Annotated in this window: 43 protein-coding genes (2 of these 43 running past the window's edge); 30 read left to right on the forward strand and 13 right to left on the reverse strand. The window is 38.8% G+C overall.

Annotated elements, in window-relative coordinates:
- Positions 1–1054, reverse strand: the 5' portion of a protein-coding gene (zwf, locus tag Q4597_RS09155; RefSeq protein WP_215438970.1) for a glucose-6-phosphate dehydrogenase. 479 nt of this gene lie to the left of the window's left edge; only the first 1054 of its 1533 coding nucleotides appear in the window; it begins with the start codon at positions 1052–1054; its stop codon lies off the left edge, out of view.
- 173 nt (positions 1055–1227) lie between these two features.
- Between zwf and gndA the strand changes: the two genes are divergently transcribed.
- The 4 genes from gndA (at position 1228) to Q4597_RS09175 (ending at position 5986) form a co-directional block, all read left to right on the forward strand.
- Positions 1228–2640 carry an NADP-dependent phosphogluconate dehydrogenase gene (gene gndA / locus Q4597_RS09160; RefSeq protein WP_215914638.1) on the forward strand — a complete coding sequence of 471 codons (1413 nt, stop codon included), beginning with the start codon at positions 1228–1230 and terminating at the stop codon, positions 2638–2640.
- A 48-nt stretch (positions 2641–2688) separates the two neighbouring features.
- A complete protein-coding gene (locus Q4597_RS09165) occupies positions 2689–3246 on the forward strand; it encodes a DUF3124 domain-containing protein (RefSeq protein ID WP_215438968.1) in 558 nt (185 codons plus the stop codon).
- A 145-nt stretch (positions 3247–3391) separates the two neighbouring features.
- Positions 3392–5620 (forward strand): response regulator, encoded by a 2229-nt coding sequence (locus Q4597_RS09170; RefSeq protein ID WP_303405965.1) that lies wholly within the window; start codon positions 3392–3394, stop codon positions 5618–5620.
- A gap of 15 nt (positions 5621–5635) precedes the next feature.
- Positions 5636–5986, forward strand: coding sequence for a ribose-5-phosphate isomerase (locus Q4597_RS09175; protein WP_303405966.1), 351 nt, complete (start codon positions 5636–5638; stop codon positions 5984–5986).
- 126 nt (positions 5987–6112) lie between these two features.
- Here Q4597_RS09175 and carB read toward each other — a convergent pair whose 3' ends face one another.
- Together carB and rpmH are read right to left on the reverse strand one after the other, a co-directional pair.
- Positions 6113–8968, reverse strand: a complete 2856-nt coding sequence (gene carB, locus Q4597_RS09180) for a carbamoyl-phosphate synthase large subunit (RefSeq protein WP_215438965.1) — start codon at positions 8966–8968, stop codon at positions 6113–6115.
- A 119-nt stretch (positions 8969–9087) separates the two neighbouring features.
- The gene (gene rpmH / locus Q4597_RS09185) at positions 9088–9255 is read right to left on the reverse strand and encodes a 50S ribosomal protein L34 (RefSeq protein ID WP_072991142.1); all 168 of its coding nucleotides are present in this window, start codon (positions 9253–9255) and stop codon (positions 9088–9090) included.
- A gap of 185 nt (positions 9256–9440) precedes the next feature.
- Here rpmH and Q4597_RS09190 point away from each other — a divergent pair, with 185 nt between their 5' ends.
- Positions 9441–10346 (forward strand): DUF6263 family protein, encoded by a 906-nt coding sequence (locus Q4597_RS09190; protein ID WP_303405967.1) that lies wholly within the window; start codon positions 9441–9443, stop codon positions 10344–10346.
- A gap of 5 nt (positions 10347–10351) precedes the next feature.
- The gene (locus tag Q4597_RS09195) at positions 10352–10867 is read left to right on the forward strand and encodes a DUF2892 domain-containing protein (protein ID WP_215914641.1); all 516 of its coding nucleotides are present in this window, start codon (positions 10352–10354) and stop codon (positions 10865–10867) included.
- 45 nt (positions 10868–10912) lie between these two features.
- Here the strand turns inward: Q4597_RS09195 and cls are convergent, their stop codons facing one another.
- The 3 genes from cls to Q4597_RS09210 all read right to left on the reverse strand — a co-directional run bounded on the left by cls (position 10913) and on the right by Q4597_RS09210 (position 14323).
- The gene (cls, locus tag Q4597_RS09200) at positions 10913–12385 is read right to left on the reverse strand and encodes a cardiolipin synthase (protein WP_303405968.1); all 1473 of its coding nucleotides are present in this window, start codon (positions 12383–12385) and stop codon (positions 10913–10915) included.
- 123 nt (positions 12386–12508) lie between these two features.
- Positions 12509–13474 (reverse strand): lytic transglycosylase domain-containing protein, encoded by a 966-nt coding sequence (locus tag Q4597_RS09205; RefSeq protein WP_303405969.1) that lies wholly within the window; start codon positions 13472–13474, stop codon positions 12509–12511.
- Between the two features lie 186 nt (positions 13475–13660).
- Complete coding sequence (locus Q4597_RS09210; protein ID WP_303405970.1) at positions 13661–14323, reverse strand: alpha/beta fold hydrolase; 663 nt, start codon at positions 14321–14323, stop codon at positions 13661–13663.
- Positions 14324–14492: 169 nt separating this feature from the next.
- Between Q4597_RS09210 and Q4597_RS09215 the strand changes: the two genes are divergently transcribed.
- On the forward strand, positions 14493–14786 hold the full coding sequence (locus Q4597_RS09215; protein WP_215438959.1) for a GNAT family N-acetyltransferase: 294 nt from the start codon (positions 14493–14495) through the stop codon (positions 14784–14786).
- 57 nt (positions 14787–14843) lie between these two features.
- On the opposite strand, the gene mtaB is transcribed toward Q4597_RS09215, so the two are convergent.
- From mtaB to Q4597_RS09230, 3 genes are all read right to left on the reverse strand, one after another.
- Positions 14844–16175 (reverse strand): tRNA (N(6)-L-threonylcarbamoyladenosine(37)-C(2))-methylthiotransferase MtaB, encoded by a 1332-nt coding sequence (gene mtaB, locus Q4597_RS09220; protein ID WP_303405971.1) that lies wholly within the window; start codon positions 16173–16175, stop codon positions 14844–14846.
- A gap of 222 nt (positions 16176–16397) precedes the next feature.
- The gene (locus tag Q4597_RS09225) at positions 16398–17573 is read right to left on the reverse strand and encodes a GlmU family protein (RefSeq protein ID WP_303405972.1); all 1176 of its coding nucleotides are present in this window, start codon (positions 17571–17573) and stop codon (positions 16398–16400) included.
- A gap of 117 nt (positions 17574–17690) precedes the next feature.
- The gene (locus tag Q4597_RS09230) at positions 17691–17978 is read right to left on the reverse strand and encodes a type B 50S ribosomal protein L31 (protein ID WP_215438956.1); all 288 of its coding nucleotides are present in this window, start codon (positions 17976–17978) and stop codon (positions 17691–17693) included.
- Between the two features lie 175 nt (positions 17979–18153).
- Between Q4597_RS09230 and Q4597_RS09235 the strand changes: the two genes are divergently transcribed.
- From Q4597_RS09235 to Q4597_RS09265, 7 genes are all read left to right on the forward strand, one after another.
- Entirely contained in the window at positions 18154–18675 is a 522-nt protein-coding gene (locus Q4597_RS09235) for a DUF4199 domain-containing protein (RefSeq protein ID WP_215438955.1), read from the forward strand.
- Positions 18676–18873: 198 nt separating this feature from the next.
- Complete coding sequence (locus Q4597_RS09240; RefSeq protein WP_215914645.1) at positions 18874–19824, forward strand: glycosyltransferase family 2 protein; 951 nt, start codon at positions 18874–18876, stop codon at positions 19822–19824.
- 63 nt (positions 19825–19887) lie between these two features.
- The gene (locus tag Q4597_RS09245) at positions 19888–21597 is read left to right on the forward strand and encodes a phospho-sugar mutase (RefSeq protein WP_215438953.1); all 1710 of its coding nucleotides are present in this window, start codon (positions 19888–19890) and stop codon (positions 21595–21597) included.
- Entirely contained in the window at positions 21597–23423 is a 1827-nt protein-coding gene (locus tag Q4597_RS09250) for an ABC transporter ATP-binding protein (RefSeq protein WP_303405973.1), read from the forward strand. The genes Q4597_RS09245 and Q4597_RS09250 overlap by 1 nt, the downstream gene beginning before the upstream one ends.
- A gap of 58 nt (positions 23424–23481) precedes the next feature.
- The gene (locus Q4597_RS09255; protein WP_303405974.1) at positions 23482–24036 is read left to right on the forward strand and encodes an RNA polymerase sigma factor; all 555 of its coding nucleotides are present in this window, start codon (positions 23482–23484) and stop codon (positions 24034–24036) included.
- Between the two features lie 11 nt (positions 24037–24047).
- Entirely contained in the window at positions 24048–24563 is a 516-nt protein-coding gene (locus tag Q4597_RS09260; RefSeq protein WP_303405975.1) for a hypothetical protein, read from the forward strand.
- Positions 24556–25020 carry a hypothetical protein gene (locus tag Q4597_RS09265; RefSeq protein ID WP_303405976.1) on the forward strand — a complete coding sequence of 155 codons (465 nt, stop codon included), beginning with the start codon at positions 24556–24558 and terminating at the stop codon, positions 25018–25020. Before Q4597_RS09260 ends, Q4597_RS09265 begins: the two co-directional genes overlap by 8 nt.
- Before the next feature lie 6 nt (positions 25021–25026).
- Here Q4597_RS09265 and Q4597_RS09270 read toward each other — a convergent pair whose 3' ends face one another.
- A complete protein-coding gene (locus Q4597_RS09270) occupies positions 25027–26055 on the reverse strand; it encodes an oxidoreductase (RefSeq protein WP_303405977.1) in 1029 nt (342 codons plus the stop codon).
- Positions 26056–26127: 72 nt separating this feature from the next.
- Between Q4597_RS09270 and Q4597_RS09275 the strand changes: the two genes are divergently transcribed.
- The 3 genes from Q4597_RS09275 (at position 26128) to Q4597_RS09285 (ending at position 31762) form a co-directional block, all read left to right on the forward strand.
- Positions 26128–27342 carry an RsmB/NOP family class I SAM-dependent RNA methyltransferase gene (locus tag Q4597_RS09275; RefSeq protein ID WP_215914650.1) on the forward strand — a complete coding sequence of 405 codons (1215 nt, stop codon included), beginning with the start codon at positions 26128–26130 and terminating at the stop codon, positions 27340–27342.
- 201 nt (positions 27343–27543) lie between these two features.
- A complete protein-coding gene (purL, locus tag Q4597_RS09280) occupies positions 27544–31227 on the forward strand; it encodes a phosphoribosylformylglycinamidine synthase (RefSeq protein ID WP_303405978.1) in 3684 nt (1227 codons plus the stop codon).
- Between the two features lie 82 nt (positions 31228–31309).
- Positions 31310–31762 (forward strand): GNAT family N-acetyltransferase, encoded by a 453-nt coding sequence (locus Q4597_RS09285; RefSeq protein WP_215914652.1) that lies wholly within the window; start codon positions 31310–31312, stop codon positions 31760–31762.
- A gap of 23 nt (positions 31763–31785) precedes the next feature.
- Here the strand turns inward: Q4597_RS09285 and Q4597_RS09290 are convergent, their stop codons facing one another.
- Positions 31786–34383: a DUF6923 family protein gene (locus tag Q4597_RS09290; protein WP_303405979.1), complete on the reverse strand. Its 2598-nt coding sequence runs from the start codon at positions 34381–34383 to the stop codon at positions 31786–31788.
- A 254-nt stretch (positions 34384–34637) separates the two neighbouring features.
- On the opposite strand from Q4597_RS09290, the gene Q4597_RS09295 reads away from it, so the two are divergent.
- From Q4597_RS09295 to Q4597_RS09320, 6 genes are all read left to right on the forward strand, one after another.
- Complete coding sequence (locus Q4597_RS09295; protein WP_303405980.1) at positions 34638–36413, forward strand: long-chain fatty acid--CoA ligase; 1776 nt, start codon at positions 34638–34640, stop codon at positions 36411–36413.
- 184 nt (positions 36414–36597) lie between these two features.
- Complete coding sequence (locus tag Q4597_RS09300) at positions 36598–37080, forward strand: MarR family winged helix-turn-helix transcriptional regulator (RefSeq protein ID WP_215438942.1); 483 nt, start codon at positions 36598–36600, stop codon at positions 37078–37080.
- A gap of 22 nt (positions 37081–37102) precedes the next feature.
- Positions 37103–39508 (forward strand): 3-hydroxyacyl-CoA dehydrogenase/enoyl-CoA hydratase family protein, encoded by a 2406-nt coding sequence (locus tag Q4597_RS09305; RefSeq protein WP_303405981.1) that lies wholly within the window; start codon positions 37103–37105, stop codon positions 39506–39508.
- 44 nt (positions 39509–39552) lie between these two features.
- The gene (locus Q4597_RS09310; RefSeq protein WP_303405982.1) at positions 39553–39900 is read left to right on the forward strand and encodes a four helix bundle protein; all 348 of its coding nucleotides are present in this window, start codon (positions 39553–39555) and stop codon (positions 39898–39900) included.
- A gap of 38 nt (positions 39901–39938) precedes the next feature.
- On the forward strand, positions 39939–41129 hold the full coding sequence (locus Q4597_RS09315; protein ID WP_215438939.1) for an acetyl-CoA C-acyltransferase: 1191 nt from the start codon (positions 39939–39941) through the stop codon (positions 41127–41129).
- A 31-nt stretch (positions 41130–41160) separates the two neighbouring features.
- Complete coding sequence (locus Q4597_RS09320) at positions 41161–42957, forward strand: acyl-CoA dehydrogenase family protein (protein ID WP_303405983.1); 1797 nt, start codon at positions 41161–41163, stop codon at positions 42955–42957.
- Positions 42958–43036: 79 nt separating this feature from the next.
- Here Q4597_RS09320 and Q4597_RS09325 read toward each other — a convergent pair whose 3' ends face one another.
- Positions 43037–44839 carry a glycoside hydrolase family 15 protein gene (locus Q4597_RS09325; protein WP_289040367.1) on the reverse strand — a complete coding sequence of 601 codons (1803 nt, stop codon included), beginning with the start codon at positions 44837–44839 and terminating at the stop codon, positions 43037–43039.
- 102 nt (positions 44840–44941) lie between these two features.
- Here Q4597_RS09325 and Q4597_RS09330 point away from each other — a divergent pair, with 102 nt between their 5' ends.
- From Q4597_RS09330 to Q4597_RS09360, 7 genes are all read left to right on the forward strand, one after another.
- Positions 44942–47152, forward strand: a complete 2211-nt coding sequence (locus Q4597_RS09330; protein ID WP_303405984.1) for a bifunctional alpha,alpha-trehalose-phosphate synthase (UDP-forming)/trehalose-phosphatase — start codon at positions 44942–44944, stop codon at positions 47150–47152.
- 17 nt (positions 47153–47169) lie between these two features.
- Entirely contained in the window at positions 47170–48357 is a 1188-nt protein-coding gene (locus tag Q4597_RS09335; protein WP_303405985.1) for a nuclear transport factor 2 family protein, read from the forward strand.
- Between the two features lie 6 nt (positions 48358–48363).
- A complete protein-coding gene (locus Q4597_RS09340; protein WP_303405986.1) occupies positions 48364–49536 on the forward strand; it encodes a nitrate/nitrite transporter in 1173 nt (390 codons plus the stop codon).
- Between the two features lie 163 nt (positions 49537–49699).
- On the forward strand, positions 49700–50623 hold the full coding sequence (locus tag Q4597_RS09345) for an NAD(P)-dependent alcohol dehydrogenase (protein WP_303405987.1): 924 nt from the start codon (positions 49700–49702) through the stop codon (positions 50621–50623).
- Between the two features lie 452 nt (positions 50624–51075).
- The gene (locus tag Q4597_RS09350; protein ID WP_289040377.1) at positions 51076–52014 is read left to right on the forward strand and encodes a nuclear transport factor 2 family protein; all 939 of its coding nucleotides are present in this window, start codon (positions 51076–51078) and stop codon (positions 52012–52014) included.
- Positions 52015–52424: 410 nt separating this feature from the next.
- Positions 52425–53000, forward strand: a complete 576-nt coding sequence (locus Q4597_RS09355; protein ID WP_303405988.1) for a hypothetical protein — start codon at positions 52425–52427, stop codon at positions 52998–53000.
- Between the two features lie 138 nt (positions 53001–53138).
- On the forward strand, positions 53139–54755 hold the full coding sequence (locus tag Q4597_RS09360) for a M1 family metallopeptidase (protein ID WP_303405989.1): 1617 nt from the start codon (positions 53139–53141) through the stop codon (positions 54753–54755).
- Positions 54756–54821: 66 nt separating this feature from the next.
- On the opposite strand, the gene Q4597_RS09365 is transcribed toward Q4597_RS09360, so the two are convergent.
- Positions 54822–57671, reverse strand: partial view of a ThuA domain-containing protein gene (locus Q4597_RS09365; protein ID WP_303405990.1) — the 3' portion only. Its footprint extends 183 nt past the window's final position; the window shows 2850 of its 3033 coding nt (coding positions 184–3033); its start codon lies off the right edge, out of view; its stop codon occupies positions 54822–54824.

Genomic DNA, 57671 nt, shown 5'->3' on the forward strand with positions numbered 1-57671 from the left:
TAGGCATTCTCTTTGCGGTGCGAACGTAGAACGGTGTATCTTTCCATCTCCAGTTATCAACAAAGAACTTAATGGCCGCAAAGGTTTCCGTGGTAGAATCTTTATCCACTCCCTCTTCTTCTCGATAACCTTTAACTTCTTCTCCGTCTATAACGGATTTGGTGTATTGCGCCCTAATGGTATTATCAAATAATTCCTGCTCGGTTTTCATAACCCTGAGCGATTTAAGCGCCTTTACTTTTTCGTTTCGTATATCTTCCGGAGCATCGCTTATAGGCGGCTCCATAACAATTAAAGAAACAATCTGTAATAAATGGTTCTGGAACATATCCCGTAAGGCACCGGATTTATCATAATATCCTCCTCTTTTCTCCACACCAACACTCTCTGCATTGGTGATTTCTACGTGGTGTATGTAGTTCCTGTTCCAAAGAGGCTCAAAAATACTATTGGCAAAACGGGTAACCAATAGGTTCTGTACCGTCTCCTTACCTAAATAGTGGTCTATTCTATATATCTGATGTTCCTTAAAAAATTGCTGAAGGCCGCTATTAAGCTGTTTGGCAGTATCCAAACTGTAGCCAAAAGGTTTTTCAACAATTAAGCGTTTCCAACCATTGTTTTGGGTGCTCATACCTGCATCTGCAAGGTTTTGAGCTATTGTTTCATATAATGTAGGTGGCGTAGAAAGGTAGTATATGATATTACCAGATGTTTGGTATTTGTTCTTTAAGTCTTCAACCCTCTTTCTCAAGCGACCATAGTCCGTGTCATAACTCCCTCCTAAATCTTCGTAAAAGAATTTATCCGCAAAGTTCTTTACTTCCTCTTCCTTTAGATCTTTAAGCTTATCCTCTAAATAAGTGCTCTCTAATACCACTTTATTCCTAAAAGCGCTATCGGTCATATCACTCCTACTTGCCCCTAGTACCACAAAATTTTCAGGAAGTTGATTGGCCTGATACAAATTAAAAAGTGCGGGTACAAGTTTTCTTGCCGTAAGGTCGCCAGAAGCGCCAAATATCACAAGAATTTGATTTTCTGTTTTATTCATAATGAGATAATATCCTAATACTATTTGAAAGGTTAAAAGTATCGAAAAGATGCAGTAATACCAACGAGTTTACCCTAAGATAATCTTACATTTCAATAATTTCGTTTAATTTTGGTTGTACCTACCAAAAAAGAACAATTTGAACGTTGATCGTTTAATTTTAAAATTAGGAAATGGAAGAAAAATATGATTTTGGATTAATAGGCCTTGGTGTTATGGGCCGTAACTTTATATTAAATGTAGCAGACAATGGTTTTTCTGCTTTCGGATACGATTTAGACGCTGAAAAAGTAGCCGCTTTAAAGGAAGAAGGAGGCCATGAGGCCAAGGTCAATGCCTCTACGAACATCAAAACATTCGTTAAATCGTTAAAGGAACCCCGAAAAATTATGCTTTTGGTTCCTGCTGGTAAAATTGTAGATGCCGTTATAGAAAGTCTTTTACCTCATATAGATCGCGGTGATATCATCATAGACGGTGGAAACTCATTTTTTACGGATACTGACCGTCGTGAAGCCTATCTTCATGATAAGGCGATTAACTTTTTTGGAGCCGGTGTTTCGGGTGGTGCAAAAGGTGCTCGTCTAGGGCCAAGCATCATGCCTGGAGGCTCAAAATCTGCCTACCAACATATCAAACCTATTTTTGAGGCGGTATCTGCAAAATACAAAGGCGAACCTTGTGTTGCATATTTAGGTCCAAAATCGTCCGGAAACTATGTGAAAATGGTTCACAATGGTATTGAATATGGACTTATGCAATTAACTTCGGAAGTATATGACCTGCTTAAAAAGGCCGGGGATTATACCAACGAGGAGCTTCATACTACCTACTCTAAATGGAACGAGGGCCGTTTACAATCTTTTCTTGTTGAGATTACCTCTAAAATCTTTATTCAGAAAGATGAGCTTAACTTAAGTAAATTGGGGCTTTTGGACCAGATATCTGACCGTGCAAAACAAAAAGGTACGGGAAAATGGACTAGCCAAAACGCAATGGATTTAGGTATCCCCGTTCCTTCTATAGATATTGCTGTTAGCATGCGTGAAATATCAGCCTTAAAAGAAGAGCGAGTAAAAGCAGACGAATTGTACGACCGTCCAGAAGTTGAAAAATTAGACAAGGAAGAATTAGAGAAAATGGCAGAAGAAGCCCTTTACTTCTCCTTTATCATAACTTATGCCCAAGGACTTCACCAATTAGCCGATGCTTCAAAAGAATACAATTACAACTTGGATATAGCTACAATTGCAAAAATCTGGCGTGAAGGATGTATTATTCGTGCAGGATTATTAGCTGATATTTCAGATGCGTTTGAAGCGGACAAGGACCTTCCGAACCTTTTACTTTCTGATCAGTTTATAGACAAAGTAAAAGGCAGTGTTGGCTCTGCTAGAAAATTGGTAGCACATGCAGCCAAAAACGGAATTCCTTTACCTGGCCTTTCTAACTCGCTTACCTATTTTGATGCCTATACATCAAGCAGGTTACCATTAAACCTTATTCAAGCTCAACGGGATTTCTTTGGTTCTCACACTTATGAGCGTTTAGACAAAGAGGGTATTTTCCACACAGAATGGGAATAAAATTAGTTGACCATTAACCTAACTCGATGAGACTAGAACAATAAGGGCATGAGCAAATACAACAATAGCGATTTTTTAATTGAAAATTCTATTTGGGCCCAGACCTGTGTTCTTATACTCATTTTTCTGGTTACCTCTTGCAAACAAGCAAATGAAGAGCAACCAGTAAAGGTTCTTGATGAACATACTTTAACTAGAAGGGTCGATGGTGCAGCCGTCGACCCTCTTACCAAACAAGTCTACGTACCCATTTATTCGGATATTTATAACCAGACCAGAGACTCAAGAACTTTATTGACGGCCACATTAAGCATTAGAAATACCAGTTTAAAAGATAGCCTATTCATCACCACTATAGATTATTACAATACAGGAGGTGACCTGGTTAGAAGTTACCTGGATCAAGCCATCTATCTCCGCCCTATGGAGTCTATTGACTATGTTATAGAACAACAGGATACTTCTGGAGGTAGCGGTGCCAATTTTATCATAGATTGGTATTCCAAACATCCCATAAACCCCTTATTTCAAGCAGTAATGGTTGGTGGTTTGGGTGCACAAGCATTTTCCTTTACTACAGAGGGAATAGAAGTAGACGCAGAATAATATATTCAAGGGCAATTACGTCCTATCTATCAAGATACCATCCATCGATCTATTGACTACTTCGTAATATATTGTGAAGCAAATCCTTATATTAGCTCGTCAAAAAAGGCCAACCCCGAAATTTCTTATTGGCCCCTAAGATTTTATGAGCCCATTCAGATTACTTATTATTGTTTTTTTTCTTTCCCATTTGACTAACACCTTAGCTCAAAACTCAACGGAATGGCAACGGGATACCTTGGAATTTTACGTAAACAAGTCAAACGAGGCCTACGATCAATACAACTATAAAGACGCCATTAAATACGCCGCTACCCTAATAGAAAAAGGACATGAGTACGATTATGATTATTACGAGTTCCTAGGCTACGATATTTTAGGCGGAATTTATTCCGAAACCGAAGACACCATAAAAGGCAAAATCTACTCTGAAAAAGCCCTAGAGCTGGCACGAGCCACAGAAACGGACAGCTTAATAGCATGGGGAGCCTTAAACTTGGGAATCCTTTACTCCGAGAATAAACAAACCTATAACAAGGCCATTGCTTATTTTAAGGAAAGTATAGAATTAAATCAAAAAGCCCAAGATTACGACGAAATATACCTTACGTACATAAATCTTATTTGGACGTACTTAGACAACAATCAACTGGATAATGCGGCCCACTATATACAAAAAGCAGAGGAGCTTTCTTTGCAAGAAGTAGATTCCCTGGACAGGTTGTACATGGATTTGCTACAGGGCAAATATTACCTTGCTAAAAAGAAGTACGATGCAGCAACTCAAAAGCTGGAGAAAATTGCATCGTTTGCCAATGAAAATGAAAATACAGACCTTGCCATAGAGGCATACGGAGATTTATCCAAACTCTACAGTGAAACGGATGATTATAAAAAAGCCTTTGCCAATTTAGACCAACACAATCTCTACAAGCAAAAGGCATACACCTTAAAAAAACTAGAGGAAACCGAGAAGGCACGAGCTAAATACGATTTAGAACAAGCACATAAAGAACTACAGTCTGCCTTAAAGGAACAAGCCTATGCAGAGGAGTTAATCTCCAAATCAAAATCGCTTACCACTGTTCTTATTATTGCCATTGTTATTCTTGTTTTAGCCCTTTTCGGCATTATTACTTTCTTTAAAACCCGAAAGATTTACATCAATAGGTTGATGACAAAGAACAAACAGCTTAGACTTGCCAACGAAAAAGCCGAAAAACTTTCTAAAGTAAAGACCAAGTTCCTATCTACCGTAAGTCATGAACTTAGAACCCCTCTTTATGGAGTGATAGGTATATCTACATTGCTTAAAGAAGACCAAAATCTAAAAGCCTATGCGGACGACTTAAATTCTTTAAAGTTCTCTGCGGATTACTTATTAGCGCTCATTAATGATGTATTGCTTTTGAGTAAGATGGATGCTGAAGCCATTAGCCTATCTAAAGTGCCTTACGAATTGGATACCCTTATACAGAATATAGTACGTTCCTTTGAATTCACGCTACACGAGAACAGCAACAAACTGCACCTTCATATTGACGAGAACATCCCCAATAAATTAATTGGCGACCCTATACGGCTTTCGCAGGTACTTATCAACTTAATGGGCAACGCGATTAAATTCACCGAAAACGGTAATATTTGGTTAAGCCTTGTTGTAGTTGAAACTACTAAGAATGAAAACACCGTGGTAAAATTCACTATAAAGGATGATGGTCTTGGGATTCCCTTGCATATGCAGAAGGAAATTTTTAAAGAGTTTACCCAAATAGAAAATAAAAACCATAGTTATACAGGCACTGGTTTAGGTCTAACCATTGTAAAAAAGATTCTAGACCTTTACGGAAGTGAAATTCAACTTACAAGTCAACCTAACGAAGGAGCGGAATTTAGTTTTGAATTAACACTAGAAAAACAAACTGAGCAACATAAAGCAGTATCTATATTTAATGGCGAATCTAACATACCACAAGGTTTAAAAAATGGCCATACAAGTCATGTCCTGATTGTTGATGACAATAAAATAAACCAAAAGGTCACACAGAAAACCCTAGAGAAACATCATATCAAGTCCAGCTTAGCAAATGATGGCGTACAGGCCGTTGCCATGTGTAAGTCCAACGCATACGATTTAATATTAATGGACATCAATATGCCCAATGTAAACGGTATGGAAGCCACGAAGATGATTCGTAAATTCAATAAGAACATCCCAATTATAGCACTTACAGCCGTTGAGCTAGAAGAAGGAACACAGGAAATACTTAATTCCGGAATGGACGATGTCATACACAAACCCTATAACCTTCCCGAATTTTTGAAAATTATTTTTAAACACCTTCCTAAAGAGGAAATGGATTTATCCCATTAAATAATCCATTTTTAAATGGCCAAAACCCAATATCAGATTTATGTTATAGAACTTTCTAGAAAAGTTTTCACGGAAAACAGACGTTTTCGTGAAGCAAATCCACAATTTAATGGAGTTTTAGAATGCCTGTATGTAGGAATGACTAGCAAAACACCCAAAGAACGTTTTGAACAACATATAAAGGGAAGCTTAAGCAAAAAGGGACACAATCTTTCCTCTAGTATTGTAAGAAAGTATGGTTCCTATCTAAGACCAAGTCTTTACAACCATATTAAACCTCTAAACACCAGAGCAGAGGCTTTAAAAATGGAAGAAACCCTGGCATTGGAACTACGCCGAAAACGTTACGCAGTGTGGTTTAACTAATCGCCTACCCACTTCACTAGCAAATTCCATGAACAAAACAGAACATATTTAAGCTAAAAGTAAGCTATAAAAAAAAGCCGTAACAACTATCTTGTTACGGCTTTTCTGATATTTACTTCAAACAAATTACTTGCTCAAATACATCTTTCTCCTAGCGTAAAGGTTATAAAACTCATCATCCTTTAAGCTATCTATAAAGAGGATACTCTCTCCGGTACTCTTCATTTCAGGACCTAAGTTTTTGTTTACATTAGGGAACTTATTAAAAGAAAAGACCGGTTGTTTAATGGCAAAACCTTTAAGCTCTGGTTTAAAATCAAAATCTTTTACTTTCTTATCCCCTAGCATTACTTTGGTAGCGTAATTTACGTAAGGCTCTTTATAAGCTTTTGCAATAAACGGTACTGTTCTGGATGCTCTTGGATTAGCTTCAATGATGTAAACCATATCATCTTTAACAGCAAACTGAATATTGATCAGACCTACCGTGTTTAAAGCTAAAGCAATCTTCTTGGTATGGTCTTTTATCTGTTGCATGACAAACTCGCCCAAGTTAAACGGTGGCAAGGTAGCATTAGAGTCTCCAGAGTGGATTCCACAAGGCTCAATATGCTCCATTATACCAATGATATAAACATCTTCACCATCACAGATTGCATCGGCTTCCGCTTCTATAGCACCATCCAAGTAATGATCTAAAAGTAACTTATTGTTCGGTATCTTTCTAAGAAGATCCACCACATGCTCTTCTAACTCTTCTTTGTTGATTACAATCTTCATTCCTTGACCTCCAAGAACGTAGGATGGTCTTACCAATAACGGGAAATTAAGCTTATCCGCTAAAGCCAAAGCCTCATCTGCCGTTTCTGCAACCCCAAACTCAGGGAAAGGAATATTGTTTTCTTTTAAAAGTTCTGAGAAGCTACCACGATCTTCCGCAAGATCCAAAGCCTTAAAGCTGGTACCTAATATCTTAACACCATACTTCTCTAGTTTCTCCGCAAGTTTCAGTGCGGTTTGCCCACCTAATTGAACAATTACACCTTCCGGATTCTCATGACGGATAATATCATAGATATGCTCCCAAAAAACAGGCTCAAAATAAAGCTTGTCCGCCGTATCAAAATCCGTTGAAACCGTTTCAGGGTTACAGTTTATCATTATGGTCTCATAACCACATTCAGCAGCGGCAAGTACACCGTGAACACAACAGTAATCAAACTCAATTCCCTGTCCAATTCGGTTTGGTCCGGAACCTAGAACAACAATTTTCTTACGATCGGTAACAACGCTATCGTTCTCAACATAACGTGTTCCGTCCGGTTTTTCTATTTCCGCCTCAAAAGTAGAATAGTAGTAAGGAGTCATCGCCTTAAATTCGGCGGCACAGGTATCTACCAATTTATAGACCCTATTGATGTTCATTTCTTCCGTACGTTTTTTGTGCACTTCGCTCTCATAGCAATCCAGCATATGGGCAATTTGCCTATCGGCAAAACCTTTTTGCTTGGCCTCCAACATCAACTCCTTGTTAAGCGTTGCAATCGTGTAGGTAGAAATCTCTTTTTCTAGCAAATGAAGTTCTTCATACTGCTTTAAGAACCACATATCTATCTTGGTAATCTCATGAATCCTTCTCAAAGGAATACCCAATTGAATAGCATCATAAATTACAAAGACTCTATCCCAACTAGGAACAGTCAATTTCTGAATAATCTGGTCGTAATTACTATACCCTTTACCATCTGCACCTAATCCGTTTCTTTTAATTTCTAAGGATTGAGTTGCTTTATGTAGCGCTTCTTGAAATGAACGTCCAATACCCATAACCTCACCTACAGACTTCATTTGAAGACCCAAAGTGCGATCGGAACCTTCAAATTTATCAAAGTTCCATCTTGGTATTTTTACGATTACATAATCTAGTGTTGGTTCAAATAAAGCAGATGTTGATTTTGTAATCTGATTATCCAACTCGTCTAAGTGATACCCAATAGCCAATTTGGTAGCAATCTTAGCAATAGGGTAACCTGTAGCTTTTGAGGCCAATGCCGATGAACGCGAAACCCTTGGGTTAATCTCAATAGCAATAATATCTTCTTCATCATCTGGGCTAACAGCAAACTGAACGTTACACCCTCCTGCAAAATCTCCAATACTACGCATCATATGGATAGCCATATCACGCATTTTTTGAAAAGTTCTATCAGATAAAGTCATAGCCGGAGCAACCGTAATGGAATCTCCGGTATGGATACCCATAGGATCCATATTTTCTATGGTACAAATAATAACTACGTTATCGTTCTTATCCCGTAACAACTCCAATTCATATTCTTTCCACCCCATAAGGGCTTTATCTATCATTACCTCGTGAATAGGGGAAATCTCCAGACCACGACTTAAATGTTCATCAAAATCTTCTGGTTTGTAAACTATTGAAGCTCCTGCTCCACCCAAGGTATATGATGCTCTAATTACCAAAGGAAAACCAAACTCTTGCGCAATCTCCTTACCTTTTAAGAAGGAAGTAGCCGTAGCTTGCGGTGCCATGCCAACACCAATCTTAAGCATTAGCTCACGAAATTTTTCACGGTCTTCAGTAATATTTATGGCATCAATATCTACCCCGATAAGATCTACTCCAAAATCCTTCCAAATTCCTTTCTCATCTGCCTCTATACATAAATTTAAAGCAGTCTGGCCACCCATAGTTGGTAGCACTGCATCAATTTGAGGGTGTTCCTTTAGAATTTCAATGATCGATTTGGTAGTCAACGGTTTTAAATACACATGATCGGCCATAGAAGGGTCCGTCATGATTGTAGCAGGGTTGCTGTTAATTAAAATAGTTTCAATACCGTCTTCTCGTAATGAACGTAATGATTGCGAACCTGCATAATCAAATTCACAAGCTTGACCTATAACGATTGGACCGGAACCGATCAGTAGTATGGATTTTAAATCTTTTCTTTTGGGCATTAGTTGTATTCTTTAAAACTTTGGCATTAAATTGTTACAAATATCAGTACAAATCTGACATAAAAAAAGGTGTTACTTATAAAAAGTAACACCTATATATTTCTTAAAAAATAATATCATTATTTCTTGTGTCTCGGTTCAGAGGATACAGAAAGTTTTTTTCTTCCTTTAGCTCTTCTACGAGCTAAAACTTTTCTTCCATTTACGGATGCCATACGCTCCCTAAATCCATGTTTATTTCTTCTCTTTCTCTTTGAAGGCTGATATGTTCTTTTCTGTCCGGGCATTGTATTATCCTTTTCTTTGTGTGATACAAGTTTGCGAAACCGCTCGCTAAAACTGGGCGCAAATATACAAAGAGTTTTCTCTTTGGCAAATACATTTTGAAAAATATTTTTATTGAATGCCTACTGCCTAGCGATAGGTTTTTATTACTTTTGCCAAAATCGGATTTTCGCAATAAAATCAATCTATGAGAAACTTTTTGAGCATTATTTTCATTGTTCTTTCAAGTACCGTTTCTTTAGCCCAGACACAACTTGAGTACAAATTGAAGAAAAATGCTGTCTTCACCGTAAAACAAAACGCACAACAAATTATAACACAAGAACTGGATGGTGCCTCGCACATCCTTACCAATAAGATCAATGGTATTTTAGAGTTCAAGGTACTGGAAGTAAGGGACACCACCTACAGAATAGCTTTAAAATTCAAGGACCTAAACTTAAACATGACCTCTAGCATTCAAGGTGAATTGATGGATGTACACGCTCAAGAGGTGAATGAAAATGATATGCAATCCCAAATATTCAACAGTCTTTTAAATAGGCCTGTAAATATTACCCTTGCCAAAACAGGAGACATCCTTGAAGTAAAAGGGGGAGATAGTCTTGTGGTAAAAATGGCCGAAGCATCTGGCCTTAAAGATGAATTTTCATTGAATATGATGAAAAAGTCATTGCAAAAAGAATTTGGGTCAGAGGCGCTTTCTAACAGTTATAAGCAAATGACCTTCATTTATCCCCGTAAAAAAGTAAAAGTGGGAGATACTTGGAAAAACCAGTATACAGGAAAATTGCAAGCAGACAACATATGGACGTTAAAAGCTTTAAACGCAGATACCATAAATATAACAGGAGCAGCCAAAGTTACAATGAACGTAACGGAAGCGGCAACTACAATGAAGCTTAAAGGCTCTCAAAAAACGAACATTACCACTAGTGCAACTACTGGTTTCATCAAAAAGATGACTGTAGAAGGTGTTTCCACCGGATCCTCTACAATGACGCAAATGGGCGATCAGGAAATACCTACGACCATAGAGTCCACCATTACATATGAGCTTCTAACGAATTTAAACGAACCGATCAATAATTAATACACATGTTCAATAAAAACCTTAAACTTGTCATAGCAGGACTTATTATAGCTTACGCCGTATATCAATTTATAGAAGGATATATTGGTAATGGAATCTTTTTAATTCTACTGTCCCTAATCTTCATTTTCCTTTATTTCAGAAACGAGATTATTCTATTGGCTTTTCTCCGTATGAGAAAACAAGATTTAGAAGGCACACAAAAGTGGTTGAGCAAAATAAAGAATCCTGAGGCCGCCCTAGTTACAAAACAACAAGGATATTTTAACTACCTACACGGTATTATTCACTCTCAAAAAAACCTTACCCAAGCCGAGAAGTATTTTAAAAAGGCTCTAAAACTTGGTCTTACAATGGATTATGACGTAGCCATGGCCAAATTAAGCCTTGCGGGAATTGCAATGCAAAAAAGAAGAAAAAGAGAAGCCACTACACTTCTACAAGAAGCCAAAAAGCTTGATAAGAGCAATATGCTTACTGATCAAATAAAAATGATGCAGCAGCAAATGAAGAAGATTTAAGTTGTAGTTAGTGGTTAGTAAAAATACTATCGACCACAAAAAAAGCTATAACAACGGAGCCCATAACCGACTAAAAGATTCTTTTAGCTTTCGGCGCAAACCGCGGTTTTGCCATCTTTCAAGTTCTACCTCTTCGCACTCGTCCAAATCATCAAAAAAGTTGGTTGCGAGTTGGCGGTTTATATCTTGGTTATAAATCATGGCATTTATTTCAAAATTGATAGAAAAGCTTCTATAATCTAAATTAGCCGTTCCTACCGTTGAAAATTGATTATCGATTACCATAGTCTTGGCATGGATAAAACCTTTACAGTATCTGTAGATTCTGATACCCGATTCCAGACAATGCTCAATATATGAATCACCTGCGTACTGTGCGGCCCATGAATCGGATTCATAAGGAACTATGACCCTTACATCCAGTCCGCTTCTTGCAGCCGTAGTCAAAGCTGTTAAAATGGCATCATTAGGCATAAAATATGGAGATGTAATATAAATACGCTCCTTAGCCGAACTAATAGCACAAAAAATAGCTTCCATAATATTGGCCCAGTCCGTATCCGGACCACTAGCGGCAATCTGAACCGCCACAGGTTTCTCTGTTTCGGGTTTGTTCTGCGGGAAGAAAGACTTCTCTATATCAACTTCGTTATTGGAAGCAAAGTTCCAATTTAACAAAAAAGAAGACTGTAAAGAACCTACTGCCCCACCCTGCAATCTTAAATGTGTATCACGCCAATAACGCGGGTTCTTATAGCTGTTATCATAGCGTTGCGCCAAGTTTATTCCACCAACATACCCTACCTTACCATCTATCACAATTATCTTCCTGTGGTCTCTATAATTGAGTTTTCCCGTAGAATTTGAAAAAAGTACCGGCATAAAGGCATAATGCTCTATTCCGGCTTTGGTCATATTTTTCTTTACTCTATTTGAAATTTTACTACCTACATCATCATAAACCAACCTAACTTTAACCCCAGATTTTGCCTTATCCATGAGAATACTAATGAGTTTATTTCCAAGCTCATCATCAAACAAAACAAAATATTCTAGGTGTATATGCGTTTGGGCATTTTTCAGGTCTTGAAATAATCGTTTAAATTTTTCTTCGCCATTTATTAAAATTTCAACATTATTATCAAAAGTAAGAACCGCTTTCTCATTGTTTTTCAGCAATTTATACACTTTAAAAATACCTTCCCCATAAGTTTCCTCAAAATCTTCCCGCTCACTAGAGTCCAGCCGAAAGTTAGCCCGCCATTCCTTTATCTTTTGATTGTCCAAAAAATACTTCTTTTCAAAAATCTTTGATTTCCGATAATCTTGCCCAAACAAATAGTATACGATCAACCCAAGAAAAGGCAGTACAGCCAAGGCAAAAAGAAAAGAAAGTGTTTTTACCGGGTTTTTATTTTTTAGAAGGATAAAGAAAGACAGCACAATAACAAGCCCATAGTTAATACCCAAAAGTATCAACCAAAGATTATTATTAAAAAAATTTAGTGTTGTATCCATCTTTCTTACAACCGAATAAGGCCTGAGTTTAGCCAGAATCAGCCACTATATAAAGATGGGGAATAAAATGGAGTAAAAAAGCCTCAATACGAATTTTATATAACCGTATTGAGGCCTTGAAGATTATTTGCTAACCCTATAATATCCTTTATTTGGGATTTCAATAGTATATTTTTTACGGGAGCTGTTATTTAAATGTGCCTCCCGCAGCCAAGGGTTATGTCTTTTAAGAATTTTATAGTTGATTTCATACTGCTGCGCAAAATCGGCAAAGCTCAATACAGGCTCGTCTATCTCTACCTTGAAAGTAGGTACAGCTTGGTACATATCTTCTTTATCTATATCAAAACCATATTTTTCAGGGTGACTCAATATTTCCTTTATTGCCATAATACGGAATACATATCTACCTGTTTCCTGTCCTAACAAGAGGTCGTAATAATCACTCACCTGCTGGATACCCAAATATTTGTTGATAGCACCCGCTCCGGCATTATAGGACGCGGCCGTCAATGTCCAACTGCCATATCTTTTGTAGTTCCTATTCAAATACTCACAGGCTACTTCAGTAGCTTTTTCCAAGTTGTAACGTTCATCTACGTTTCTGTTTACCTCTAAGCCATGCTCCTGCCCCGTAGCCTTCATTATCTGCCAAAAACCAGCAGCACCTGCATGCGAGACCACATTTTGAAGTCCGCTTTCTGCCACTGCCAAATATTTAAAATCATCTGGAATACCATTTTTGGCCAGAATTGGCTCTATAATAGGAAAATACATATTGGCCCTTTTGATCAACAAAACGGCATTGGATTGCCAATAGGTGTTTACCAAAAACTCACGGTCAATGCGCTCCATTACCTCAGGGTCATCCTGCGGAACAATCTCACCTGCAAAATTTAAATTTTCCGGAATCTCTATAGCCGAAATCCGGTACCCATCGGCAACGTTTTTATCTATTTCCTTCATTTCGTTTTCCAGAACATCTGCGTCGCCCTTGGCAGGCTCGGCATTGCTCTGTACAGCAAATATCAAAGTGCTCACAACAAAAAAGACGCCCAAAAGCATCAATACATTCTTTAAAATCTTCATTTTTTGGTATTGTACGGTTTATTCAAAGTTAGTAAACTCTTTTTGAATTTTTCTAAACCAAATGCACTCTTATTGAGCTTTAACTATAATTCTTAAATCCGATTATTAATCGATAATTAAAAAGAGGGTCACAAAGCATACAATGAATACAAAAAAGGTAAAAAAGAGCTTAGTATTACAACTCATTTATTGCAAAATAATTGTGGGAAGATGTTCGTTAAACCATCTAGCCCTGTGTATTATCATAGTGTGGGTCCCATTTTTAACAGTAATACATTCTTTAATCTTACCAATAGGAAAGACCGCATCTTTCTCTCCATGAATATGCACAAGGCCGGGAATTACCTTTTTAGGTTTCCAATTTACAATTTGGTCAATAGACCAATCTATATAATACTTATCCCTTATGGACAGGTATTCCTCGTAAAGTGCCAAACGCTTGTTCACGGTTTCTCCAAAAGCATACTTGGCCAAAAGCTCCATGTTATTGACCAGCCCTGTAGGCAACAACCTATGCACATGAGTGTATTTAGCAAATATCATGCGCCTGGGCAATTCAGAACTGTCTTTTACGCTAGATACGATTATGACTTTCCTGAACGATTTAAACCTTGCCATTTCCTGAACCAACATCCCACCAAAAGAAACACCGATCAAAACAGCATTTTCATGATGAATATTCTCGTTCATCTTTTTTGCGTACGCCTCCAAAGACATATTTTTATCTGGCACAAACCATTCTAAAAGATGTTGCACAAATTTGTCCTCAGGTAGGATAATATATCTAAAGATGGAAGGATTTGCTGCCATTCCTGGCATAAAATATATGTGAATCTTAGAATCTCTCATTATGACAAAGCATAGGAATTGTTAGGAAATTAACATTATTTTCACTACTTTTGTCATCGACTTTGGGGGATTTCCATAGTTTATACAAATTTGAGCAAAAGTATATAAAATTACGATTTGAGAACACCGTGATTTTCTTACCTCTTGCCATCATCTAAAATCAAACTATATGAATGAAGTAGAAATTATTGACAACAGTTTCTTGCGTCAATTTGAAACCACGGTTGAAGGCACTTTAGCCAAGATCGAGTATTCTTCGCAAGAACGCAAAGTATTTCTAACAAAATTAGTAGTGCCTGAAGAAATCACCAAAGATGGTTTCAAAGAAGATTTTATCAAATCCGTTCTTCATCACATTCAGGAGCAAAATCTTAGAGTAGTTCCTACGAGTCCACAAATTGCCGGTTTTTTACGCAAAAACAGGCAATACAAAGAAATGTTGCCCGTAGGTATCAGAATCTAACAGTATTTCAGAGTTTTTTTGAAGATGAATCCCGCAAACAGCGGGATTTTTTTTGCCCTAGTTTGTGGTAACGACGCTTTTTTCAAATTCAAAGCGTACCAAACCATCCTCATCAATCTCCTTTAACTGAACATTATGCAAGGTATTTACCAGCTCAGGGTTCCAAGGTGATTTTACTTTAACATAGTTACTGGTAAAACCATGAATATACCCTTCTTTGTTCTCCCCCTCAAAAAGCACTTGGTGCGTTTTACCCAATTGACCTTCATAAAAAGCCCTTCTCTTCTTTACGGATAGCCCTCTCAGCATCTTACTACGCTTATTTCTAACCTGTTTAGGAACCACTCCTCCCATATCCGCTGCCGTAGTATTATCACGTTCCGAATACGTAAACACGTGTAGGTAAGATATATCCAATTCATTTAAAAAATGATAGGTTTCCAAGAAATGCTCATCCGTCTCACCCGGGAAACCAACAATAACATCCACACCTATACAGGCATCCGGCATGGTTTCCTTTATTTTCTTAACACGGTCTACATACAAATCGCTCATATAGCGCCTGCGCATCAACTTTAAAATTGCATCGCTACCACTTTGTAAAGGAATATGAAAATGAGGCACAAACGAATTGCTCTTAGACACAAAATCAATCGTTTCATTCTTCAACAGATTAGGCTCTATTGATGATATGCGTAAACGGTGAATACCCTCTACCCTATCCAAAGCCTTTACCAAATCTAGAAAAGTATGTTCATGCTTTTTATTACCGAACTCCCCTTTTCCATAATCTCCGATATTTACACCAGTGAGGACAATTTCCTTAATACCTTTTGCAGATATTTCTGCAGCGTTATCCAAAACATTCTGCAGCGTATCACTCCGGGAAATACCTCTCGCCAGAGGTATGGTGCAATAGGTACATTTATAATCACATCCGTCTTGAACCTTCAGGAAAGCACGGGTACGGTCTCCAATGGCATAACTGCCCACATAGAAATCCGCATCTTCTATTTCACAGGAGTGCACCTCACCAAAATCGTTTTTCGTAAGATCATTGATATAGTCTGTAATCTTGAATTTTTCTGTGGCCCCTAGAACCAAATCAACACCATCAACAGCAGCTAGTTCTTCTGGTTTTAATTGCGCATAACAACCTATAGCGGCAACAAATGCTTCCGGGTTAATCTTCTGAGCCTGCTTTACTATGGTCTTAAATCTTTTATCCGCATTTTCCGTTACGGAGCATGTATTTATGACATACATATCTGCATGTTCGGAAAAATCTACGCGATCAAAACCATCTTCCTGAAATCCTCTTGCAATTGTAGAAGTCTCAGAAAAGTTGAGTTTACAGCCCAATGTATAGAAGGCAACTTTCTTTTTCATACTCTTATCTCTTTCCGCTTTCGTATTCAATTGATGCTATAACTTTTTAGAGAATGCAAATATACGAACTTGTTACCAGCCCATTACAAACTTGAAGCGTTTGAATTTATCAACGCCCAAGGATATAACACACGAGGCTTTTTACCCAAGTTTTAAATCAATTTTAAAAGCCAGAAATTCAAGTGAAAAGTAAGATATACGCTATAACTTATAAGCCAATGCTTAATAATTACGCCACTTTTTAGTAAGCTCAAATACATGCTCCAAAATACGGGCTTCTACATCATTGAACTCAACATTTCTTCTGGCCATCATTACTTTGGCCGCATCAAAAGCTTTTGAGGTGCTATAGGTTGAAAAACCAGATGCTCCTCCCCAACTGAAACTAGGGACAAAATTACGTGGAAAACCAGGTACATAAATATTACAATTCACCCCTATTACCGTACCTGTATTGAACATGGTGTTTATAGCTGTCTTACTGTGGTCTCCCATCATAAGTCCGCAAAATTGCAAACCTGTCTGCTCAAAACTTTCGGAAGCATAATTCCACAAACGTACTTTAGCGTAGTTGTTCTTAAGATTGGAATTGTTGGAATCTGCACCTATATTACACCACTCGCCCAAAACAGCATTACCCAAGTAACCTTCATGCCCCTTACTAGAATACCCAAAGATAACGGAGTTGCTTATTTCACCACACACCTTTCCGTAAGGACCAATGGTAGTAGCTCCATAAATCTTGGCCCCCATTTTAACCACGGCATTCTCACATAAAGCAAAAGCTCCGCGAATAAGGTTTCCTTCCCACACCTCAGAATTCTTTCCTAGGTAAATAGGCCCATCGGTTGCATTTAGGATACTATGTTCAACCTGCGCACCTTCTTCCATAAAAATGCGCTCTGGATGAATTAAAGTATTGCTCTTGGGAATAGGAGCACTTTTTCTTCCTTCGGTAAGGAAATCAAAATCTGCCTGAATAGCTTCGCCGTTTTTGGAAAAAATATCCCACGTATGTTCTATCCTAATCACATCTTCATCAAACTCTATATGCTTGTATGATGTAAAATCTACTTCTTCTTGACTTTCGTTCGTGAAAAAGGCGATAACTTCATCGCCCTGAAAAATAGCTTCGCTCTCCCCTAAATCCTGAACAAGGTCCACTAACTTTTGGTTGGGCAAAAAAGAAGCATTAATGAGTACATTTTCTTCCATTTCTACCATGGGAAACTTTTCAGAAAGGTACTCCTCCGTAATAGTTGTAGTAGTATTACCTAAATACTTTTCCCATTTTTCACGTATGGTCATTATTCCTACTCGAATATCCGCAACAGGTCTTGTGAAAGTAAAAGGCAAAAGATTTTCTCTTACTGTACCGTCAAAAAGAATATAGTTCATGGTTGGTTATTTTTGGCAAAAATAGGTAATCTGATTTTTTAATTTGCAAAGGCAAGGTTATAAACTAAAAAAGCCTCCGACAATTGTGGAGGCTTTCTATATATTTTGAACAAGAATCTATTTTTCTTCTTTATCAGCTTTTGCTGCTGCAGGTTTCTTCTTGAACTTATCGTATTTGCTTTTGAACTTGTCAATACGTCCGGCAGTATCCAAAAGTTTAGCTTTACCAGTATAGAATGGATGAGACGTTCTTGAAATTTCTAATTTTACCACTGGGTATTCAACACCATCAACTTCTATAGTTTCTTTGGTAACTGCTGTAGATTTAGTCAAAAAAACTTCGTCATTAGACATGTCTTTAAAAGCGACTAATCTATAATTTTCTGGATGTATATCTTTTTTCATTATAAATAAAATTTTACGCACCCATTCCGACAGGCACTCATTTTAAGGCTGCAAATTTAATTAATTTTCTTGAACCCACAATCTAAATACTCAAAAGAAACAAAAAAATATATTTTAGCTGTAACAAAGTAATGAAAACAAGCACTAACTTTGACAACAACCAAAAACAATAAAAATGGAAGATAGTCAAGCTAAAACCGGAAAGTTCTCACTTAATTACGGCTTAATAGTTGGTGTAGTGGGCGTAACCTTTGGAATCATGCTCTACACTATGGACATGCATTATGAACGTGGGCTTGCCGTACAGGGAACACAAACATTAATTTTGGTAGCAGGTATCATATTAGGCATCTACCAGTTTAAAAAAGCCAATTTAAATTACCTAACCATTTCGGAAGCTTTAAAAGTTGGTGCCGGAGTAGCCTTAATAGCAGGTATCTTGGGCATACTTTATTTTTATGTGTTTTCTAACTATGTAGAACCAGAATATATGGATAACATGTACGAGTTAGGAAAACAACAAGCTCTTGCCAACAACCCTAAACTAACCGAGGAACAAATTGACCAAGGCATAGAAATGCAAAAATCGTTTGCATGGATGTCCTACCCGCTTATTCTTATCATAAACATTGTTATTGGTCTTATAGTAGGTCTTATTACCGGACTCGTCCTAAAAAAAGACAAACCAGCTTATTAAGCCCCTTTTTAAATGGAAACTCTTTTTCTATACAAAAGAATGTAATTGTTTAATTATCAACGCCCTGAACAAACATTCAGGGCGTTGATAATTAATACCTACCTTACACAACCAAAAAGAAAGAAGCTTTATAGCTGAAAAGTTTAAATGACTTCAATATCAAAATTGTATTTTTGGTCAGATATATAGAAACTTTGCATGGATCTGTCCATAATTATACCCTTACTTAACGAAGAAGAATCTTTAAAAGAACTTCATGATTGGATTATAAGCGTCATGCAATCCAACAATTTCGTTTACGAAATTCTCTTTATAGATGACGGCAGTACTGATAATTCCTGGAGAATTATTACAGAACTATCCCAATCCAACCCCAATGTAAAAGGGCTACGGTTCAAAAAGAACTTTGGAAAATCACAAGCCTTACATGCCGGTTTTAAAGCTGCGCAGGGCAATGTGGTGATTACTATGGATGCAGACTTACAGGATGACCCCGAAGAAATACCTGAACTGTACCGGTTGATAAAGGAAGATAATTTTGATTTGGTTTCTGGCTGGAAGAAAAAACGTTTTGATTCCGTTCTTTTTAAAAACATGCCTTCCAAATTGTTCAATTGGGCCGCCAGACAGACTTCCGGGGTTAAATTGCACGACTTTAACTGCGGATTAAAGGCATTTAATAAGAAAGTGATTAAAAGCATTGAAGTTTCAGGGGAAATGCACCGTTACATTCCCGTTTTGGCCAAAAATGCCGGTTATAGCAATATAGGCGAAAAAGTAGTGAAACACCAAGCCCGTAAATATGGTAAGACCAAGTTTGGTATGGAACGCTTTATAAACGGATTTCTAGATCTGCTCACCATTTGGTTCGTGTCTAAATTTGGCCGCCAGCCTATGCATCTGTTTGGCGCATTAGGTGTTCTTATGTTCATTATAGGGTTTGGTTTTGCCATTTATCTAGGTATTGACAAACTTTTCATCAATCCCTATGGACGGTTAATTACCGATCGCCCTCAATTTTTCATTGCGCTTACCGCAATGATTATTGGCACGCAATTATTTTTAGCCGGATTTTTAGGCGAAATTTTAATAAGATCACGAAAAAACGAGACACGATATACTATATCCGAAGAAATTAATCCTAAGTAAAAAGCAAAGCAATATTCTTCGTAATTTTAAGCGCTAATAAACACATATAATACAGACACTATTATGGATGCCATTCTAAATACCGCCAAAACCTGGTTAACCGATTTTTTTGACCCAGAAGTAAAGAAAGAAGTTCAACATCTAATAGATAACGATACAGACGAACTAAAGGACCGTTTTTACAAAAATATGGAATTCGGTACAGGTGGTATGCGCGGTGTTATGGGCGTAGGTACCAACAGAATAAACAAATACACCTTAGGAAAAAGCACACAAGGTCTTAGCAACTACTTGATAAAAACCTACGGGAAGGAAGATATAAAAGTAGTTATTGCTTTTGATTGTCGCCATAATAGTGACACCTTGGCAAGAACTGTGGCCGAAGTATTGTCCGCTAACGGAATAAAAGTTTTTCTATTCTCGGAACTCCGCACCACTCCTGAGCTTTCTTTTGCCGTTAAGCATTTAGAATGCCATGCCGGTATTGTATTGACCGCTTCCCATAACCCGCCAGAATACAACGGTTATAAAGTGTATTGGACAGATGGTGGGCAAATTGTACCTCCACAGGATGGTGAGATTATATCGGAAATCAATTCACTTTCCTTTGAGGACATCAACTTTAAAGCCAACGATAGCCTTATTGAATTAATAGATAAAGATGTAGACGAAGCGTTTATAGAGGCTTCCGTAGCTAACGGAAATTTTAACGCTGCCGGCAAAGACGATTTTAAAATTGTTTTTACATCTCTTCATGGTACATCCATTACGGCCATTCCAGAAGTATTAAAAAGAGCCGATTACAAAAATGTTACCATTATTGAGGAGCAAGCCAAGCCTGACGGAAACTTTCCAACGGTAAAGTCTCCAAACCCAGAAGAATCCGAAGCCCTTTCTATGGCTGTTGCAAAAGCAGAAGAGATCGGTGCGGACATGGTAGTTGGTACAGACCCGGATAGTGACCGTTTGGGTATTGCCGTTCGTAACCTAGATGGAGAAATGGAAATCGTAAATGGCAACCAAGCCATGATTCTGATGACCAAATTTCTTTTGGAGCAACAAAAACAAAAAGGCTTTAAAGGCAATGAATTTATTGCAACCACAATAGTTTCGACCCCTATGATGGAAGCCATGGCAAAAGCTTACGGCGTTGAGTTCAAAACAGCCCTTACCGGATTTAAATGGATAGGTAAGATGATAAAAGACTTTCCGGAATCCAACTTTGTTGGTGGCGGAGAAGAAAGTTTTGGTTATATGGTGGGCGATTTTGTTCGTGACAAAGATGCTGTTACCTCTACCCTATTGGCCTGCGAAATTGCAGCTCAAGCCAAATCTACCGGTAGTTCTTTCTACAAGGAATTAATTGACTGTTATGTTGATTATGGCTTCTATAAAGAAAAGCTTATCTCAATTACCAAAAAGGGAATGAGCGGTGCCGAAGAAATCAAGCAGATGTTGAAAGATTTTAAAGAGAATCCTGTTTCTTCAGTAGCTGGATCCAAAGTAAAATGGATAGAAGACTATAATACTTCTACAGCCAAAAATGTATTGACCGGCGAAGAAAAAACCATAGATATTCCAAAATCCAATGTATTGATATATGAAACCGAAGACGGTACTCGTATCGCGGCAAGACCAAGCGGAACCGAACCTAAAGTGAAGTTTTATATTAGTACGAATACAAAATTGGAAAAAGCTGAGGATTTCAAAAAGGTCTCTAAAGAATTGGATGATAAAATTCAAAACATTCTTAGTGAACTTAATCTCGGTTAATGGAGTATTTCAAAAAAATCCTTCGGTTTGCAAAGCCGTATAAATTATTTGCATTTTTAAACATTATCTCGAACATCCTTTATGCGTTGTTCTCAACGTTGGCAATGATTTCGTTGTTCCCGATGTTGACTGTTATGTTTGACAATACCAAACCAGTTTACAAAAAACCGGTTTGGAGCGGTCTCTCCGAAATGAAGGATTATATAATGGAATACCTTAATTTCTTTGTCACCCAAAGAAACGAACAAGGAGATTCTGGGGATGTACTAATGCTTATGGTGGCATTGATCATCGGTATGTTTTTCATGAAAAATGTGTTCAATTACTTGGCCATGTATTTCATTACCTACTTACGGAACGGCGTTCTTAAGGATTTGCGTAACGAGCTTTACGATAAGACCGTAGAACTACCTATTTCCTACTATTCAGAAAAAAGAAAAGGGGATACCATAGCCCGCATAACTTCTGATGTTTTAGAAATTCAGCATTCATTTCTATCTATTTTAGAACTGATTGTAAGGGAACCATTGACTATAATCTTTACGATTATAGCCATGCTATCCATAAGTCCAAAACTTACGTTGTTCGTATTCTTATTTCTTCCCCTTTCTGGATTTTTAATTTCGCTTATAGGAAAATCCCTTAAACGAAAATCGGGCAAGGTACAAAAGGAACAAGGTCATTTCCTTTCCATTTTGGAAGAAACCCTAAGTGGACTTCGAGTTATAAAAGCGTTCAATGCAGAATCTAGATTTGGCAGAACATTTCAAGCATCAACAAAACGCTTCTATAACTACTCCAACAGTTTGCTCAATAGACAAAACCTCGCCTCACCCACAAGTGAGTTTTTTGGTATTGCAGCCATAGGAGTAATCCTTTGGTACGGTGGCCAAATGGTGCTTGTTGAAAAAACTTTGGCGCCAGGGCTTTTCATTACTTATATGGGACTTTCGTATCAGATTCTAACACCTGCAAAGGCAATTAGTAAAGCCTCTTACAGTGTTAAAAAAGGAAATGCCGCTGCCGAAAGGGTAATTGAGGTGCTTGAAACCAAAAACCCCATTGAGGACAAACCTAATGCACTGACCAAGGAAACGTTTGATAAAGCCGTGGAAATTAAGGACATTTCTTTTAAATATGAAGATGAATACGTACTCAAAAACTTCAACCTTTCTGTTCCCAAAGGTGACACAGTAGCCTTGGTAGGACAGTCAGGAAGTGGTAAAAGTACCATTGCAAATCTTGTAACCCGTTTCTATGACGTTAATAATGGAGAAATAACCATAGACGGCCACAACATAAAGGACATCACCAAAAAATCTTTACGAGGACTTTTGGGGCTTGTTACCCAAGATTCCATTTTATTTAATGATACCGTAGCCAATAATATCTCCTTAGGAAAGGAAAACGCCACCAAAGAAGAAATTATGGAAGCTGCCAAAATAGCCAATGCCCACGAATTTATTACAGACTTACCTCAAGGTTATGAAACCAATATTGGTGATAGCGGAAACAAATTGAGCGGAGGTCAAAAACAACGTTTATCCATTGCCAGAGCGGTATTAAAGAACCCTCCAATCATGATTTTGGACGAAGCCACTTCCGCCCTGGACACCGAGAGTGAACGCCTGGTACAAGATGCACTTGAAAAAATGATGCGCAACAGAACTTCTATTGTTATCGCTCATAGATTATCTACTATTCAGAACGCCAACACCATTGTTGTTCTTCAAAAAGGTGAAATTGTAGAACAAGGCTCCCATGATGAGCTCATGGCAAAGGATGGTGCCTACAAAAAACTGGTGCAAATGCAATCTTTAGGCTAGGACATTAAACCTTTCGCTAAATTTATAGTCTTAACTATAGAATTTAAGCCCAATTCATTTGATTGCAGAGGAAACCTTAGTAAATCAATTACAACAAACTGAAACGCAGGCCAGCGCTTTTGGAGTGTTAGTAGAGACCTATAAAGAGCGTCTGTACTGGCATATTCGTAGAATTGTGTTAAATCATGATGATACGAACGATGTGTTGCAGAATACATTTATAAAGGTTTACAAAAACATTTCAAATTTTAAGGGTGATAGCAAGCTGTATTCTTGGATATATAGAATTGCCACAAATGAGGCTCTCACATTTCTTAAAAACAAATCAAGGATGATGGGTGTAAAAGATGGGGAATTACAAGACCGTTTAGTAGAAAACCTAAAGGCCGATGTATATTTTGAAGGAGATGAAATTCAACTAAAATTACAGCAAGCTATAGCCACATTGCCGGAAAAGCAAAAGTTGGTGTTCAATATGAAGTATTTTCAGGAATTGAAATATGAAGAGATTTCAGAGATTCTTGAGACGTCCGTAGGGGGCTTAAAAGCCTCTTATCACCTGGCCACTAAAAAGATTGAAGCATACCTAAAAGAACAAAAAGAATATCTTTAGAACCATTGATTATGGAGCCATTAGATAAAAAAAATCCGTTTAAGACCCCCGAAGGTTATTTTGATGAGTTTGATAAAAAACTTTTCGAAAAGCTCTCTAGTGGGGACTCGGTAATACCAAAAGAAGAAGGTTTTAAACTTCCTGACGGTTACTTTGATTCTTTGGGTGATAAGCTTCAGCAGAAACTAAAAGAAGAACAGGAAACTAAGGTCATTCCTTTAAAATCTTATAAAAAATACTATTACGCAGTGGCTGCAGTTGCAGCAATATTGATTGTAGCCTTAACGTTGAACCTAAACAAAACAAACGAAATTGGTTTTGATGACCTGGCCCAGTCAGATATTGAATATTATTTTGACCAAAATGAACTGGACCTTACCAGTTATGAATTGGCAGAGGTCGTACCTGTAAACGAATTAGAAATAACAGATATGTTCGATAGTAATTTTAGCGAAGAAAACGTGCTGGAATACCTTAATGAGAACACAGATTATTTTGATGAATTAAATCTTGAAGACAATGAATAGATTAAAAAAAATAATGGTGACCATGGTGTTTTTATTGGTTTCCGTGCAGTTCTACGCGCAGAGAACACATGATTATGATAAAATAAAGTCGCTTAAAATAGCCTTTATAACAGAACGGTTGAATATGACCAGCCAAGAAGCGCAAGCTTTCTGGCCCATTTATAATGACTACGAAGCAAAACGAGGAGCGCTTAGAGAAAAAGAGCATAACCAGATTCGTAATAAAATAAAAGAGTCGGACAAGCTTTCCGAGAAAGAGGCAAATGATGTTATTGAACTATTTCTAAAGCTGGAACAACAAGAAGAAGACATCAGAAAAGACTTTATCAAAAAAGCAGCGGAAGTAATTACGGCAAAAAAAACGTTGTTGTTAATTCGTTCGGAAGAAGAGTTTAAAAGGCAGCTTATTAGAAAATACCATGAAAGGCGAGAAGAAAAAAATAAGAACGAGCCTTAAAAGCTTCTAATCAAAAACAAGCTTGGCCATTCTATTTTTTCCAGCCGCATAAGCAACCTTCGTATTTTGAAAACGAAGGGTATAGAAAGGTTCATCGGATAATTGTGTCCAAGTGGCTCCCCTATCGGCAGAATATGATATTCCGGTAAAACCAATGGCCATCAGACCATTTCCTTTAGATCCGGGCACAAATTGAATACAACTTTTATATTGCGGGTTTTGGCCATCTGCCATCAGTTGCCAAGTTTTACCTCCATCTATTGTGAGTGCCTTGTTCCCGCTGTTAATTTCGGGTCGGGTAAAATCGCCACCAATAGCAACACCTAAATTTTCATCATAAAAATCTATAGAAAAAATGCCTTGGGTTTCTGCTTCGCTTTGTATGGGCGTTTGCTGAATCTGCCATGTTTTTCCTTTATTGCCCGAAAAATAGATACGACTTTTAGTTGTGGCTATCCAAGTTTTATCTCCTATAACCTTAATATTGGTATTACTGGCAGCAAAAGCCCCTTCACCCTCTATGCCCGATGGTAATTGTGAACAGGGAAGTTTTTCCCAAGTGTTTCCACCATCTCTAGTAATGAGAATACTTAAACAACCATCCATACTATCACCAATCGCTATTCCTTCGGTATCGTTCCAAAACGTCATGGCATCATAAAAAACAGATTCACCCTCCTCCGTATAGACCAATTCCATTCGCCCATTTTCACCTGTTTTGTATAATAATGCCGGATTGGCGACGGACAACATAAAGAAATCGGAAGACGTATGCGCAACAGAACGAAACTCGGGTATGGTAGTACGGTATTTCTCTGTGCTCTCCCTCACTTTTCCCGTTGCTAAATCTACACTCCCAAAAATACCGTTACTACCGGCATACACTAGACTATTTCCCATAAGTTCTATAGCTCTGATGCTTACCGAGTCTTCATAAACAGTTTCAATTGTAACGGATGTAAAGGGTTTGTTTTTCTGTTCTTGGGCACAAGAAACTAGGAGAATACCGATTAAAATAGGCAATAGGACACGCATGCGTACAAAGTTTCTCAAAAATACAGGTAATCCAGTGGCAAAACAATACCTTTGCAGCCTTAATTTTTTGTAATGAAGCTACATAGAAACTTGGTATTTGCGGTAATTGATGCCTTGAACCTGATTTTTAATGAAAATGAATATGCCGATAAGGTAGTACAGAAAGTACTAAAGTTCGATAAACGTTGGGGTTCTCGCGACCGCGGTTTTATTGCCGAAACCACCTATGAAATGGTACGTTACAAGCGTTTGTACACTGAAATTGCAGAAATAAAAGCCCCTTATAGCAGACCGGACCTATTTAGAATGTGGGCGGTTTGGGCCGTTTTAAAAGGCATTAAAATTCCAGATTGGAAGCAGATAGAGCCAACCCCGGAACGCCGTATCAAAGGTCGTTTTGACGAGCTCTCAAAAATTAGGAAGTTCCGCGAATCTATGCCAGATTGGATAGATGAAATCTGTGAAAAGGCATTGGGAGAAAAACTATGGACGGCTGAAAGCGCTGCCCTTAACGAACAAGCTGAAGTTATTCTTAGGACCAATACGTTAAACATAGATAAGGAAAAGCTACGTAAAACTCTATTGGACGAAGGTATTGTTGTAGAACCCATTAAAGGTTATGCAAGCGCACTGCGCTTACCGGAGCGTGCCAACGTTTTTGTTACGGAATCATTTAAAAAAGGGTTTTTTGAAGTTCAAGATGCCTCTTCGCAACTGGTGTCCGAATATCTAGATGTAAAACCGGGAATGCGCGTGGTTGATACTTGCGCGGGAGCAGGTGGAAAATCGCTTCACTTAGCGGCCCTCATGGAAAACAAAGGTCAGCTTATCTCCATGGATATCTATGGCAGCAAGCTAAAAGAACTGAAAAGGCGCGCCAGAAGAAACAATGCACACAACATTGAAACTCGCGAGATCGACTCTACAAAGGTTTACAAAAAACTTTACGGAAGTGCGGACCGTGTGCTGATTGACGCTCCTTGTACAGGAATTGGTGTTTTGCGCAGAAATCCGGACAGTAAATGGAAGATGCAACCTGAATTTCTTGAAAAAATCACGAAAACACAGCACGAAATCATTCGTAACTACAGTAAAATAGTAAAGCCTGGTGGAAAAATGGTGTATGCTACCTGTTCAATACTTCCTCAAGAAAACAACGACCAAGTGGTTTCTTTTTTAGCTTCGGAAGAAGGTAAAGACTTTAGTTTGGTAAAAGAAAACAAGATTTACGCTTCCAAAAGTGGATTTGACGGATTCTATATGGCGTTGTTGGAAAAGAAAAGCTAGTCCTTTTTTAACAGCAACAATAGCTTAAAAATCATTTGATGGGCATACTATCTCCTCCGCTTTAAGGAGAAGAGAAACTTGGGGTGCAAAGTAATCAACAACCTGTTAACTTTTACTCAGAAAAAATTACGATACTCCTTTACAAAGCGCCTTTTAAAGGTTAAATTTGCGTTTTCTCAAACCTATCAATTTACAAGCTAAATGATTCACTTCTTCGGGGATGTAGCCACAAAAGTTTTTGCCGTACAAACGGTTGAAGAACTTTCACAGAAAAATATTAGTAAACTTACATGGTTGTTTGGCAACCTACCAAAAATAAATACGGCGTCTATAGACGCCTTTTTTGTTGGCCCTAGGGCAGCAATGATTACTCCTTGGAGTACAAATGCCACGGAAATCACCCAGAATATGGGCATTGAGGGTGTTATTAGAATAGAGGAGTTTAAAGCGGTAAGTCAAGATTTTACGGATTTTGACCCCATGCTCTCCGAAAAATTTAACGGGTTATCACAATCTGTTTATAAAATAGATGTGGCTCCCGAAGCCGTTCTGGAAATAGAGAATATTGCCGATTATAACCAACAGGAGGGCCTTGCTTTAAGTGATGAAGAGGTTGTCTACTTGGAGAACTTGGCAAAGAAACTGGGCAGAAAACTAACGGATTCCGAAGTTTTTGGGTTTAGCCAAGTGAATTCGGAGCATTGTCGCCATAAAATTTTCAATGGTACTTTTGTGATTGACGGCGTAGAAAAGCCATCTTCACTTTTTAAGCTTATCAAGAAAACTTCGCAAGAATTTCCTAACGATATTGTTTCGGCCTATAAAGATAATGTGGCTTTCGTAAAAGGGCCAAAAGTGACCCAATTTGCACCAAAAAGCGCTGATAAACCTGATTTTTATCAAGAAACGGAGTTCAATTCGGTTATTTCGCTTAAAGCGGAAACACACAATTTCCCTACTACCGTAGAGCCCTTTAACGGTGCTGCAACAGGTTCCGGAGGAGAAATTCGCGACCGTTTGGCCGGAGGAAAAGGGTCGTTACCCTTAGCTGGAACGGCTGTTTATATGACGGCCTATTCCCGTTTGGAAAAAGACAGACCTTGGGAAAAAGCATTCCCGGAAAGAGAATGGCTGTACCAAACCCCAATGGACATCCTTATAAAAGCATCCAATGGTGCTTCGGATTTTGGAAATAAATTCGGGCAACCGCTAATTACTGGTTCCGTATTGACTTTTGAACATGACGAATCCAGAGATAGTGACCAAAAGAACACAAGAAAACTAGGTTTCGATAAAGTGATTATGCAAGCCGGCGGTATTGGTTATGGCAAAGCAGAACAAGCTTTAAAGGATACGCCCAAAGATGGCGATAAAATTGTTATTCTAGGAGGTGACAATTACCGTATTGGTATGGGTGGAGCCGCTGTTTCAAGTGCAGATACAGGGGCATTTAGTTCCGCTATTGAATTGAACGCCATACAGCGTTCCAACCCGGAAATGCAAAAAAGAGCATCAAATGCTATCAGAGGTATGGTAGAAAATGATATAAACCCAATTGTGTCCATTCACGATCACGGTGCGGGCGGACATCTTAACTGTCTTTCTGAATTGGTTGAAGATACGGGCGGAAAAATAGATTTGGATAAACTTCCGGTAGGCGACCCTACCCTATCGGCCAAAGAAATAATCGGTAACGAATCCCAAGAACGTATGGGCTTGGTTATCGGTAAAAATGATGTAGACCTTTTGCATCGTATTGCCGATCGTGAGCGGTCCCCTATGTATGAAGTAGGCGATGTTACCGGAGACCACAAATTCACTTTTGAGTCTGCCACTACGGGCGAAAAGCCAATGGACTTGAACCTAAAGGACATGTTCGGGAGCTCCCCTAAAACTGTAATGACGGATTCTACCGTAAAAAGAACATACGCCAATCCTGAGTATTCGTTGGAATTCTTTCACGACTATCTGGAACAATTGCTACAACTAGAGGCCGTTGCCGCTAAAGACTGGCTAACGAATAAAGTTGACCGTTGTGTGGGAGGCCGTGTTGCCAAGCAACAATGTGCGGGACCATTACAATTACCACTGAACAATTGTGGTGTTATGGCCTTGGATTTTAAAGGAAAAGAAGGAATTGCCACCAGTATTGGCCACTCCCCCATTTCTGGATTAATTGACCCAGCAGCAGGTAGTTTGAACAGTATTGCGGAATCGCTGACCAACATCATCTGGGCTCCGCTAAAGGACAATTTAAAATCCGTTTCGCTATCCGCTAACTGGATGTGGCCTTGTAAGAACGAAGGTGAAGATGCCCGTTTGTACGAAGCTGTTGAAGCGGTATCCAACTTTTCTATTGCATTAGGTATAAATGTACCTACCGGAAAGGATTCGCTTTCCATGAAACAAAAATATAAAGATGGAGATGTTATCGCTCCAGGTACAGTGGTTATTTCCGCTGCCGGAAATTGTAGCGATATTACCAAAGTTGTAGAACCCGTACTACAAAAGAATGCGGGCTCAATTTACTACATCAACCTATCTAAAGATGACTATAAACTAGGTGGCTCTTCCTTTTCTCAGATTAGAAATGCCATAGGAACCGAAGCCCCGAGTATAAAGGATGCAGCCTATTTTAAGACTGTTTTTAACGGTATACAGGATTTGATTAAAGAAGGTGTAATCGTTGCTGGGCATGATGTGGCTTCCGGTGGATTGATTACAACTTTATTGGAACTCTGTTTTCCGGACATCAATTTATCAGCAGAATTAGACTTGTCCACTTTAGACGAATCAGATACCATTAAATTGCTTTTTGCCGAAAATTCAGGAATTGTTTTTCAAGCGAAAGACGCATCCGTAGAGCAAAAATTAAGCGACCTCAACATAGATTTCAAGAAAATAGGAAAAGTAGTTTCCGGTACCATTCTAAAAATAAAAAATGAAGGTATGGAAATGGGCTTGAACATCAACTCCCTAAGAGACACATGGTTCAAGACCTCCTATTTACTGGACAACAAACAAACGGCCAACAACTTGGCCAAAGACCGTTTTGACAACTACAAAAACCAACCACTTCAGTACAAGTTTCCTGAAAATGTTGATTTGAGCAGTATTCCATCAAATACCGGAAACAGACCTAAAGCGGCCATACTTCGTGAAAAAGGAAGTAATTCTGAACGTGAAATGGCAAATGCCATGTACTTGGCTGGTTTTGATGTAAAAGATGTTCATATGACCGATTTAATTTCCGGTCGTGAAACTCTTGAGGATATTCAGTTTATTGGTGCCGTAGGCGGATTTTCCAACTCAGACGTTTTAGGTAGCGCCAAAGGATGGGCGGGAGCTTTTAAATACAATGAAAAAGCCAATACCGCTCTTAAAAACTTCTTTGCCAGACCTGATACCTTATCTATTGGGATATGTAACGGATGCCAATTGTTTATGGAATTAGACCTCATCAATCCCGAGCACGAAACTCACGGTAGAATGACCTATAACGACTCCCATAAACACGAAAGTAATTTTACTTCGGTTAAAATTCAGGAGAACAATTCGGTTATGCTATCCAGTCTAGCGGGAACAACTTTAGGGGTATGGATTTCACATGGCGAAGGTAAATTTAGCCTTCCGCACAATGAAAATCAATACGGTATAGTTGCCAAATATGGTTACGAAAGCTATCCTGCCAACCCTAACGGAAGTGACTTCAACACCGCTATGCTCTGCGATGTTACAGGACGCCATTTAGTAACCATGCCGCATATTGAGCGTTCCATTTTCCCTTGGAACTGGGCCTATTATCCAAAAGGAAACAATGACGTAGTTTCTCCTTGGTTAGAAGCTTTCGTTAATGCCAAAAAATGGATTTTAGAGGCTAAGTAGTCTTAAAAATTAAATACATAATAGTTTAAATAATGGTCTGAGCTTAGAAACTCAGGCCATTATTTTTATAATTTAGTTGGATATGAAAATCCGAAAAGCAACTGAATCCGACCTTCCTGCGATTGTACAATTGTTGGCCAATGACAAATTGGGGAAGCTTCGGGAAGACTATAAAGTGCCCCTACCCCAAAAATATTACGATGCTTTTAACGCCATTAACGGAGATAAAAACCAAGAACTTATGGTTTTTGTAAACGAGACCGAACAGGTTATTGGTACGATGCAACTCTCTTTTATTCCTTACCTAACATACCAAGGAGGTGTTCGCGCTCAAATAGAGGCCGTACGTGTACATGAGGACTACCGTAGCAAAGGTATAGGGCGGCAGTTATTTAAATGGGCCATACAACGCGCAGGCGAAAAAGGCGCACACGTTGTACAACTCACTACGGACAAAAAAAGGCCCGATGCATTAAAATTTTATCAAAATCTAGGTTTTACAGCGAGCCATGAGGGTATGAAATTCCACCTCTAACTACGCTCTAAAGTTTTAGGGAACTATTTTACCATCAATTTATCACTCCACGTTCTATCATTGCTACTTGTAATTTTGTAGAAATACAATCCTGGAGTCAAGTTGTTTTTCTTCAAAACGATCATATTTTGACCTTCTTTTGAATCTCCCGTCATATCGTGGGAAGATATTTTTTTACCGGCCATGTTAAACAATTCAAAAGTATAGGCCCCAGCACTTTCTTCATAAAAATAGAGGCTGGACTCCGTACGTACCGGGTTAGGATATACTATAGATTCCGAAATATCGTCTGAAATAAAAATCTTATCCTCCATTAAATTATTGAATGATACATTGGAAAGGCTCATTTGCTTTTCTTCAACATTTCCTTCTTCGGACAATAGATTAAAGTTGATTACTTTTAAGCTAGAAAAATCTGTTGTTGCATTGGTTGCGTTTTTAAAGTCCGTATCCAAGACCGTAAAAGTTTTCGCTTCAGCCGTCAAATTTACAGTGGTTGTATACGTAGTACCATCGCCCTTTAGCAATTTTACTTCTAAAGTTCCTGTGCCACTAGCCTCAAAGGACAGCTTACCATAATCCGATAGATCAACCGGAGTAAATCGCGGACTTAGCGCTCGATACACCCCAATATAGCTGGATGTTTTTCCGCTTAACTCAATATTACGTTCTACAGGGTAGCCATCTTCTATGTAAGGCGCTTGCACTGGCGTAACCTCATAATTCTCTACCGTTGTACCTTCTGCAGAACCATCTAGCCCCCAAGGTGCATCGGCAACAAAAAGGTCGTCCGGAGTACCATTAGCAATACTTACCCTAAAGCCAAAATCAAATATATTTCCGGTACTTAAGGCCACAGAATCTAAATACCCATCTATTGGAGCTGCCAACTTCATGGTTTCCGTGGTGCCGGTTTCGGTCTTTTTCAATCCACCTTCTAGCTGAATTTTCTCTGTTTTGTTGTTGTTTACCAGATTAAGGATAACTTCTCCTTTGGCATATTTTGCCGATTTTACAAAAACGGGTGGTGGCGTAGAACCTTTATATTCGGAAATTGGGCCATGCACTTCCAAAAGATTTAAAATTTCATCCGCCAACAAAAGCAAGTCATCTACCGTGTTGGACCATATTTGGAAATTGTAATAAGCTGAATTATCTGCATAAGCATCAATATTCCAATGAGATTCCACTACAAATTGATCATTAGCATCCAAACGTGCAGAAAAAGTTAATGCGAACTCCGTATTTCCATCTGGCTGCTTGATAATAGATTTTATAAAATCCTTTTCTCGTAATTGAATAGTAGAAACCGATAAAAGTTGCGCTCCCAAAAACCGGTCGCAAATAAATTTACTATGTTCGTAAACCTTATTGTCCGTTTTTATGACCATTAAAGCACCAATATTGTCATCTTTTCTAAGATAATCTACCGAATAAATATCCGAAGCATTGGTAAGATCCAGCAAATCTACGGGAGAAGATTCAATAGTACTTGTTTCCCCTACTACATCCAAAGGAACAAGTTGGGTTAACGGAATAGCATCTGCAGAGAATTTTCCGGTCTTGGCATAACTTGGTCCCTTCATGACTCTCTTTGCCGTAAGCTTATCAAATTTATAATTGGTTTTAGCTCTATTGTAGTTACGCTCCCCAATAAGCGAAGACAAACGGTCATTACTTTCCAGACCGCCATCATTAGCTCCGGAAGTCAATGTAATTGTGGGGCATGCGGCAACACCGGAACACGAAGGGTCATCACAATCTACAAGCCCATCGCCATCATCATCAATTCCGTTGATACAATCCTCTTGTGGCACTGGTGCCGTAGGACATCTTGCCCCGTCATTACTAGAAGCTGCAGGGCCAAAAGCGAAAATATTGGACTTTATTACTCCAAGACTGATGTCTTGAACCCTATCTACTTTATACACCGCTCCCGTTTGGTTGGCGGAAATGTAGAAATTACCGTCTACATCAAAATAGACCGCACCAAAAGTGTAGTTCAACCCTTGTAGAATAGGAACTACTCCAAGCGCCTCAACTTCTCCGGTATCGGCACTAATTTTATAGAGTATATTCGTACCCTTTTCCACAGTGTACAGTTTATTATCTTGAGCATTAAAAGCCCAATCTGCAATAGATAGACTCTTGCTTAATGTAAACTCTCCAAGGTATTTAAGATAATTTTCAGATTCAGGATTCAAATCAATTTTATAGTATGATGCGCCACCCGCTTTAAAATAATAAATACCTTCTGTTGAAATATCACCTACATACTTGTTACCTGTAGGTAATTCAGGAATTTGATATTGATCCACTTTAAAATCCTTTCCTATACGAACAATAGATCTAGATGGAGTTGACAAATATCCCCAGATGTATCCATCTGTAGTATTGTAAGCAACTGCATTTACATTACCTGGAGTAATATTTTCTGAAACAAGATAAGAGCTGCCCGATGCCAGGTCTAGTGCATAAATATCATTATATTGAAACAAATATGCATTATAGTCACAATCAAACGGGGTAGACTGCGCTACTGTTTTGGTATTAAAAAATAAGAGAAGTACGGACACCGCAAAAAATTTGGCGGCCAAACCTATAGTGTATTTTTTCTTCATAATTTCTGCGATTTGGGGTTCATAGGGTTTATTACAAAGTTAACGCAAGGTTTCAAGGAATTTTCTTACATTCGTTTGGAATGATATCATAACCCGTTCGTTTACAATTTATTGTAGATGAATGGTTAAAATCGATGTATATCTTAAGACCTACACAGATTGTCATATTTGTAATCAGAATACATTTTATTTATTAATGTAATTTTAAAATCCGGTGTTCTTTCACTATTTTGCAAGGACATTTAAATACCAATATGCAAAACGTTTCCCGTCTGTTCGATTTTCCACACTACCAGTTGGAAAAATTCAATTTAAAAAAGTCACTCGTCTCCAAAAAAGACGGGAAGTGGATTTCTACGTCCACTCAGGAATATATAGACATGGCAAACACCATTAGTCGTGCGTTGCTAAGAATGGGGGTTAAACCCAATGACAAAATTGCCGTAATATCAATGACCAACCGTACGGAATGGAACATTATGGATATAGGTATTCTTCAACTTGGGGCTCAAAACGTTCCGGTTTACCCCACTGTTTCGGAAGAGGATTATGCCTATGTTCTCAATCATTCGGAAGCCAAATATTGTTTCGTTTCTTGTGGAGAAGTGTTTCAGAAAGTAAAATCCATACAAGACCAGGTATCTAGTCTTGAACATGTATATTCTTTTGACCAAGTTACCGGTTGCGATAATTGGGAAAAAGTACTTGAGCTAGGCTCGGATACATCAAACCAAGAAGATGTAGAAAAGTTAAAGGATGCGGTAAAGAGCACAGACCTTGCTACCCTTATATATACGTCGGGCACAACGGGCAGGCCCAAAGGTGTCATGTTATCCCATGAGAATTTGGTAAGCAATGCCCTGGAAAGTTCTAAACGTTTTCCCATTGAAGACGGAAAAACAAAGGCACTAAGTTTCTTGCCCCTATGCCATGTGTACGAACGTATGCTTATTTATTTGTATCAATATAGAGGTGTTACCATCTACTATGCCGAGTCCCTGGATAAAATTAGTGAGAATTTAAAGGAAACCCAACCTCATGTAATGACTGCGGTTCCTAGGCTTTTGGAAAAAGTTTATGATAAGATTTATGCCAAGGGTGCGGAGCTTTCAGGTATTAAGAAAAAGCTGTTCTTTTGGGCCGTAGAGCTGGGACTTAAATATGAACCCTACGGAGCCAATGGATGGTGGTACGAACAGCAATTGGCCTTGGCCAGAAAGCTTATATTCAGTAAATGGAAAGAAGGTCTCGGCGGAAACCTAAGCCTTATTGCTTCGGGCAGTGCAGCACTACAGCCCCGTCTGTCCCGTATTTTTAACGCTGCGGAATTTGGCCTTATGGAGGGTTACGGACTATCGGAAACATCTCCCGTAATCTCCGTGAACGATATGCGCGATGGCGGTTTCCGTATTGGAACCGTTGGCAAGCCTATTTCACGAACCGAAGTAAAGATTGCCAATGATGGCGAAATCTGTATAAAAGGCCCACAAGTAATGATGGGCTATTACAAAGATGTTCAAAAGACCGAAGAAGTAATCATAGACGGTTACTTTCATACAGGTGATATTGGCGAGCTGGACAGTGATGGTTTTCTAAAGATAACCGATCGTAAAAAAGAAATGTTCAAAACTTCGGGCGGTAAATATGTTGCTCCCCAGCTATTGGAAAATCGTTTTAAGCAGTCTAGATTTATTGAACAGATCATGGTAGTTGGTGAAGGCGAAAAAATGCCAGCAGCTCTTATTCAACCAGATTTTGACTTTTTACATGAATGGGCCACCAAACATAATATTACGGTCCCGGAAAATTCGGATATTATTCAAAACGAAGAAGTATTGGCCCGCTACCAACAGGAAGTAGACGAAGCCAATGAAAAATTTGCGAAATGGGAAAAAGTAAAACAATTCCGTCTTACCCCAGATGTATGGAGCATTAGTGAAGGACACCTTACTCCTACACTTAAATTGCGCCGCAAGATTGTAAAAGAAAAATATATGGACCTTTATAACGATATTTATGGACGGTCATAGCGCTTCCTGCATTTGTCATAAATTTCAACACAAAATATTATTTTCCTAAAAAAAGTCTTCACAATCTAAGAATAAAGCTATTTCCTCACAATAGCATTGCTTTTCTGATTTAAAAATTCAAAAATATATTATGCATGCATAATATATTTTTTGTATATTTGGTGACCGTCAACCCACCTTATGTATGAAAGACATTACTATAGACTACGCATTGCGAGCCACGTGGCAAGCCGTAGCTCGCATGTACAACGAAGAGGCTAAAAAATTTGATTCTACCATGGCCGTGGGTTTTACGCTTTTAAGTGTAGATCCTAAGACCGGTACCCCTTCTACGGCCCTTGGACCAAAAATGGGCATGGAAGCTACAAGTTTATCCCGTATTCTTAAAAGAATGGAGGAGCAAGGTCTCATAGAACGCAAACCAAACCCTAATGACGGACGTGGTGTATTAATCTATTTAACGGAATTTGGACTAGAGAAAAGAAACGATTCAAAAAATGTGGTCTTACGATTTAATGAAACTGTAAGAAACCATGTTTCCGAAGAAAAGATTAACGGCTTTTTTGAGGTTATGGAAACCATAAATGAGCTTATAGCTGAAAAAACTATTTATACTAATGATAACCTGATTAACGGTCAAGATACACTTGGACCAGAAACAGATTAATTAATAACCCAATAACTACATCGTGAACAAGCATATTAAAAAAGTAGCAGTCATCGGATCCGGAATTATGGGTAGTGGTATTGCTTGCCATTTCGCAAATATCGGAGTAGAAGTGTTATTGCTAGATATCGTTCCAAGAGAATTGAACGATAAGGAAAAAGCAAAAGGATTAACCTTAGAAGACAAAGTTGTACGCAATCGTTTAGTAAACGATTCATTAACGGCAGCCTTGAAATCAAAACCTTCACCTATTTACCATCAAAAATTTGCCTCGCGTATCTCCACAGGAAACCTAGAGGATGATATTGCTAAAGTAAGCAAGGTAGATTGGATTATTGAGGTTGTAGTAGAACGTCTTGATATTAAGAAAAAGGTTTTTGAGAGTCTGGAGAAACACCGTACCCCTGGTACTTTAATTACTTCTAACACTTCGGGTATTCCTATTAAATTTATGTCCGAAGGTCGAAGCGATGATTTCCAGAAACATTTCTGCGGAACCCACTTCTTTAACCCGGCGCGTTACCTAAAATTATTCGAGATTATTCCTGGTCCGGAAACTTCACAGGAAGTACTTGATTTCCTTAATGGATATGGAGAACAGTTTTTAGGAAAGACTTCGGTAGTAGCAAAGGACACTCCCGCTTTTATCGGAAACCGAATCGGGATTTTCAGCATTCAGAGCCTTTTTCACACCGTGAAAGACATGGGCATGACCGTTGAAGAGGTAGACAAGCTTACCGGACCTGTAATAGGTAGACCAAAATCGGCCACTTTTAGAACGGTTGATGTAGTGGGTCTGGACACCTTGGTTCATGTGGCTAACGGTATTCATGAAAACTGTAAGGACGATGAACGTTTAGCGCTTTTTGAACTTCCTGATTTCATCAATACAATGATGGAGAACAAATGGTTGGGAAGCAAAACCGGACAAGGTTTTTACAAAAAATCAAAAGATAAGGACGGAAAGACAGAAATCCTGACTTTGGATTTGGACACAATGGACTACCGTTCAAAGAAAAGTGCCAAGTTCGCTACGTTAGAGTTAACAAAAACTATTGACAAAGTGGTAGACCGCTTTGCCGTATTAGTTGGCGGAAAAGACAAAGCCGGAGAGTTCTACAGAAAGAGTTTTGGACAATTGTTCGCTTACGTATCGCACAGGATTCCCGAAATAGCGGATGAACTCTATAAAATTGATGATGCCATGAAGGCTGGTTTTGGCTGGGAACACGGACCATTTCAAATCTGGGATGCCGTTGGCTTGGACAAAGGGTTAGAATTCATTAAAGCCGAAGGTTTAGAAGCTGCAGCTTGGGTGCAAGAAATGAAATCTGCCGGGCAAGACAGCTTCTACTCTGTAAAAGATGGGGCTTCCTATTTCTATGATATTCCAAAGAAGGCCATGGAAAAAATACCTGGTCAAGATGCATTTATCATTTTGGATAACATCAGAAAATCAAAAGAAGTATTTAAGAACAGTGGTGTTGTAGTTGAAGATTTAGGCGATGGCATATTAAATGTTGAATTCCAATCCAAAATGAACACTATTGGTGGCGATGTACTGGCAGGATTGAACAAAGCCATTGACCTTGCCGAAAAGGATTTCCAAGGCCTGGTTGTTGGTAACCAAGCAGCAAATTTCTCCGTTGGCGCCAATATCGGTATGATATTTATGATGGCCGTTGAGCAGGAGTATGATGAGCTTAACATGGCTATTAAAATGTTCCAAGATACGATGATGCGCATGCGTTACTCGGCTATTCCAACTATTTCTGCTCCTCACGGTATGACCCTTGGTGGCGGTTGCGAGCTTTCACTTCATGCGGATAAAGTAGTTGCCGCAGCGGAAACCTACATCGGTCTTGTAGAGTTTGGTGTTGGTGTTATTCCTGGTGGTGGCGGTTCTAAAGAGTTTGCCCTCAGAGCCCAGGACACCTTTAAAAAGAACGATGTGGAGCTCAATGTCCTCCAAGAATATTTCTTAACCATTGGTATGGCCAAGGTATCTACTTCGGCCTACGAAGCATACGATTTGGGTATTCTTCAACACGGTAAGGATATAGTGGTGGTAAACAAAGATCGGCAGATCGCTACAGCAAAAGCGCACGCTAAATTAATGGCAGAAGCCGGTTACACCCAACCCGTTAAACGAAGTGATATAAAAGTTCTTGGTAAACAAGCGCTAGGTATGTTCTTGGTGGGTACGGACTCTATGGAAGCAAGCCATTACATTAGTGAGCACGATAAAAAAATCGCAAATAAACTCGCATACGTGATGGCTGGCGGTGATTTATCCGAGCCTACGTTAGTGAATGAACAATACCTCTTGGATTTAGAGCGTGAGGCTTTCCTATCTCTTTGTACGGAAAGAAAAACGCTTGAACGTATCCAACACATGTTAAAGACAGGTAAACCTCTAAGAAATTAATGGTAAAGAAGTATTGAGATATTAGTATTAGGTAATTGGATAAAATGCATAAGGTAGAAGATTTAAAAATATGGAAAAAGGCTGTTGAACTAGCTAAATCCATTTATCTACTGGCATCGGAATTACCTTCGGAAGAAAAATACGGACTAGTTTCTCAAATTAAAAGATGTTCTGTTTCAATTCCCTCGAATATAGCTGAGGGGGCTGGCAGAAACTCTCAAAAGGAGTTTAAATATTTTTTGAGTATTGCAAACGGTTCGACATATGAGCTACATACGCAACTCATACTCTTAATAGAATTAAACTTGGTAAAAAAAGAAAAAGTAAAACCCGTAATTGATGTTTGTATTGAAATTCAAAAAATGAATTATTCTTTTCAAAGAACATTGTAATCTCAATACTATACACTCAATACTCAATTCAAAATAATATGAAAACTGCATATATAGTCAAAGCATACAGAACAGCTGTCGGAAAAGCTCCTAAAGGTGTTTTCAGGTTTAAGCGAACAGATGAACTCGCCGCGGAAACCATTGAATACATGATGAAAGAATTACCCGATTTTGACAAAAAACGGATTGATGACGTTATCGTTGGTAATGCCATGCCAGAAGGTTCGCAAGGTCTTAACATGGCACGGTTAATTTCCTTGATGGGATTGGATATTGTTGACGTTCCCGGGGTAACGGTAAACCGTTTTTGTTCTTCAGGTATAGAAACCATTGGAATAGCCACTGCAAAAATTCAGTCCGGAATGGCGGATTGTATCATAGCTGGTGGGGCCGAAAGCATGAGTTCCGTACCTATGACAGGTTATAAAACAGAATTGAACTACGATTTGGTTAGTGAAGGCCATGAGGATTATTACTGGGGAATGGGTAATACGGCCGAAGCGGTTGCCAATGAATACAAAGTCTCTCGGGAAGATCAAGACGAATTTGCCTATAATTCCCACATGAAAGCTCTAAAAGCGCAAGCGGAAGACCGTTTTCAAGATCAAATAGTCCCTATTGAAGTTGAGCAAACGTACATTGATGAAAATGGTAAAAAAGCCAATAAAAAATATACGGTAACAAAAGATGAGGGACCAAGAAAGGGAACTTCTGTAGAAGTATTGAATAAATTGCGTCCGGTTTTTGCGGCGGGCGGAAGCGTAACAGCGGGTAACTCTTCGCAAATGAGTGATGGTGCAGCGTTCGTTATGGTCATGAGCGAAGATATGGTGAAAGAACTTAATCTTGAACCTATTGCTCGTTTGGTCAACTACGCTGCTGCAGGTGTTCCTCCAAGAATAATGGGTATTGGTCCGGTAGCAGCTATTCCTAAAGCCCTTAAACAAGCCGGTTTAAAACAAGATGATATTGAACTTATTGAATTGAACGAAGCTTTTGCGTCGCAATCGCTTGCCGTGATTCGAGAATTAGGGTTAAATCAGGACATCGTAAATGTAAACGGCGGAGCTATCGCGTTAGGTCACCCCTTAGGTTGTACCGGGGCTAAGCTATCCGTACAGCTCTTTGATGAAATGAGAAAACGAAATATGCAAGGCAAACACGGTATGGTAACCATGTGCGTAGGTACCGGACAGGGCGCTGCAGGAATTTTCGAATTTTTGAACTAACACAAGAAAACTAACATTAAGTAAAAAAACTATGAGCAAAGAAATTCTACGTGGGGGGCAATTCCTCGTAAAAGAGACCAATTGCGAAGATATCTTCACCTTAGAAGATTTGAACGAAGAGCAGAAAATGATGCGTGAAAGTACCAAAGAATTCGTTGATCGCGAGCTTTGGGCACATTGGGAACGTTTTGAAAAGAAAGATTACGCTTATACTGAAGAATGTATGCGTAAAGCAGGTGAACTTGGACTGTTAAGTGTTGCCGTTCCCGAGTCTTACGGAGGTATGGGTATGGGCTTTGTTTCTACCATGTTAGTTTGTGATTATATTTCAGGTGCTACGGGTTCATTCAGTACGGCCTTTGGAGCACATACAGGAATTGGTACAATGCCAATTACTTTATATGGAACCGAAGAGCAAAAACAAAAATATGTACCAAAGTTAGCTTCTGGCGAATGGTTCGGCGCATATTGCTTAACTGAACCTGGTGCTGGATCCGATGCCAATTCAGGTAAAACAAAAGCGGTTTTGTCAGAAGATGGTAAGCATTACAGCATTACGGGCCAAAAAATGTGGATATCCAATGCCGGCTTTTGTAGTTTGTTCATTGTTTTCGCAAGAATTGAGGACGACAAAAACATAACAGGATTTATTGTTGAAAACAAACCGGATAATGGAATTTCATTTGGAGATGAAGAGAAGAAACTAGGTATTCACTCCTCCTCTACCCGTCAAGTATTTTTTAGCGATACCAAAGTACCTGTTGAGAATATGCTTTCGGAGCGTGGTAATGGATTTAAAATTGCCATGAACGCCCTAAACATTGGTCGTATTAAATTGGCCGCAGCTTGTTTGGATGCTCAAAGAAGAGTTATTAAAGAAGCTGTGGTATACGCTAATGAGCGTATCCAGTTTAAAACACCGATAATGAATTTTGGTGCTATTAAGGCTAAAATTGCCAATATGGCTACCAATGCTTATGCTGGCGAGTCCGCTAGTTATCGTGCAGCAAAAAATATTGAGGATCGTATAGCCATTCGCGAAGCCGAAGGTAATACGCATCAAGAAGCTGAGTTAAAAGGTGTTGAAGAATACGCCATAGAATGTTCTATCTTAAAAGTTGCCGTTTCCGAGGATGTTCAAAACACAACTGATGAAGGCGTTCAGATTTTTGGAGGAATGGGCTTTAGTGCCGATGCCCCAATGGAGAAAGCATGGAGAGATGCCCGTATTGCAAGAATTTACGAGGGTACCAACGAAATTAACCGAATGCTCGTAGTTGGTATGTTGGTCAAGAAAGCAATGAAAGGCCATGTAGATTTACTAGGTCCGGCTACTGCTGTCGGAGAGGAATTAATGGGAATCCCTTCTTTTGATACTCCTGATTTTTCCGAACTTTTTGCCGAAGAGAAAGATTTAATCAAACGATTGAAAAAAGTCTTCTTGATGGTAGCTGGTAGCGCGGTTCAAAAATATGGTCCTGATTTAGAGAAGCATCAGCAATTGATGCTATCCGCAGCCGATATTCTTATTGAAGTTTACATGGCGGAAAGTACTATTTTGAGAACTGAAAAGAATGCCAAACGTTCTGGTGAAGAATCTCAAAAAACACAGATAGCAATGTCTAAATTATACCTATACAATGCTACCGAAACCATTATTCAAAAAGGTAAAGAGGCCATTATCTCTTTTGCTGAAGGTGATGAGCAACGTATGATGCTAATGGGCTTAAAACGCTTTACCAAATACACGAACAATCCTAACGTAGTAGCACTTCGTACAGAAATTGCGGACAAAGTTGCTGCTGATAACGCATATACTTTCGATTAGTATATAACTCAAGTGTTTGTTGTTATGACGAAAAAACACCCCAGTTGGGGTGTTTTTTCATTTATAATATTCGCTCAAATTAGCTTCGCATAGACTCTTTAATTTCTTCCGCGCTTTCTTTATTTGAGAAATTTACGGCACATTCAATTAACGCCAAATGTGAATAGGCTTGTGGGAAGTTCCCCAATAACCTTTTGGTCTTAAAGTCCAAATCTTCACTAAACAATCCTAAATGGTTGCTATAGCTCAACAATTTTTCAAATTGTTTTAGGGCTTCGTCATGCTCCCCTATTTTAAACAAACTGTTTACGTACCAGAAAGTACAAACGGTAAAGGAAGATGATGGAAGTCCAAAATCATCCTCATTTTTATATCGGTATAGAAGTCCGTCGTTACTTAAATCCTTACCTATAGCTTTTACAGTCTTCTTGTAACGCTCATCGGAAGCATCAACACATCCATAGGATTCCATTAATAAAACGGAAGCATCTAAATGCTTAGAACCGTAAGATTGGGTGTAAGCACCTACTTCTTCGTTCCAGGCATTCTCATAAATATCGTTCCAGATTTCTTCACGAAGCGGCTCCCATTTTTCAATCTTGTGGGTCTTTCCTAGCATTTCTGCCACCTTAATGGCTCTATCCAACGCGGTCCAACATAACACTTTAGAAAATGTAAAGTGTCTGTCTTCCGTACGGAATTCCCATATACCCTTATCCGCTTCGTGCCAGTTGTTCCCTACAATCCAAACAATTCCTTTGGTTATGGACCATAAATCCTCACCATTCTCAATGTCTACACTAAATTTTACCATCTGCTCGTAAATAACATCCATTAAAATGCCATAAATGTCATTTTGCTTCTGATGGTATGCCGCATTACCTATGCGCACGGGTTTTGAACCTTTATAACCACTAAGGTGTTCCAAAGTTTCCTCTGTTAATTTTTTCTCCTTGTTAATACCGTACATGATTTGCAGTTTCTCCGCTTTGTCTGGAATCAAATCGATTATAAACTTTAGGTAACGTCTTGCAATATTTTTATGCCCCAACTCCGATACCACTTTGATTACCATAGAAGCATCACGAATCCAACAAAAACGGTAATCCCAGTTTCTTACTTCACCAATAGTTTCCGGCAAAGAGGTAGTAGCGGCGGCCAATACCGCTCCGGTCTTGTCATAGCTCAAAAGCTTCAACGTTAAAGCACTACGAGAAATTTCATCATTAAACTTCTTGTACTTTGGGGTTCGGGAAGACCATGTTAACCAATATACTTTTGTTCTTTCTAGTTCTAGATACGCTTTTGTTGTACTGGGTAGAAATATCTTTTCATTATATCCCATCAAGAAAAAACCATCTTCCGTTAATGTAATTTCCTTGCCTTCTAGCACAGCCTCTTTATCAAAAGAGGTATAAAGAAACACCGTATCAAACTTAATTTCATGAGTTAAGCTGGCTATAAAATCCTTTTTTATATAACTCTTGGTCTCCCCGGCCGCATATTCTAACTTAGGGTTGTACAACACCTTAAATTTAGGGGTTCCCTCTACCAATCTTATGTATCTAATAAATTCGGGAGGAGCAACATAGGTACCATCTTCTTTATGATACCGTGGCATAAAATCGTGTATTTCAAAGCAATCATCACCATTGGTGAACTTGGTGATTAAAATACAGGTACGCGATTCATATTTTTGTTCAATTTTGTAGCTGTCATCAACTAAAATTTCAAAACTACCCCCTATTTCTTCATCTAAAAGTTTTCCAAAAACCGAAGGAGAATCAAATTCTGGCAAACAGCACCAATCTACACTCCCAGTTTTTGATATTAACGCTGCGCTTCGGCAATTTCCTATTATTCCGTAGTCTAAATTATCCATTCAATAAAATTATTGATTCAATAGAGTAACGTATTGTAATTACCCTTCTTTTTCACGAAATTTAGAGAAATTAAATATAAAACACAGCAAAATATCCAATTTATGGGCAAAACTATCATAATCTCAAATAGACTACCCGTTCAGTTACAAATTAGCAATGGGGCCATTACCGCAATACCTAGTGTGGGTGGATTAGCCACAGGAATGAAATCCGTTCATTCCGGGGGCGATAGCCTATGGATTGGGTGGAGCGGCCTTACCGAGGAAGATATCTCTCCCGAATTGGAACCTAAGATAGACGAGGCATTGGCGGAGCACGGTTCCTCTAAAGTAAAGCTTACGGAAGACGAGGTAGATGGGTTTTATTACGGGTTTAGCAATAGAACCATTTGGCCCTTGTTCCATTACTTTTTGGAGTATTCAGAATTTCAACTGGATTACTGGAACACCTACAAAAAAGTGAATCAAAAATTTGCCGATGCCATTCTAGATAATGCTGCCGATGGCGATACCATTTGGGTACATGATTACCAGTTAATGTTGGTACCACAAATGGTTAGGGAAAAAAGACCAAATGTGTCCATAGGTTTCTTTTTACATATCCCGTTTCCTTCTTTTGAAATTTTCAGGACACTGCCTTGGCGTAAAGAATTGCTTGAAGGGGTTTTAGGTTCGGACCTTATCGGTTTCCACACCTATGATTATGAAAGGCATTTTCTTAGTTCCGTAAGGCGATTGTTAGGGCTAGAAGTAAGCTTTAACGATATTTCTATGGGCGACCGTTTGATAAAGGTTGATTCGTTTCCTATGGGTATCGACTACAAAAAATTTAGCGAAGCGGCCGAAATACATTATAACAAAGCGGAAGACGAACAGTCCGAACTACAACAACGTCTTAACACACACAAGAAAACGGACCCGGATGCAAAGTTCTTTTTATCCATAGACCGCTTGGATTACAGTAAGGGCATTGCCAAACGACTGTACGCTTTTGAATACTTCTTGAATAAATATCCACAGTATAAGGAAAAGGTGAGGCTGATTATTCTTGCTGTACCTTCCCGTTCCAACGTACCGCAATACCAACTATTAAAAAGAGAAATAGACGAATTGGTAGGGCGAATTAACGGTGAATTTTCTACCGTAAGCTGGACGCCCATTTGGTATTTCTACCGATCTATGCCGTTTGAAAACCTTATAGATCTATATACCTCTAGTGATATTGCTTGGCTTACCCCATTACGAGACGGAATGAACCTTGTGGCAAAAGAATACATTGCTACACGAACAGATCAGACCGGGGTTTTAATTTTAAGTGAAATGGCGGGTTCTGCCAACGAAATGAACGAGTCACTATTAATCAACCCCAATAACTTTGAACAGACGGCAGATGCGCTGCACGAGGCTATAAATATGCCCAAGGAAGAGCAAAAAGCAAGAAACTCCATCCTTCAAAAAAGGTTGGCGCGCTATAACGTAGAAAAATGGGCCAATGATTTTATGACCTCATTAAAATCCCAGAACGAGCGCGAGGCGGCAAATATATCCCGTAAACTAACGGATAAATTACTGTCTCCTATAGCCGAAAAATATAGCAAAGCCAAAAAGCGACTATTGTTTCTGGATTATGACGGAACTCTGGCCGGTTTTAACAACGACCCTCAAAAGGCAGGTCCGGACGAGCAGCTATACCAATTGTTGGATACCCTGAACAACCAACCTAATACCGTATTATATTTGATAAGCGGAAGGGACAAGGATACCTTTACCAAATGGTTCTTGCCCAAGAAATATAACATGATAGTAGAACACGGTGTTTGGATATCTCAAGAAGGTGAGCCTTTTAGAATGCTGGAAAACGTAAAGAACGATTGGATGGAACACGTACGTCCTGTTTTGGAGTCTTTTGTAGATCGTACACCGGGAAGTTTTATTGAAGAGAAAAACTACAGCCTAGCATGGCACTACAGAAAAACCGACCCTGATTTTGGGGACAAAAGAGCCACAGAACTTTCTGAAACCCTGACCAGTCTTATTGGTACGGACGATTTAAGCTTGCTCAACGGAAACAAGGTGGTAGAGGTAAAAAGTAGCAATGTAAACAAGGGCCGAGCTTCTATGCGTATTCTAGGAGAGGACGATTATGATTTTGTTTTTGCAATTGGCGATGATTGGACGGATGAGTTCATGTTTCAAGAATTACCGGAAAGTACCGTAACCGTAAAAGTAGGGCGCCAAAAAACCTCAGCTAAATATTACGTGGAGAATACCCTTAAAGTTAGAGATCTTTTACAGAAATTTGCTGAACTGTAAAAAGCCAACCCAATCAGATGAAAATAATATACGTTCTAATTGTAAGCTTACTGTTTTCTATTCCTAATATTTACGCCCAACAGAATACGGAAGTATATCTTTTGGACATAAAAACGGTAAACGGTAAAACCGAAATGGTAAACCCGAGAAATATAAGTAATAACGAAGGCTATGACAACCAACCTTCTTTTTACAATGAGAATACTATTTTATTTTCATCTACGCGGAAAGGCCAAACGGATATTGCCAAGTACGATGTAAAATCCGGGGCATTAACATACATTTCGGATACACCGCAGGGCAGCGAGTATTCCCCGTTAAAAATTCCCGGAAAAAATTCCACCTCGGCAATTCGTTTGGACACCACAGGGCTACAACGTCTCTATGAATATAGTATTTGGGACGGCAGTTCTACCGAAATCCTTAAAAATCTGAAAATAGGTTATCATGTTTGGTTCGATGAAAAAACCATTGTTTCTGCGGCCTTGGGCAATACCGGCCTTAACCTGGTAATTTCCGATGTAGAAAATGGCAGCCATGATACCATCTATAACAACGTAGGGCGTTCACTTCATAAAATTCCCGGTAAGAACCTCATCAGCTTTATTAGTAAAAATAGCGACCCTTGGGAGGTAAAATCCCTGGACCCAAAAACTGGAAAAATCAAGACCATTACCCCAATGTTCAAAAATATTGATGATGTCTGTTGGTTGGCCAACGGCCACATTATAGCTGCCGATAACAAAACCTTAATGGAGATAGCTCCAGAGGAAAGTAAAGAGTGGAAACGCTTCTTACGATTGGACAAAAAGGGGCTGAACAACATTAGCCGAATTGCGGTAAGCCCTAACGGTAGCCACCTTACCTTGGTAGTGGAACAAACACCCGAAGCCATTGTTCAAAATCAACTAGATGCGTACAATGCCAGAAATCTAAACGCTTTTTTAAATACGTATTCGGAAGACATACAAGTTTACGATTACCCCAATACACTCATATACCAAGGAAAAGACAAATTAAAAGAAACATACAAGACCTTTTTTGAGTCTACGCCAGATTTACATTGTAAAATTAGGAACCGTATTATTCTAGGTAATAAAATCATAGACAAAGAAAAAGTTACCGCCAATGGCAAAGTGTTGTGGGCCGTTGCCATTTATGAAGTGGAGAACGGCAAAATTGCCAAGGTTACTTTTATCAAGTAATTTATATTGAAGCCTAAAGCCCATATACTCCCTATAATCATACTTTCGCAATTTGCCTGTACATCCTTATGGTTTGCCGGTAATGCCATTGTAGATGAATTAACCTTAAAAACAGGGTTAGGGCCTGAAATTATTGGTTATGTGCTCTCTTCGGTACAGTTCGGTTTTATTATTGGCACATTGGTTTTTGGCCTTTTTATGATTGCGGACCGCTTCTCGCCTTCCCGTGTTTTTATGACCTGTTCCGTTTTAGCGGCAGCCTGCAATTTTCTTTTGCTCTCAGAAACCCTTTCTGAATGGACGCTGCTCTTAGCCCGTTTTGGCACAGGTTTTTTTCTTGCAGGTATTTATCCCGTAGGAATGAAAATAGCGGCAGATTATTATCAAGAAGGATTAGGAAAAGCTTTGGGGTATTTAGTTGGTGCACTTGTTCTAGGAACCGCTTTCCCCTATTTTGTTAGTGGCACCAGTTTAGGTAGTGATTTTACATTGGTCATAAAAATTACCTCTGCCCTTGCTATTGTAGGTGGTGTTCTATTATGGATGTTGGTTCCCAATGGACCGTTTCGGAAACCCAGTGCCAAGCTTTCTTTGGGCGCAGGCCCGTTACTTTTTAAACTACCCAGTTTTAGACAAGCTGCTTTTGGGTACTTTGGGCACATGTGGGAGCTCTACGCCTTTTGGGCGTTTACACCATTGGCACTTAAGACCTACTGCACCATTAGCGGTGCTGAATTGTCCGTTCCCTTGTCTACAGGAATTATTATTGCATTAGGCGGACTCTCATGTGTTTTAGGCGGATTAATCTCCTTACGAACAGGCAGCCGTAAAGTAGCCGTAATTTCATTACTCCTTTCTGGACTTTTTTGTTTGCTTTCACCCTTACTCTTTATGCTTCCTAAAGAATTGTTTTTAGTGGGGTGGAGTTTTTGGGGCATGGCCGTTACGGCAGATTCTCCACAATTTTCAAACCTAGTAGCCGGCTCAGTACCTCCAGAATTGAAAGGTACGGCATTAACCCTGGTAAATTGTATTGGTTTTGCCGTTAGTATTTTTAGCATACAGTTACTGTCTACGCTTGCGGAAACCATACCCCTTATTTACCTATTTACCTCTTTGGCCCTTGGTCCTGCCATTGGACTTTTAGGTCTACTAGGAAAAAATAAAAAGAACGATTGAGTTACACCAGCTATAAATAATCTTCAGCACTATCCCCGAGCAAAGAAAAATTATCCAGATAATCAAAAGGATTATGTATTTTTAGAAGCCTCAGGTAAAGCTTGGCTTAGGTTGCTAAGAACAAGTCCTTGTCGCTTTTTTCTCATCAATTAAAAAGAACGCTATGAAAGCAGCTGTTTATACGGAGTACGGTCCTCCAGAGGTTCTAAAATCAACAGAAGTTGAAAAGCCTAGCCCTGCTGATAATGAAATTTTAGTAAAAATACATGCGGCAACGGTTACTTCTGGTGACGCAAGGCTTCGTAGTTCAGACTTCCCTCCAATTTTCTGGTTACCGGCAAGGCTCATATTCGGGCTTTTTAGACCAAAAAAAAGAATTCTTGGTCACGAATTGGCTGGTGTTATTGAGGCTATAGGAAAAGATATAACCAAATTTAAAGTTGGTGATCAGGTCTTTGGAACAACAACTATGCTTTCCGGAGGTTCCTATGCAGAGTACGTATGTTTACCTGAAGAGTGGAAACATGGCGTAGTAGATTTTAAACCCAAAAACCTCAATTTTAAAGAAGCAGCGGCTTTACCCATTGGCGCTATGACAGCCCTATTCTTATTGGAGAAAGCAAATGTAAGTCAAGCTCAAAAGGTATTGATTTACGGTGCCTCCGGAAGCGTAGGTAGCTATGCGGTTCAAATAGCGAAACATCACGGAGCTACTGTAACGGGTGTATGTAGCGGTTCAAATTTTGAAATGGTAAAATCGCTTGGTGCAGACCATTTAATAGATTACAAAAAAACCGATTATTCTAATCTTGACCATACATTTGATATTGTTTTTGATGCAGTGGGAAAGACCTCCAAAACAAAAGCCAAGAGTGTTTTGAATCAAGCAGGAAGCTTTGTCACCATAAAAATGATGACCAAAGAAAAAACGGAACATCTTTCAAAAATTAGAACATTGGTAGAGGAAGGAAAACTAGTTCCTTATATTGACCAAAGTTTTAAGTTGGATGATATCGTAAAAGCACATACTTATGTTGACAGTGGAAGAAAAAAAGGTAATGTTGTTATTGAAATATTACCTTCTTAAATAAGCTTCACTACATATTTAGTTGCTATTTTAATTTCCCCATGTACCAAGTGTAAAATTAGTTCCTTACCGCTTCTTCCATCAATGCTTTGATAAGTAAATCCTGGGGTTCGGACAGTTTAAAACCCTATTCGTCCATAAAGGACAGTTCCTTCTTAGAATTATCGATTTCTTTAAAATAATAATCGGATTGTTGACACTGCTGTTTAGAGGTAAAAAAAGGGACACCTATGCCCTTCTCTGTTACCATATAAGTAGGCAAAACCAAAATTGCGATTAGTATTTATCCCTCCGGTCCTTAGCCTAACATTGATAACCCCCCGAAAAGTACGACATAAGTAATTTTCAGAATACCATAATTACCTGATAGTGTAATAATTAAATATTTAATGTTTCAAAAAAAAAAAAAACTCCAAAAAGCTTAACCAATCTAATAATTTAAACCAAGTACAATGAAAAAAACAATTTTTACGCTCGTTATGATGACATCGCTCATCACATTTGCCCAAAAGAAAAACGGAACAGTTTATAAGGACCACCCGGCCATTGATGTAGTTGCTAGTTTTACTCAGGCATTTGTAAAAGGAGATTCTACTAAGTTAGCTAGTATGCTAACCGAAGATTTTAAGGCATACAACGGTCTTTCCCAAGACCCTAATCCCGAAGGCACTGGAAAAGCTAAATTCGTAAAAAACTCGTACCGTTGGTTTGATGAGCTAGATTATTTTTCAGTTTCTGATTTTCCTGGTTCATATCCCGATGCCATTGAGTACAAAGAGGATAATAAGGAAAATGAGGTCTGGGTTCAAACATGGGACTTATTAAAAGGCATCCATAAAACTACGGGTGTAAAATTTTCTTCGCCAACGCATCGTCTTGTTTTAGTTACCAAGGACAATAAAATTAAAATGACGATCGAATACCTAAACGAAAACATTTTTGATGAGTTGAGAGCAAGTTTTGCTGACCGTACCAACGGTACGATTTACAACCATCATGACAATATCAATACCGTAAGAAAAGCTGTCTATGCATTCGAAAACTCAGATTTGGACAAGGCCATAAGTTACTATTCCGAAGATGCCTATTTTTATAACATAAATGACGATTTTAATACTCCTGGAACACGAGATCAAGTAAAAACTATCCGGCAAAAATTTCTTGACGATTTTGAAATTAAAAGCATTGAAATGATTGGCTATCCCGACTATTTGGAATATGAAATGGATAACGGAAGGTCCGTTTTATCTTGGTGGGATTTTCACCTTATCAGAAAATCGGACAAGAAAGAAATAGACTTACCCATTCATCTTAATGATAACTTTGACGAAGAGGGTAAAATAACATCTGAAGTTATTTACTATAATAAATCACTACTACTGGAAAAGTAATAATTACGCCGTGAAGTATAATGTACTTCACGGCATTTTTAAATTAAATGCAAATACAACTATTCTGAACCCTATTGAAAATTAAAAAATACAACTATAAATAAACAAGTTTACAAAGCCTTCACTACCGGCAATAGCCTTGTTGTATGAGACTATTGGATGAAGCGGTTGCCTGAAGCGAATTTGCAGTTTTGCTAAGAAGAGGTGCTCCAAAAAAAGACAAAGTAATATCTAATTAGTGGATTTTTACAGCCAATTACAACACAACTTATATCATCATTATAAGAATTTCGTGTGCCAGATTTACTTTCCAAATCCATTTTTCCATTGTTCGTTAATTGCAGTATTTCATCGATTTTGAAATTACACATTTGTAGGAAAAATTACATTCGCCCTTAAAATATATAGTTATGTCCGCTACATTAAGGCCGTTTGTTTTTTACTTACTCTTTACCCTATGTTCAATTGATTTTGTTCAGGCCCAACCCAATAAAGGGCGATTTATAAAGGCATCTATTGGTTATGGCATTACTTTGCCTCTAGATGAGTACAACATAACTGGTTCGGGATTTTACACTCAAGGAGAATATGTAATTGGTATACGTAAGTGGTTTGGTATAAGACCTTATGCCGGAGTTATTTTTACCTCTCCAAACGAAACTGTTACGGACGCCAACCTCCTACAATACAAGGTTACGGCCAAAGCCTTTATGATTGGAGGCAAGGCCCGTATAGTTGCGCCCATACCCTATGTTGCTCCCTACTTTGAACTTGGTCTTGGCACGTCTATAGGTTCTTTTGAGACTTACACCCCAGCAACCCATATAAAAGCTAATGGAGTACAATTTCATGTTCCTTTTAGTTTAGGTCTCGCCATAGGTAAAAAGCACGATTTTGAACTTGAATTCACCTATTACACCTACCCTTCTTTGGAACAAGTTTCAGGAGCAATGGCACTGGGCTTTACTTTTCCCATAAACCGATAACTTATTTCCAAACAAAATTAATCATGGCCAATGCGAGATATAGAGACCTTGCATTTTCTATTAAATTCTACATAAATAAGAGGCATCAAAAAAATTTAAAACTCTATCTTGAACCTTGTTCAAAAGATTTAAGATTTTATGAAGAAAAAAATGCTAGCATTCATGCTGATGGGAATAACATCGGCAGCTATTGGTCAGGAATTTACGGAACAGGATACCTTAAGAGGAAGCATTACCCCTGAACGGGAATGGTGGGACCTTAACTACTACCATCTTGATGTTGCCGTAGACCCGGATAAGAAGTTTATTTCCGGAAGCAATACCATCCGCTATAAAGTGTTGAAGAAAAACCAAGTGTTGCAGGTAGACCTTCAGCCTCCATTAACTATAGAAAAGGTAACTCAAGACGGAAAAAAGCTTGAAGTTGTCACCAATGGTAATGCTCATTTTGTTCAACTGAAGAAAAAGCAAAAAAAGGGCGATTTCAACCAAATAAAAATATACTACTCAGGGCATCCAAAAGAAGCCGTAAATGCCCCGTGGGACGGTGGTTTTTCTTGGAGAAAAGATAGTAACGGAAAAGACTTTGTAGCCACCTCTAACCAAGGGTTGGGCGCAAGTGTATGGTGGCCCAACAAAGACCATATGTATGACGAGGTAGATAGTATGCTCATAAGTGTAAAAGCTCCAAAAGGACTCATGGATGTTTCTAACGGTAGGCTAAGAAAAGTAGACAAGGATACAAATACCTACCATTGGTTCGTTTCAAACCCTATTAATAATTACGGTGTAAATGTCAACATTGGCGATTATGTTCATTTTGGCGAAAAATATGATGGGGAGAAAGGTACGTTGGACATGGATTATTATGTGCTTCGCGATAACCTAGAAAAGGCCAAAGAACATTTTAAAGATGCTCCAAAAATGATGAAGGCTTTTGAGCATTGGTTTGGTCCCTACCCTTTCTATGAAGACAGTTTTAAGCTGGTAGAAGTTCCGTATTTAGGAATGGAGCACCAAAGTTCCGTTACCTACGGTAATCAATATAAAAAGGGATATCTAGGTAGAGATTTATCCGGAACAGGTTTGGGGCTGAAATTCGATTTTATAATCATTCACGAGGCCGGTCACGAATGGTTCGCTAACAATATTACCTACAAGGATATTGCGGATATGTGGATCCATGAAAGTTTTACGGCCTATTCCGAAAATCTGTTTTTAGACTTTTACCTAGGCAAAGAAGCTTCTTCTGACTATGTGGTTGGTACCCGTGCCCTTATAAAAAATGACAAGCCCATTATTGGCCCATATGATGTAAATACAGAAGGCTCTGGAGACATGTATTACAAAGGCGCCAATATGCTGCATACCATACGACAATTGATTGGTGACGATGAAAAATGGCGACAAATTCTACGGGGTTTAAACAGCGAGTTTTATCACCAAACCGTAACCACTAAGCAAATTGAGGACTATATTTCAAAAAAATCGGGAATAGACTTGTCCAAAGTATTTGATCAGTATTTACGTACTACTATGATTCCTGTTTTAGAATATAAAATTAAGGGCAACCAACTAGAATATAGATATACCAACACAGTTGATGGTTTCCATATGCCACTCAACGTTTTGATCAATGGCAAGGCCACTACGCTTACACCAACCGACGAATGGCAAACTCAACAGTTAGAAGGCAAGCTTTCTACATTGACTGTAGACCGCAATTATTACCTAAACCATAAAGAAGTAAAGTAATACACAAAATACCATAAAAAAAGGGGCCACATGTACATGTGGCCCCTTTTTACTTTTTATAACGTACTATTTAGATGAATCCGTTTCCTTTGCTCTTAATACAACGGTTTTCATACCGGTAAGTGGTATAGTTCCTTCTTGACCTTTATCCGTGTAGGATGCGGTTATGACCATAACCTTATCATCTTTTGTAGGTTTAGGTACAATACTACCCGATGCAGGAAGCGATTTAACCTTGGCCGAAGTATCTGCTAAAGACATAATGTATTCTACCACTTGCCTTGTTTCGTCTTGCGTAATGTTTGGGTGTGCAGGCATTACCACTTCTCCCCAAACTCCGCCACCACCAGAAACAATTTTCTTCTGAAGGTAAGACTTTGCTCTTTTGTCTTTACTATATTTATTAGCTACATCTGTATAGTTTGGACCAATTGAAGGACCGGACTCTTTATGACAGGTCTTACAATCCATACCTTGTGTAAGGGCCTTTCCGGTAACAGCTGCTGAAACCTCTTGATGGCCCAAAGACATACTTTGTTCATCAAAGCTCTCTAAATAATCTACCGATACATAAATGTTCTTAGGGTCAATTGCATCCCCATCGGCATCCGTAGCTTTTACTTCATAGGTTACGGGAACCCCTTTTTCAAAAGTAGTGCTGCCATCTCCAAGGTTAATAGCTACCTCTGGTCTGGAATTACCCGCAACAATAGGAACTACCTTACTTTTAACGGCATCGCCTTGGGCATCCTTTACTTCTACGGAAATATTGTATTCGCCTGGAGTGCTAAATGTATGGCTGATTTCCGGTTCGGAAGTTTCTTTTGTTTCTCCGTTACCTAAGTTCCATATATAGGAAATAGCATCGTCTTCACGATCTCTTGCCGCTACTTTAGCGTTAACCGTAAGTGGTAATTTACCGGAAGTATGATCTACGATCATATTATCTATAATTGGTGGTCGGTTTCCTCCATTGTATTCAATATAACTTAAACCAGAATCTTCATTTTGGGTAAACCAACCACTTCCGTATTCTAGTAAATAGATTCTTCCGTTAGGTCCCATTTCCATATCGATCAAGTTATTCACCTTAATATCCGAAGCAAACGGTTCCATTTTATTTAATGTACCGTCTTCAAAGAAACTTACGGCTTTCATCCATCCTCGCATCCATTCGTAAATAATGGTCTTTCCGTTAAAATAATCGGGAAGACTACCTCCGTTTGGATATAAATCCGAATAATAGGTTGGTCCTGCCATGGCATTTCTACCACCGGTACCCACTTCGGGAAATTCTTTGGTTTCATCGTACGGATAGTAGATGTAAGCCGATTTTGCAGGAGGAAGCTCACGAAGCCCCGTATTGTTCCTAGAATCGTTTATAGGCTTTTCTGGGTCAAAAGTGATACCGCTCTCCCCGTTTTCATAATCATAGTCTACATACGGCTTGTTGTTTCCTATAAATAAAGGCCAACCAAAATTGCCGGCTTCCGTAGCTCTGTTCATTTCATCATAACCTTTAGGGCCACGGGTTTCAAACTCGTCTTTACGAGCATCCGGTCCTACTTCACCCCAATACAAAGTACTGTTCTTTTGGTCTACTGAAATACGGTACGGGTTTCTGTGTCCCATGGTATAAATTTCCGGACGTGTTTTTTCCGTTCCCTCTGCGAACAAGTTGCCCTCAGGAATATCATAGCTACCGTCTTCATTTATTTTTATTCTGATAATTTTCCCCCTAAGGTCATTGGTATTCCCAGAAGACCTACGCGCATCATATTGCTCATGACCGGGAATATCGTTTAACGGTGCATACCCATTGTTAACGTATTTTACTCCTTTTTCGTTAAATGGAGTGGAGTTGTCACCCGTTGAGAGATACAACAATTTGTCCGGCCCAAATGCAATTGACCCTCCGGTATGACAGCAAATTTCACGTTGTGAGGCTACATCTAATATCACCTGCTCAGAATCCATATCCAACGCCCCATCTTTATACTTAAAGCGAGATAAACGGTTTACCCATTCATCTCCAGTGGGTGCATAGTAAAGGTATATCCAATTGTTCGTAGCAAAATCAGGGTCTTTCTGGAGTCCCATTAAACCTTCTTCTGCATTAACACCAGGGGTATTCAAGGTTTTAAAATACACATCTAAAGAAGCTATTTCCTTTAGCTCCTGGGTAGCATCGCTATATAAAGCAATCTGACCACGACGCTGTGCGATTAACACATCATTATTAGGTAATACAGCCATTTCTGTAGGTTCAAAAAATTCGCCTACACTCAACTGCTTTTTAGTAAAACGGTCCACATCCGGTGGTATCCGTGTAGTAGCCTTGGAGTAATCCAAAACTTTATTTTCACCAATGGCATAGTTGATACCTCCAAGTAAATGTTTTAAGAACAGTTCCTCGGAAAAGGTTTCGTCCGTATGTCCCGCTCCAGTGTAAAAAGCTCTACCTCCATCATATTCATGGTACCATGCAAATGGATGATAATCTCCATTTGTTCCTCCTTCGTAAGTAGACTCATCTACGGTCATGACCACATGAACATCTGGATTTAGTTTGTTATAGTTATAGATTTCATCACTTCTGTGCCAAACGGAATCCGTAAAAAACTCCGTTGCCCCAAAGTTTTTGTCCGTAACAATAAAATCAGCTTCCGGTGTGCCTTTAGGGTGACTGCGGAACTGTGCTCCCACCAGTTTGGTGTACCAGCCCCAATCGTATTCCGTATCGGCTGCTGCGTGTACGCCAACGAAACCACCACCTGCTTGAATGTAACGTTCAAAAGCGGCCTCTTGCTTGGCATCCAAAACATTTAGCGTAGTGCTTAAAAAGATGATTGCGGAATATTGCTTTAAATTATCCTCGTTAAAAAGTTCTGAATTTTTCGTGGTGTCCACTTCAAA

Source organism: Zobellia sp. 1_MG-2023 (assembly GCF_030549125.1).
Taxonomy (GTDB): Bacteria; Bacteroidota; Bacteroidia; order Flavobacteriales; family Flavobacteriaceae; genus Zobellia; species Zobellia russellii.

Bases quoted from the DNA above. Each gene is read 5' to 3' on its own strand.
- Q4597_RS09250 (WP_303405973.1), top strand. From the start codon at position 21,597: ATGGAGTATTTCAAAAAAATCCTTCGGTTTGCAAAGCCGTATAAATTA.
- Q4597_RS09335 (WP_303405985.1), top strand. From the start codon at position 47,170: ATGAAAATAATATACGTTCTAATTGTAAGCTTACTGTTTTCTATTCCT.
- Q4597_RS09235 (WP_215438955.1), top strand. From the start codon at position 18,154: ATGGAAGATAGTCAAGCTAAAACCGGAAAGTTCTCACTTAATTACGGC.
- Q4597_RS09230 (WP_215438956.1), bottom strand. From the start codon at position 17,978: ATGAAAAAAGATATACATCCAGAAAATTATAGATTAGTCGCTTTTAAA.
- Q4597_RS09300 (WP_215438942.1), top strand. From the start codon at position 36,598: ATGAAAGACATTACTATAGACTACGCATTGCGAGCCACGTGGCAAGCC.
- Q4597_RS09170 (WP_303405965.1), top strand. From the start codon at position 3,392: ATGAGCCCATTCAGATTACTTATTATTGTTTTTTTTCTTTCCCATTTG.
- Q4597_RS09310 (WP_303405982.1), top strand. From the start codon at position 39,553: ATGCATAAGGTAGAAGATTTAAAAATATGGAAAAAGGCTGTTGAACTA.
- Q4597_RS09245 (WP_215438953.1), top strand. From the start codon at position 19,888: ATGGATGCCATTCTAAATACCGCCAAAACCTGGTTAACCGATTTTTTT.
- Q4597_RS09240 (WP_215914645.1), top strand. From the start codon at position 18,874: ATGGATCTGTCCATAATTATACCCTTACTTAACGAAGAAGAATCTTTA.
- Q4597_RS09265 (WP_303405976.1), top strand. From the start codon at position 24,556: ATGAATAGATTAAAAAAAATAATGGTGACCATGGTGTTTTTATTGGTT.
- mtaB (WP_303405971.1), bottom strand. From the start codon at position 16,175: ATGAAAAAGAAAGTTGCCTTCTATACATTGGGCTGTAAACTCAACTTT.
- Q4597_RS09225 (WP_303405972.1), bottom strand. From the start codon at position 17,573: ATGAACTATATTCTTTTTGACGGTACAGTAAGAGAAAATCTTTTGCCT.
- Q4597_RS09195 (WP_215914641.1), top strand. From the start codon at position 10,352: ATGTTCAATAAAAACCTTAAACTTGTCATAGCAGGACTTATTATAGCT.
- Q4597_RS09350 (WP_289040377.1), top strand. From the start codon at position 51,076: ATGAAAAAAACAATTTTTACGCTCGTTATGATGACATCGCTCATCACA.
- rpmH (WP_072991142.1), bottom strand. From the start codon at position 9,255: ATGCCCGGACAGAAAAGAACATATCAGCCTTCAAAGAGAAAGAGAAGA.
- Q4597_RS09215 (WP_215438959.1), top strand. From the start codon at position 14,493: ATGAATGAAGTAGAAATTATTGACAACAGTTTCTTGCGTCAATTTGAA.
- Q4597_RS09360 (WP_303405989.1), top strand. From the start codon at position 53,139: ATGAAGAAAAAAATGCTAGCATTCATGCTGATGGGAATAACATCGGCA.
- Q4597_RS09325 (WP_289040367.1), bottom strand. From the start codon at position 44,839: ATGGATAATTTAGACTACGGAATAATAGGAAATTGCCGAAGCGCAGCG.
- Q4597_RS09345 (WP_303405987.1), top strand. From the start codon at position 49,700: ATGAAAGCAGCTGTTTATACGGAGTACGGTCCTCCAGAGGTTCTAAAA.
- gndA (WP_215914638.1), top strand. From the start codon at position 1,228: ATGGAAGAAAAATATGATTTTGGATTAATAGGCCTTGGTGTTATGGGC.
- Q4597_RS09330 (WP_303405984.1), top strand. From the start codon at position 44,942: ATGGGCAAAACTATCATAATCTCAAATAGACTACCCGTTCAGTTACAA.
- Q4597_RS09290 (WP_303405979.1), bottom strand. From the start codon at position 34,383: ATGAAGAAAAAATACACTATAGGTTTGGCCGCCAAATTTTTTGCGGTG.
- Q4597_RS09205 (WP_303405969.1), bottom strand. From the start codon at position 13,474: ATGAAGATTTTAAAGAATGTATTGATGCTTTTGGGCGTCTTTTTTGTT.
- Q4597_RS09260 (WP_303405975.1), top strand. From the start codon at position 24,048: ATGGAGCCATTAGATAAAAAAAATCCGTTTAAGACCCCCGAAGGTTAT.
- Q4597_RS09320 (WP_303405983.1), top strand. From the start codon at position 41,161: ATGAGCAAAGAAATTCTACGTGGGGGGCAATTCCTCGTAAAAGAGACC.
- Q4597_RS09210 (WP_303405970.1), bottom strand. From the start codon at position 14,323: ATGAGAGATTCTAAGATTCACATATATTTTATGCCAGGAATGGCAGCA.
- Q4597_RS09315 (WP_215438939.1), top strand. From the start codon at position 39,939: ATGAAAACTGCATATATAGTCAAAGCATACAGAACAGCTGTCGGAAAA.
- Q4597_RS09190 (WP_303405967.1), top strand. From the start codon at position 9,441: ATGAGAAACTTTTTGAGCATTATTTTCATTGTTCTTTCAAGTACCGTT.
- cls (WP_303405968.1), bottom strand. From the start codon at position 12,385: ATGGATACAACACTAAATTTTTTTAATAATAATCTTTGGTTGATACTT.
- Q4597_RS09355 (WP_303405988.1), top strand. From the start codon at position 52,425: ATGTCCGCTACATTAAGGCCGTTTGTTTTTTACTTACTCTTTACCCTA.
- Q4597_RS09175 (WP_303405966.1), top strand. From the start codon at position 5,636: ATGGCCAAAACCCAATATCAGATTTATGTTATAGAACTTTCTAGAAAA.
- Q4597_RS09165 (WP_215438968.1), top strand. From the start codon at position 2,689: ATGAGCAAATACAACAATAGCGATTTTTTAATTGAAAATTCTATTTGG.
- Q4597_RS09275 (WP_215914650.1), top strand. From the start codon at position 26,128: ATGAAGCTACATAGAAACTTGGTATTTGCGGTAATTGATGCCTTGAAC.
- Q4597_RS09285 (WP_215914652.1), top strand. From the start codon at position 31,310: ATGAAAATCCGAAAAGCAACTGAATCCGACCTTCCTGCGATTGTACAA.
- purL (WP_303405978.1), top strand. From the start codon at position 27,544: ATGATTCACTTCTTCGGGGATGTAGCCACAAAAGTTTTTGCCGTACAA.
- carB (WP_215438965.1), bottom strand. From the start codon at position 8,968: ATGCCCAAAAGAAAAGATTTAAAATCCATACTACTGATCGGTTCCGGT.
- Q4597_RS09295 (WP_303405980.1), top strand. From the start codon at position 34,638: ATGCAAAACGTTTCCCGTCTGTTCGATTTTCCACACTACCAGTTGGAA.
- Q4597_RS09270 (WP_303405977.1), bottom strand. From the start codon at position 26,055: ATGCGTGTCCTATTGCCTATTTTAATCGGTATTCTCCTAGTTTCTTGT.